The 57,671-nt window shown below is 32.6% G+C and carries 53 protein-coding genes, 1 tRNA gene and 1 pseudogene (1 of these 55 running past the window's edge); 15 read left to right on the forward strand and 40 right to left on the reverse strand.

What is annotated here, in order from left to right; translation table 11 throughout:
* A pseudogene (locus QZU90_RS04870) lies at nucleotides 1-340 on the forward strand (ATPase); the annotation flags it as partial.
* A gap of 396 nt (nucleotides 341-736) precedes the next feature.
* On the opposite strand, the gene QZU90_RS04875 reads toward QZU90_RS04870, so the two are convergent.
* A complete protein-coding gene (locus QZU90_RS04875; RefSeq protein ID WP_296855840.1) occupies nucleotides 737-1,819 on the reverse strand; it encodes a metallophosphoesterase in 1,083 nt (360 codons plus the stop codon).
* Nucleotides 1,820-2,049: 230 nt separating this feature from the next.
* Here QZU90_RS04875 and QZU90_RS04880 point away from each other — a divergent pair, with 230 nt between their 5' ends.
* The 4 genes from QZU90_RS04880 to QZU90_RS04895 all read left to right on the forward strand — a co-directional run bounded on the left by QZU90_RS04880 (nucleotide 2,050) and on the right by QZU90_RS04895 (nucleotide 5,122).
* Nucleotides 2,050-3,192 (forward strand): alanine--glyoxylate aminotransferase family protein, encoded by a 1,143-nt coding sequence (locus QZU90_RS04880; protein ID WP_296855842.1) that lies wholly within the window; start codon nucleotides 2,050-2,052, stop codon nucleotides 3,190-3,192.
* A gap of 294 nt (nucleotides 3,193-3,486) precedes the next feature.
* The gene (locus QZU90_RS04885) at nucleotides 3,487-3,972 is read left to right on the forward strand and encodes a GerW family sporulation protein (RefSeq protein ID WP_295607021.1); all 486 of its coding nucleotides are present in this window, start codon (nucleotides 3,487-3,489) and stop codon (nucleotides 3,970-3,972) included.
* Nucleotides 3,973-4,022: 50 nt separating this feature from the next.
* Complete coding sequence (locus QZU90_RS04890) at nucleotides 4,023-4,757, forward strand: hypothetical protein (RefSeq protein ID WP_296855844.1); 735 nt, start codon at nucleotides 4,023-4,025, stop codon at nucleotides 4,755-4,757.
* Nucleotides 4,758-4,762: 5 nt separating this feature from the next.
* On the forward strand, nucleotides 4,763-5,122 hold the full coding sequence (locus tag QZU90_RS04895) for a hypothetical protein (protein ID WP_296855845.1): 360 nt from the start codon (nucleotides 4,763-4,765) through the stop codon (nucleotides 5,120-5,122).
* 35 nt (nucleotides 5,123-5,157) lie between these two features.
* On the opposite strand, the gene QZU90_RS04900 is transcribed toward QZU90_RS04895, so the two are convergent.
* The 23 genes from QZU90_RS04900 to QZU90_RS05010 all read right to left on the reverse strand — a co-directional run bounded on the left by QZU90_RS04900 (nucleotide 5,158) and on the right by QZU90_RS05010 (nucleotide 31,232).
* Nucleotides 5,158-6,972 carry a thiamine pyrophosphate-binding protein gene (locus tag QZU90_RS04900; RefSeq protein ID WP_296855847.1) on the reverse strand — a complete coding sequence of 605 codons (1,815 nt, stop codon included), beginning with the start codon at nucleotides 6,970-6,972 and terminating at the stop codon, nucleotides 5,158-5,160.
* 57 nt (nucleotides 6,973-7,029) lie between these two features.
* A complete protein-coding gene (locus tag QZU90_RS04905; RefSeq protein ID WP_295607030.1) occupies nucleotides 7,030-7,560 on the reverse strand; it encodes a hypothetical protein in 531 nt (176 codons plus the stop codon).
* Between the two features lie 169 nt (nucleotides 7,561-7,729).
* On the reverse strand, nucleotides 7,730-10,183 hold the full coding sequence (locus QZU90_RS04910; RefSeq protein WP_295607033.1) for a hypothetical protein: 2,454 nt from the start codon (nucleotides 10,181-10,183) through the stop codon (nucleotides 7,730-7,732).
* Nucleotides 10,184-10,524: 341 nt separating this feature from the next.
* The gene (locus QZU90_RS04915) at nucleotides 10,525-12,012 is read right to left on the reverse strand and encodes a sodium-dependent transporter (protein WP_296855849.1); all 1,488 of its coding nucleotides are present in this window, start codon (nucleotides 12,010-12,012) and stop codon (nucleotides 10,525-10,527) included.
* Between the two features lie 244 nt (nucleotides 12,013-12,256).
* Nucleotides 12,257-13,981, reverse strand: a complete 1,725-nt coding sequence (locus QZU90_RS04920) for a Na+/H+ antiporter NhaC family protein (protein ID WP_295607039.1) — start codon at nucleotides 13,979-13,981, stop codon at nucleotides 12,257-12,259.
* Nucleotides 13,982-14,327: 346 nt separating this feature from the next.
* Nucleotides 14,328-15,698 (reverse strand): signal recognition particle-docking protein FtsY, encoded by a 1,371-nt coding sequence (gene ftsY / locus QZU90_RS04925; RefSeq protein ID WP_394349908.1) that lies wholly within the window; start codon nucleotides 15,696-15,698, stop codon nucleotides 14,328-14,330.
* A 347-nt stretch (nucleotides 15,699-16,045) separates the two neighbouring features.
* Nucleotides 16,046-16,474, reverse strand: a complete 429-nt coding sequence (pfdA, locus tag QZU90_RS04930; protein WP_295607046.1) for a prefoldin subunit alpha — start codon at nucleotides 16,472-16,474, stop codon at nucleotides 16,046-16,048.
* 29 nt (nucleotides 16,475-16,503) lie between these two features.
* Entirely contained in the window at nucleotides 16,504-16,728 is a 225-nt protein-coding gene (gene rpl18a / locus QZU90_RS04935; RefSeq protein ID WP_295607049.1) for a 50S ribosomal protein L18Ae, read from the reverse strand.
* Between the two features lie 103 nt (nucleotides 16,729-16,831).
* Nucleotides 16,832-17,509 carry a translation initiation factor IF-6 gene (locus QZU90_RS04940; RefSeq protein ID WP_296855853.1) on the reverse strand — a complete coding sequence of 226 codons (678 nt, stop codon included), beginning with the start codon at nucleotides 17,507-17,509 and terminating at the stop codon, nucleotides 16,832-16,834.
* 69 nt (nucleotides 17,510-17,578) lie between these two features.
* Entirely contained in the window at nucleotides 17,579-17,839 is a 261-nt protein-coding gene (locus tag QZU90_RS04945; protein WP_292778657.1) for a 50S ribosomal protein L31e, read from the reverse strand.
* Between the two features lie 11 nt (nucleotides 17,840-17,850).
* The gene (locus QZU90_RS04950; RefSeq protein ID WP_067145211.1) at nucleotides 17,851-18,006 is read right to left on the reverse strand and encodes a 50S ribosomal protein L39e; all 156 of its coding nucleotides are present in this window, start codon (nucleotides 18,004-18,006) and stop codon (nucleotides 17,851-17,853) included.
* A gap of 73 nt (nucleotides 18,007-18,079) precedes the next feature.
* The gene (locus QZU90_RS04955) at nucleotides 18,080-18,679 is read right to left on the reverse strand and encodes a hypothetical protein (RefSeq protein WP_295607060.1); all 600 of its coding nucleotides are present in this window, start codon (nucleotides 18,677-18,679) and stop codon (nucleotides 18,080-18,082) included.
* 20 nt (nucleotides 18,680-18,699) lie between these two features.
* Nucleotides 18,700-19,065: a DNA-binding protein gene (locus QZU90_RS04960; protein ID WP_296855856.1), complete on the reverse strand. Its 366-nt coding sequence runs from the start codon at nucleotides 19,063-19,065 to the stop codon at nucleotides 18,700-18,702.
* Nucleotides 19,066-19,157: 92 nt separating this feature from the next.
* Entirely contained in the window at nucleotides 19,158-19,598 is a 441-nt protein-coding gene (locus QZU90_RS04965) for a 30S ribosomal protein S19e (RefSeq protein WP_296855858.1), read from the reverse strand.
* Between the two features lie 81 nt (nucleotides 19,599-19,679).
* Nucleotides 19,680-19,916 (reverse strand): YhbY family RNA-binding protein, encoded by a 237-nt coding sequence (locus tag QZU90_RS04970; protein ID WP_067148918.1) that lies wholly within the window; start codon nucleotides 19,914-19,916, stop codon nucleotides 19,680-19,682.
* Complete coding sequence (locus tag QZU90_RS04975) at nucleotides 19,909-20,280, reverse strand: ribonuclease P protein component 4 (protein WP_296855860.1); 372 nt, start codon at nucleotides 20,278-20,280, stop codon at nucleotides 19,909-19,911. Before QZU90_RS04975 ends, QZU90_RS04970 begins: the two co-directional genes overlap by 8 nt.
* A 304-nt stretch (nucleotides 20,281-20,584) precedes the next feature.
* Nucleotides 20,585-21,166 (reverse strand): adenylate kinase family protein, encoded by a 582-nt coding sequence (locus QZU90_RS04980; RefSeq protein WP_295607066.1) that lies wholly within the window; start codon nucleotides 21,164-21,166, stop codon nucleotides 20,585-20,587.
* A 16-nt stretch (nucleotides 21,167-21,182) separates the two neighbouring features.
* Entirely contained in the window at nucleotides 21,183-22,277 is a 1,095-nt protein-coding gene (locus QZU90_RS04985; RefSeq protein WP_295607069.1) for a GTP-binding protein, read from the reverse strand.
* 343 nt (nucleotides 22,278-22,620) lie between these two features.
* Entirely contained in the window at nucleotides 22,621-25,326 is a 2,706-nt protein-coding gene (locus QZU90_RS04990; RefSeq protein WP_296855863.1) for an STT3 domain-containing protein, read from the reverse strand.
* A 518-nt stretch (nucleotides 25,327-25,844) separates the two neighbouring features.
* Nucleotides 25,845-28,028 carry a DNA topoisomerase I gene (gene topA, locus QZU90_RS04995; RefSeq protein WP_296855865.1) on the reverse strand — a complete coding sequence of 728 codons (2,184 nt, stop codon included), beginning with the start codon at nucleotides 28,026-28,028 and terminating at the stop codon, nucleotides 25,845-25,847.
* 335 nt (nucleotides 28,029-28,363) lie between these two features.
* Nucleotides 28,364-28,546: a hypothetical protein gene (locus QZU90_RS05000; RefSeq protein WP_296855867.1), complete on the reverse strand. Its 183-nt coding sequence runs from the start codon at nucleotides 28,544-28,546 to the stop codon at nucleotides 28,364-28,366.
* A gap of 301 nt (nucleotides 28,547-28,847) precedes the next feature.
* A complete protein-coding gene (serB, locus tag QZU90_RS05005; RefSeq protein ID WP_296855869.1) occupies nucleotides 28,848-30,674 on the reverse strand; it encodes a phosphoserine phosphatase SerB in 1,827 nt (608 codons plus the stop codon).
* A gap of 12 nt (nucleotides 30,675-30,686) precedes the next feature.
* Nucleotides 30,687-31,232 (reverse strand): TATA-box-binding protein, encoded by a 546-nt coding sequence (locus QZU90_RS05010; protein ID WP_296855871.1) that lies wholly within the window; start codon nucleotides 31,230-31,232, stop codon nucleotides 30,687-30,689.
* 361 nt (nucleotides 31,233-31,593) lie between these two features.
* Between QZU90_RS05010 and cyaB the strand changes: the two genes are divergently transcribed.
* From cyaB to fen, 5 genes are all read left to right on the forward strand, one after another.
* Entirely contained in the window at nucleotides 31,594-32,139 is a 546-nt protein-coding gene (gene cyaB, locus QZU90_RS05015) for a class IV adenylate cyclase (protein WP_296855897.1), read from the forward strand.
* A gap of 160 nt (nucleotides 32,140-32,299) precedes the next feature.
* Nucleotides 32,300-33,478, forward strand: a complete 1,179-nt coding sequence (locus QZU90_RS05020; protein WP_295608042.1) for a homocitrate synthase family protein — start codon at nucleotides 32,300-32,302, stop codon at nucleotides 33,476-33,478.
* A gap of 217 nt (nucleotides 33,479-33,695) precedes the next feature.
* On the forward strand, nucleotides 33,696-34,949 hold the full coding sequence (hacA, locus tag QZU90_RS05025) for a homoaconitase large subunit (RefSeq protein ID WP_296855899.1): 1,254 nt from the start codon (nucleotides 33,696-33,698) through the stop codon (nucleotides 34,947-34,949).
* A gap of 91 nt (nucleotides 34,950-35,040) precedes the next feature.
* Nucleotides 35,041-35,607, forward strand: coding sequence for a chorismate lyase (locus QZU90_RS05030; protein WP_296855901.1), 567 nt, complete (start codon nucleotides 35,041-35,043; stop codon nucleotides 35,605-35,607).
* Nucleotides 35,608-35,731: 124 nt separating this feature from the next.
* A complete protein-coding gene (gene fen, locus QZU90_RS05035) occupies nucleotides 35,732-36,718 on the forward strand; it encodes a flap endonuclease-1 (protein ID WP_296855903.1) in 987 nt (328 codons plus the stop codon).
* A gap of 86 nt (nucleotides 36,719-36,804) precedes the next feature.
* Here the strand turns inward: fen and QZU90_RS05040 are convergent, their stop codons facing one another.
* Nucleotides 36,805-37,470 (reverse strand): DUF2119 domain-containing protein, encoded by a 666-nt coding sequence (locus tag QZU90_RS05040; protein ID WP_296855905.1) that lies wholly within the window; start codon nucleotides 37,468-37,470, stop codon nucleotides 36,805-36,807.
* A 121-nt stretch (nucleotides 37,471-37,591) separates the two neighbouring features.
* Nucleotides 37,592-38,842 carry an adenosylhomocysteinase gene (gene ahcY, locus QZU90_RS05045; protein WP_295608033.1) on the reverse strand — a complete coding sequence of 417 codons (1,251 nt, stop codon included), beginning with the start codon at nucleotides 38,840-38,842 and terminating at the stop codon, nucleotides 37,592-37,594.
* A gap of 235 nt (nucleotides 38,843-39,077) precedes the next feature.
* Here ahcY and QZU90_RS05050 point away from each other — a divergent pair.
* From QZU90_RS05050 to QZU90_RS05070, 5 genes are all read left to right on the forward strand, one after another.
* Nucleotides 39,078-39,187, forward strand: a tRNA-Met gene (locus tag QZU90_RS05050).
* A 263-nt stretch (nucleotides 39,188-39,450) separates the two neighbouring features.
* Nucleotides 39,451-40,620, forward strand: coding sequence for an aldo/keto reductase (locus QZU90_RS05055; protein ID WP_296855907.1), 1,170 nt, complete (start codon nucleotides 39,451-39,453; stop codon nucleotides 40,618-40,620).
* Between the two features lie 188 nt (nucleotides 40,621-40,808).
* On the forward strand, nucleotides 40,809-41,561 hold the full coding sequence (locus QZU90_RS05060) for a HesA/MoeB/ThiF family protein (protein WP_295608028.1): 753 nt from the start codon (nucleotides 40,809-40,811) through the stop codon (nucleotides 41,559-41,561).
* A 459-nt stretch (nucleotides 41,562-42,020) separates the two neighbouring features.
* A complete protein-coding gene (gene glnA, locus QZU90_RS05065; protein WP_295608026.1) occupies nucleotides 42,021-43,364 on the forward strand; it encodes a type I glutamate--ammonia ligase in 1,344 nt (447 codons plus the stop codon).
* A gap of 142 nt (nucleotides 43,365-43,506) precedes the next feature.
* Entirely contained in the window at nucleotides 43,507-45,165 is a 1,659-nt protein-coding gene (locus QZU90_RS05070; RefSeq protein ID WP_296855909.1) for a DUF128 domain-containing protein, read from the forward strand.
* Nucleotides 45,166-45,243: 78 nt separating this feature from the next.
* Here QZU90_RS05070 and QZU90_RS05075 read toward each other — a convergent pair whose 3' ends face one another.
* The 14 genes from QZU90_RS05075 to fdhF all read right to left on the reverse strand — a co-directional run.
* On the reverse strand, nucleotides 45,244-45,546 hold the full coding sequence (locus tag QZU90_RS05075) for a DUF2097 domain-containing protein (protein ID WP_295608022.1): 303 nt from the start codon (nucleotides 45,544-45,546) through the stop codon (nucleotides 45,244-45,246).
* A gap of 234 nt (nucleotides 45,547-45,780) precedes the next feature.
* Nucleotides 45,781-46,083, reverse strand: coding sequence for a DUF2097 domain-containing protein (locus tag QZU90_RS05080; protein WP_295608021.1), 303 nt, complete (start codon nucleotides 46,081-46,083; stop codon nucleotides 45,781-45,783).
* Nucleotides 46,084-46,305: 222 nt separating this feature from the next.
* Nucleotides 46,306-47,172 (reverse strand): formylmethanofuran dehydrogenase subunit C, encoded by an 867-nt coding sequence (locus QZU90_RS05085; RefSeq protein WP_296855912.1) that lies wholly within the window; start codon nucleotides 47,170-47,172, stop codon nucleotides 46,306-46,308.
* Nucleotides 47,173-47,187: 15 nt separating this feature from the next.
* Nucleotides 47,188-48,906, reverse strand: a complete 1,719-nt coding sequence (locus QZU90_RS05090; RefSeq protein ID WP_296855914.1) for a formylmethanofuran dehydrogenase subunit A — start codon at nucleotides 48,904-48,906, stop codon at nucleotides 47,188-47,190.
* 10 nt (nucleotides 48,907-48,916) lie between these two features.
* The gene (locus tag QZU90_RS05095; protein ID WP_295608016.1) at nucleotides 48,917-50,308 is read right to left on the reverse strand and encodes a formylmethanofuran dehydrogenase subunit B; all 1,392 of its coding nucleotides are present in this window, start codon (nucleotides 50,306-50,308) and stop codon (nucleotides 48,917-48,919) included.
* Nucleotides 50,298-50,870 carry a molybdopterin dinucleotide binding domain-containing protein gene (locus QZU90_RS05100; RefSeq protein ID WP_295608015.1) on the reverse strand — a complete coding sequence of 191 codons (573 nt, stop codon included), beginning with the start codon at nucleotides 50,868-50,870 and terminating at the stop codon, nucleotides 50,298-50,300. The genes QZU90_RS05095 and QZU90_RS05100 overlap by 11 nt, the downstream gene beginning before the upstream one ends.
* Before the next feature lie 10 nt (nucleotides 50,871-50,880).
* Nucleotides 50,881-51,111, reverse strand: a complete 231-nt coding sequence (locus QZU90_RS05105) for a 4Fe-4S binding protein (protein WP_012955149.1) — start codon at nucleotides 51,109-51,111, stop codon at nucleotides 50,881-50,883.
* 18 nt (nucleotides 51,112-51,129) lie between these two features.
* Nucleotides 51,130-52,230, reverse strand: coding sequence for a tungsten-dependent formylmethanofuran dehydrogenase subunit FwdF (gene fwdF, locus QZU90_RS05110; RefSeq protein WP_295608013.1), 1,101 nt, complete (start codon nucleotides 52,228-52,230; stop codon nucleotides 51,130-51,132).
* On the reverse strand, nucleotides 52,223-52,681 hold the full coding sequence (locus tag QZU90_RS05115) for a helix-turn-helix domain-containing protein (protein WP_296855917.1): 459 nt from the start codon (nucleotides 52,679-52,681) through the stop codon (nucleotides 52,223-52,225). The genes fwdF and QZU90_RS05115 overlap by 8 nt, the downstream gene beginning before the upstream one ends.
* A 691-nt stretch (nucleotides 52,682-53,372) precedes the next feature.
* Nucleotides 53,373-54,305, reverse strand: a complete 933-nt coding sequence (gene moaA, locus QZU90_RS05120) for a GTP 3',8-cyclase MoaA (RefSeq protein WP_295608010.1) — start codon at nucleotides 54,303-54,305, stop codon at nucleotides 53,373-53,375.
* Between the two features lie 104 nt (nucleotides 54,306-54,409).
* On the reverse strand, nucleotides 54,410-54,595 hold the full coding sequence (locus QZU90_RS05125) for a hypothetical protein (RefSeq protein ID WP_295608009.1): 186 nt from the start codon (nucleotides 54,593-54,595) through the stop codon (nucleotides 54,410-54,412).
* A gap of 71 nt (nucleotides 54,596-54,666) precedes the next feature.
* Entirely contained in the window at nucleotides 54,667-55,374 is a 708-nt protein-coding gene (gene mobB, locus QZU90_RS05130) for a molybdopterin-guanine dinucleotide biosynthesis protein B (RefSeq protein WP_295608007.1), read from the reverse strand.
* Nucleotides 55,375-55,776: 402 nt separating this feature from the next.
* A complete protein-coding gene (locus QZU90_RS05135; RefSeq protein ID WP_295608005.1) occupies nucleotides 55,777-56,985 on the reverse strand; it encodes a Coenzyme F420 hydrogenase/dehydrogenase, beta subunit C-terminal domain in 1,209 nt (402 codons plus the stop codon).
* Nucleotides 56,986-57,006: 21 nt separating this feature from the next.
* A protein-coding gene (gene fdhF / locus QZU90_RS05140; RefSeq protein ID WP_295608003.1) for a formate dehydrogenase subunit alpha crosses the window boundary here: on the reverse strand, nucleotides 57,007-57,671 show its 3' end. It continues 1,387 nt past the right edge of the window; only the last 665 of its 2,052 coding nucleotides appear in the window; its start codon lies beyond the right edge, outside the window; its stop codon occupies nucleotides 57,007-57,009.

The following is a 57,671-nucleotide window of genomic DNA, read 5'->3' on the forward strand; positions in this document are numbered from 1 at the left end:
TAGACAGGCAATAATAGGAAACAATCAACGGGATATCACTCGTGTAATCGAAAATATTGTTTATTTGGAACTTTTAAGAAGAGGATATGAAATCACCATCGGCAAAGTTGATAGCCTGGAAGTGGATTTTGTATGCAAAAAACAAAACAAACCCATTTACATTCAAGTTTCTTATTTATTGGCAAGTGAAGAAACTGTTGAAAGAGAATTTAAACCATTAAAGAAGGTCTCAGATAATTATCCTAAATATGTAATAACTCTGGATGATGTGGACATGTCTCATGACGGAATTATTCATTTGAATTTGATTGATTTTTTAATGGATAATGATGTGATTTAAATTCTTGGAAATCATACTTGAGAGTACTGCATTAAGTATTTTCTTTCCATTTCAATCAACTTATTATTTTTTTATTGGAGACTATTGTAAATATAAATTAATTTTCCCAATAGTTCGCCATCTTAATGTTTACTTAGTATTTCATTAGATGTGTTGTTAGTGTGGGAGCATTTGATTAGTAATATTGTGTTCGTTAACTACAAAACAAATCTGGCTAAAAGTAGTAGATAATTTTGATACTTTTTAATCATTTTTTGTTCGTATGGCATAGAAGAAATTTCGCTAAAAGTAGTAGATAATTTAAAGTGTATTATGATATAATAATGAATCTATGATAATGAATCTATGATAATGATTCTATGATAATGAATCTATGATAATAAATAATGATTTGAATTAATTTTTCTTCCTTAATTTCAATATTACAAGCTCACTGTCAGTTCCCCACCTAAATGGATAATCCATGGAACCTACACCAGTTGTAACATGCAAATACCTATCCTTTCCACCAATGCTCTTCTTAAAAAGACCCATATTATACATGATCAAATTCCCTATCCAAACAACTGGATAAAACTGACCTCCATGAGTATGGCCAGACAATTGAATGTCAAAGCCTAAACTTGAAAACACTTCCCAGTTTTGAGGCACATGGAAATTGATTATATTTACCTTATATTCCTTGATGAATGATTTCAAATCGTCCAAACTTACAGTTTCTATCTCACCAAAACTATAAGTAAGACCAAAGATATTCAAATCATTGAATTCCATTCCTTCATTATCCAAAATAATGATTCCCGCTTTCCTGCATGCTTTATAAACATTTTCAATTCCAGGATAAAAGTCATGGTTTCCTGCTGTAAAGACAATAGGAATATTCACATCTTTAAGTGGCAGGAAATCATCCGCTTCAACCACACATGAACCATCTGCGAAATCCCCAGAGATGATTGCCAAATCACAAGTGGTAGATAATTCATTTAGCTTATCCCTTAAGTCTAAAATGATTTTCTTATGTCTGATTGCTCCAAAATGAACATCAGATAAGTGGACAATGTTAATATCCTGATTGATCTTGTCAAGTTCAATTGTTTTCTCATGAATGATTATTCTATGAGCATGCCAATAGCTATAGATTGTTATTATAGGAACCAATAGAAGAAGGGCAACTATAATATAAAAGGGAATTTCTATAAAAGTGCCAATAATGTAAATAAATAGAATGTCAAAGAAGAAAAATAAGGACATCCAAATCCAAAATCCGGATATTTCATCCAAGGCCCTTGTTATGAATCTTGATTTCTTCTCCTCAAAAAACATAGGCACAGTATTCAATAAAACAAAAAGAACTGTTAATAAAAGCAAATATAAATCATTTAATCCACCAAACAATAAAAACAGGTATTTCATTAGGAAAAACTCAAATATTGCAATAAGTGGAGTGGACATCAACACTCTTCTTATTCTGAAACTCATAAGAAAACCTCTAATATTAATCTTTAAAAAGTCATTTATAAAATTATCATAATTAACCAAATAAAGAAAAGAAAGTGCCGACAAAATATTTAAGAACTATTAAAAAGAAAGGTTATATATAGCTTGACATATTATTATAACTTTAAGATAATAATATAAATCTAATAAAAAAACAATTAAAAATTATCCATTCAAGCTCATAATTCTTATTATATATTGGAGGAGAATAAATGAACGAAATATTATTAATGCTCCCTGGTCCAACAACTGCAGACCCAAGAGTATTGCAAGCAATGGGAAAAGCTGTTGTAAACCACAGAGGAGACGAATTCGGAGAAATCTATACTGAAACCACTCAGTTAATGTCTAAAACTTTCCAAACTGAAAATGATTCTTACATCCTTACTGGTTCAGGAACTTCTGCAATGGAAGCAGCTCTTTCCAACCTTGTTAACAGAGGAGACAAAGTATTGAATGTTATTGGAGGAAAATTCGGAGAAAGATTTGCAGAAATTGCAAACTACCACGGAATTGAATCAGTACCTTTAAATGTTGAATGGGGAACTGCTGTAACTCCTGACCAAGTACAAGAAGCTTTGGAAGCAGATGAAGACATCAAGGCAGTGACCATGGTTCACAACGAAACCTCCACTGGAGTGGCTGCACCTATTCAAGAAGTAGGAGAAGTTATGAAAAACTACGATGCATTATTCATTGTAGACACAGTATCCTCTTTAGGTGGAGACTACGTGGATGTAGACAAGTTCCACATTGACGCTTGTGTAACCGGATCCCAAAAATGTCTCGCTGCACCACCTGGACTTGCAGCTATTACCTTCAATGATGACGCATGGGCAGCATGTGAAAAGGTAGAACCTAACAACTACTACTTAAACATGCCTAAATACAGAGCAAACGGTAACAAAACCCCTGCTCAAACCCCTTACACCCCATCAGTTTCATTAATCTACGGATTGAAAGCAGCACTTGAAGTAATTCATGAAGAAGGACTTGAAAACAGTGTAGCAAGACACCACCAAGCAGCAGCTGCATCAAGAGATGCTGTTAAAGCTTTAGGTCTTGAATTATTCCCTGATGAAGCTGTATCCTCTGCAACCGTAACTGCAGTAAACATCCCTGAAGGTGTAACTGACGATGACATCAGAGGAACCATGTTAAACAAATACAAAGTTCAATTAGCTGGTGGACAAGACCATCTTAAAGGAAACATCATCAGAATTGGACACATGGGTGTAATCAATTACCAAGAATTAGCTATTACCTTTACTGCATTAGGATTAACCTTAAAAGGATTAGGTTTAGTAGACGATGCAGGTGCAGGTGTAGCAGCTCTTGCTGATCATTACATTTAAACCCATTTCTTCTTTTTTTCTTTTTTTATTTTTCTTGTTTTATTACAATTTTATTTTTACTTTTAACTTTTCAAATAACATCTCTTTTTTAAAAAAATTAACTCAAACTTAGAAACATTTATATAGAATGTAATATAATTTTAACATATGGAATGTATTTTTAACATATGAATGTATCAGACATATAAATGTAAATAGTAAAAAAAGTATATTAAAAAAATATAATATATTATATGTTAATAGCAAACCATAATTAAAAATTATAGAATTTTAATAAAAATAAGGAGTTAAAGAATGATTGACGAAGCACCTATTAAAGCAACTGTAGAAGAATTAAGAAAACTTATTCACATAAGCAACTATATTGGAGAACCAATTGAAAGTGAAGATAAAATATTGATTCCAGTAAGCAAAGCAGCAGTAGGATTTGGAATAGGAGAACAGAAAGCGGGTCAAGAAATAACCGCAACTGGTGCTGGTGTAAGTGTTGAACCTGTAACCATGGTCGTTGTATCAAAAGGAAACAGCGGTGCAGATGGAATCAGAACCATAAACTTATCAAAAGGAAACAGCACTAACAAGACATTAAACGAATTAGGCTTAATCTTGACCGATATCCTAAAAGATGTCATCCCATCAAAAAGAAAAGATGATGAGTACATAAATGTTGATGATGTCACTGAAGTTGAAATCCAAGATGGGGAAATAAAGGAAAAAGCTGAAGACATCGTTGATGAAGTGGAAGAAGAGTTAGACATTGAAATAGATGATGATGAATAAATCATCATATAAAATAAGTCTAATAAAAATAAATATGAAAAGGCGATAAAATGAACTTTAATCTTTTTTTAATTATCCTAATCGCCTTAATCATCATATTTTTAATAATTTTATACAACGGCATAAGACTACTTTTAACCGTTGCAAAAGAAAAGGGTATAGTTAAATATGAATTTAAAGTAACTATACTGAAAATAGCTATTTTTACAAGAAAAGGCACTGAAGAAATAATTGATAGCATTAGGTCCAAGAAAGATGAAGATTCTGAAGAAGATGATGAAGAATCTAAATCTGAAGAAAACGAGGAAAAATCTGAATCTGAAGGAGAGGAAGATGGAGATAAAAAAGGTTTAAAAGAAAAATATGAAGAGATTAAACCAATCCTAAAAGAACTAAAGAAATCCAAAGAGGAATTGAAAGGCTTCTTGAAGAATATTCTAAAAGCAATCGACTTAAAGAAACTTGAAGGGAATCTGATAATCGGTCTTAACGACCATACAACTACTGTAAAGATAGCAAGTTGGATCTGGTCAATAGGCGCTATTGTAAACAGCTCAAAGCCAACACAACTAAGTGTAGATCCTAGATTTAACGAAGTGATAACTGATTTTGAAGGAAAAATAGAATTAAAAATAAATATTTTACTCTTATTGATTCATAGTTTAACTTTATTAACTAAAAAGAACATTAGAGAACTGATTAAAGAACTCTATATACAAAAGAAATCTAAAGATAATGCAAAAAATGAATCAATAAATGATAATGAACAAAAAACTAAAAAGTGATTTAAATGGATGGAAAGGAGATAATGAATAGCTTTACAAAAGAAACATTTTACGAATTTAGCGAAGCTGTTCCTGTATTTAATGATAATATATACTTTATTTTTAAAGTGGATATCATTTCAATTGACATGAATCCATCCAAAAGCAAAATGGATAAGCTAAAAAAATTAAGAGATAATAAAAATGCTGAAAATTCAATATCCCATTTAGACATTGAACCAATAGCTTATATTTTGAAAACTAAAAACAATTCTGAATTGGATTATCAAATTGAATCAATTGATGAAAAACATAATCAATTTATTGAAAAAAATAAAAACAATCTATTAAAAGAATTCCTTGAAATAGAAAAAACTAAAAATTAAAAAATAGATTTAATAGATATTTTAAGTTGAAAATATCATCTAGGCAAAGGAATATCCTCTTCGCATACACATACATCAACTAAAAATGCATGATTGGAACTGAATGCCTTATCAATAGCCAAATCAAGATCTTCTCTGGATTCCACTCTCATTGATTCGATTCCATAAGCATCAGCTAATTTTGCAAAATCTGGATTTGACAATTCTATTTGATACTTATCCATATCATAAACTGTTTCTTCCCATTGGCGAATTATTCCCAATTGTGAGTTATCTATAATGAAAACATTCACATTCAAGTCATATTCCCTAAGGGTAGCCAATTCCTGAATGACCATCTGAATGTCCCCATCACCGCATATGACAACGATTTGGCTATCCGGATGGGCAATAGCTACACCAATAGCTCCAGGCAAACCATAACCCATTGGCCCAAATCCTCCTGAAAAGAGAAGTTTTCCAAACCTATCATTCTTTGAAAGCAATGTTGTCCAAGTTGTGTGAGTTCCTGCATCTGAAAGGAAATAGCTTCCCTTAAATGCATTTACAATCTTATTGATTGCATAAGGAGGCCTTAATGGAATGTAATTATCCTCAACATCATCAATTCCATCAACAATCAACTCTTCGTAATGAGAGTAAATTTCATTAATCCAATCATTATACAATATAAATTCATTGTTCTTATAATCTTTAGATTCAATTTCCTTTAACAATAAATCCAAAAAGTCTGATGCATCCATGGAAATGTCAATATTTCCCTTAAGACAATCATCATCAATATTCACATGAATTATCTTATCCTTGACACCATCATAACCACATGATGCAATGGTTCTTTCAGATAATCTTGCACCAAGAACCAAAATGCAATCGGAATTCTCATATGCATAATTAGCAAGTGAAGTTCCCCTCAAGCCAACAATGCCAAGGTTCAATTTGTCGCTTTCAGTGATGACCCCCTTAGAGTGAAAAGTAGTTGCGATAGGCGACCATGTTTTACTTACAAAAATGCTTAATTTATCAATAGCTTTACCCCAAACTATCCCATTTCCTACAATGACTAATGGTTTTCGTGAAAGTTTGAATTTATTAATAGCCAAGTTGATATTGTTATCTACATCACTCGCATTATTTTTTGAAAAAGAGTTAAATTTACTATAAAAATCATCAATGAACACTAATTTTCCAGCATAATAAATGAAATGATTATCAAAGATATTTACCAATTCATAAACATCCCCAAAACTGGAAATGCTTTCATCGAATATTCCTAAATTAGAATCAATTCCTTCAAAAATATCATGATCAAAAGAGTCGACTATCCCTTTCAAGTCAAGATCGTCCAAACTAATGTCCTCAAGGAGAATATCCTTAGATAAATTGATATGGACTGGCCCTTTAGGATATTTTTGAAACATGACTAAAGCTTCAATTAAATTAGAAATAGCTGATTTGCCAGAAGACGGGCGAAAGCTCTTGATGCTTATATTCTCAAAAACCCCATTGATTGAAGAATTCTGAAAGATATCCTCATCCTTTTTAGAATAATCATTATCTCCAGTAATGACTAAAAGGGGTACAGAATCCTTAAAGGCAGTTGCAACCCCCATGACCAAATTCATTGCACCAGGTCCTGCAGTGGAAATGCATAATCCATAATTGCCTGATGAACGGGCATAGGCATCTGCTGCATGAGCAGCCCCCTGTTCATGTCTTGTTAAAATATGTTCAATTGAAGAATCCTTCAACGCCTTGTAAAAAGGAAGTATCTGCTCTCCAGGATGTCCAAATATATGTTTAACACCATCTTCTTCAAGCAATTTGATTAATGCTTCTGCAGTATTCATATTATCACATTGAATGAAAAAAATTAAAGAAAATAAAAAAGTAAAAAAGTAAAAAGCTTAATAATAATGAGATGAATTGTTAGAGGTATTGTTTGAATACATCTGTTGCAGCTCATAATCGTCTACAATTATTCTTGCCTCTAAACTATCATAAACTCTATTTAAAATTGTCAAATCCTTTGAAGACATTAAAATAAAGTTATTTGACATTTTATCCTCAACAAATACAGTATAAGTTCCTAACTTATTGTTTTTATAATAAGTGAAATTGCCATTTTTTGCTTTTTCAGTACCTAAAACCTCTTGTTTGATGTTGTTGAATCTTAAAAGCCCTTGTGATCCTGTAACTGGAGACCCATTATTAAAGCTAGTAATGTTGAGGCCATAATCATAATCAGAATAGTAATGAATGTCTAGATTATCAGTATATTCAGATATTTGATTAGTCACTGGGACTTTAGCAGAGCATGAATTTGTTAAATTGATTTGATGATAAGTGACATCTCTGCCAGGCTCAAATATCATGTATGAACCTACACATAATAAACAAAATACAGCAATTATTAAAATAGCCATTTTTTTATCCATATAATACACCTTTATTTAAGATAATATTAATTATGTTTTTATCTTTATATATATTATTATAAAAAAATTATAAAAATTATAAAAATAGCCAGATTAATATAAAAGATGAAAGAATCAAAAAATAAAAATTGAAAATAAATATCACTGCCTATTGGAAAAGCATGATGAATTAGTCATCTAAATTGAAAACAGAATCTGCCCCTTTTCCTTCATAGTCATAATATCTATCTTCATCATCACTTGATTCTCTTTTAAGAGATTTGGATTTCTTTTTAGAGGATTTTGGCTTTTCAACATAATCATCCAAAAGGGATTCGTATCCTTCATCACCAAATACTCCATCATCAAAGAAATCATCACTAAAGTCTTCATACTCCTCTTCAGCAGGTTCTTCAACTTTAGCTTTTTTAGGAGATTTAGATTTAGTTTTTGAATTAGTTTTTGAATTGGAATCATCATTAGCATTAGATTTGGATCCTGATTTAACTCTTGATTTAGGTTTAGATTTTGATTTTGCTTTAGGTTTTTCAGCATAGCCATCTAAATTGTCAAAAACATCCACATCTTTAGAGCTCTTAAATGTATGTCTTGATTTTTGAGACTTAGCTTCTTCATCCCTAATAGGGGAAATGTAACCTCCCTCTCCGAAATCATCATCGAAGCCCACATCTTCAAACTCCTCATCTAAATCAGACACTCCCTTATCCCTATTGAACATGTTTATTTTATCAAATAATGATTTTGATTTCTTTTTGCCGTCATTTGAAGAAGAATCATCCGAACGAGAATGGAAATCCCCATAATCATAGTGATTATATTTGTCATCAAAGTCTTCATCATAAGGGGAATCAAATTCTTCAGAGGACAAATCCACATTCCTTAGAACATTTTTACCTGATTTGGACTTTGAACTTCCAAATCTGTTTAATCCTCTGGATTTTGATTTGCCTTCCTCAACAACATCATCCCTCTTCTCATCATCATTATTATCCCTTTTGAACCTATTCCTAAAAGACTTGTAAGGACTTACAAATGAACCGTTTTTATCGAATAATGGATTGTGATCTTCATCTGCATAATCATCTATGGTCTTTTCAACATATTCCTTTTCCTTGAAGTAGTTTACTCCACCTTTATTATCTGATAAATCAAGGGAATAATCTCCTTTATAAGGAATAACTGTTAAAGCCAAAGGAACAATTACGAATATTGAAGCAATTATTGATTGCACAAGCAAACTTTGCCTATCTCCAACAAGAATTAAATTGTAAACTCCTAAAATCCAAATGATGGTCAAGATTATTGGAATAATAAATTTAACTGTAATTATCCAAGATTTATCCACTTTAATATAGGAATTGCTGTTTAAGACTGAACGTATGTCTTCAATATCATAAACCCAACCTAAAACAATTATTTCAAGAATGACAGCCAGTATAATCGCAAATTGGGTTATGAATGAATCTGTAATTCTTAAAAGGTATTCTCCCATACCAGTTGCAAATATAAATGACAAGAATAATCCAACTAAAACAAGCTGTCTAATAGCCTTATCCCTTGTCCATCCAAATTTTTCACTTATTGCATTGGATAATGGTTCAATTAAAGCTAAAACAGTGCTTAAGCTTCCAACAAATATAAGCAAGAAAAATGCAGGAGCCACCATATAAACCCATGGATCCATTATATTGAATACATTTGGGAAAACAACAAATATCAATGAAAAGCTATCACTAACTAAACTAGTTATAGGAATATTCCTTCCTAATGCCATAAAACCCATAATTGCAAATAGTAGAACTGAAACCAACATTTCAAAGACAAGGCTTACCAAAACAATGATCCATGCATTGTCAATCAGTTTTGCATTGTCTCCCAAGTAAGATGAATATGTGCTTGCAATGGCATAGCCTAAACCATATGAGAATATCAGTTGGCCAAATGCAGCCAGCCATACATTAAAATCCAAAAGCACAGACCAATTTGGATTAAACAATGCCATTATTCCAGTACGTGATCCAGGCAATTGAAGAGAGAACAATAACATTCCGATTAACAATACAAAGGATAATATTAAAGATATTTTACTGATTGTCAAGATTCCCTTGTTGATTTCCTTACGGGAGAATAAATAAATCAAACCCCATATTGCTATCAAGCCAACTCCAATAGGAACTACAAGATAAGTTAGCCCATATGGATTAGAGGTGCTATGAAGCAATGTTGTTGTAAAGAAAACACTAGGATTATTGCCCCATCCTTTAAATAAACTAAGGACAATATAGATAAGGTCCCAAGACATTATGCAAGTGTAATAAATCAGCACTATAAAAATCAAGAACACAATGAACCAGGCTATGATTTCAAACTCTGACTTGATATTATAAAACACCTTAGGCAGGCTTGACTTGAACTTGAAACCCACTCCAAATTCCAATACTAAAATAGGAATAGCCATGATTACAATAGCTAGAATATATGGTATAAGAAATGTTCCTCCACCATTTTCATACATAAGATAAGAAAATTTCCAAATTCCAGACAGCCCAATAATGGCCCCTATCATAGCTATTAGAAAGCCTGTTGAACTATCCCATCTATTTCCTATAATTTCATCACCCATCTTACATCACATCAATAAGAATAATCAATTTATTTTAATAAATATTTTAAAACATTCCTATATAACTTAAAATATCTCTTAAAATATCTCTTAAAATATCTTTTAAAATATCTTTTAAATTACATCTCATAAATAATTTAATTTTAGAATTTTATTATTATATAATATATTAAAGTTTTAATTATTTAAAAAATTTGCTTATTTTGAAAAAATTATGGAAGATATGGAAAATAAGAAAAATAATGAAAATATGAAAAATAAAAAAATAAAAAAAAATAATTAAAATAGTAAAAATAGTAAGAAAAAATAAAAAATAAAAAATAAAAAGATGATTATTAATTTTAATCATCTTGGATTGGTTTATAATAATCCTCATTCTTTGCAGGCAATAGAGTGAATACTATTGGAACAACCACAAGAACAATAACTAAAGCAAGCATAATCATATGGCTTGTAGTATCTCCAGTTAAAATAGTGCTATAAACTCCTTGAGCCCATAATACAAAGATACAGATAGGTAAGATATACTTGATAATAATCTTCCAGAATGGGTCCATCTGAATAGTTGAATGGCTGTTCAATACTTCAACAAGCTCATCAAAATTGTATATCCAACCGAATATTATACATTCAAGGAATACTCCAAATAGCAATGCAAAGTTGTTTAGGAATGCATCAAAGATTCCTAAGAGATAACTTCCTGCAGCAGTTGCAAATAAGCAGGATATGCAGAATCCAACAACACATACCAAAGTTGCGGATTTTCTTCTTGAAAAGCCAAATTTTTCAGAAATTGCAAATGAAGCCACTTCAAGGAGAGCAATTAGAGAAGTTAGACCTGCGAATAAGATACATAAGAAGAATAATGGTCCAATAACAGATGCCCAAGGCCCCATTACATTAAATACCTTTGGGAAAACAACAAATGCCAAACCTGTTCCTTCAGTAACCAATTCGTTGAATGGAATTCCACTGGTTAAAGTCATGAATCCTAAGATTGAGAAGATTCCAATTGCATTGAACACTTCAAATCCAGAGTTGGAAAATGCTACAATCAAAGCATTGTCAGTTAATTTGGAATCCTCAGGAAGGTAGCTTGCATAGGTAAGTGCAATTGACATACCTAAACTAAGTGAAAATACGATTTGACCAAATGCCGCCAACCACACGTTCAAATTGGTTAAAGCAGACCAATCAGGAGTGAATATCTGAGTATAACCTATTGAAGCACCAGGTAAAGTCAAGGAAAATGCAACAATCACAATCACAATCAAAACTAAGACAGGTAATAATATTTTGCTTACTTTACCAATACCTTCATTCAAGTCTTTTTGGACAATTGCCCATGAACTTAACCAAACAAGAAAAACAGATATGAGAACCCATGGAACAATGGTAAAAATACCAGAAAGGGAATCAGAGGCATGTAAAACATTAACTGTAAAGAACAAATCAGGATTTGCACCCCATGCCTTGGTTAAACTCAAAGCAACATATATCAAATCCCAAGCAACTACACAAACATAATAAGTTGTGATTAAGAATACAACCAATATGATGAACCAAGCAATAGGTTCCAATCTAGGCTTGATGGTGAAAAATATCTTGGACAAGGATGTTTTGAATTTAAATCCTACTGCATATTCCACTAAAACAAATGAGATCCCTAAAATAAATAATGATACTATATAAGGAATCATGAATGATCCCCCACCATTGGAATAAAGAACATTTGGGAAACGCCAAATATTACCTAAACCAACAGCAGAACCAATCATTGCCAAAACAAAGGCAATGTTACTATCCCACACAGACTTTTCAGACGCCATAAAAATCACATATAAATAATAAAAATATAATAACAGTACAAAATTATAATAACAATATAAAATTATAATAAAAGTTTAATAAGAATATATTACTTGAAACTAGTAAATAAAACTTGTTAAAATAATTAAGTATTTTGATAAAAAATAGGGTTAATTAGAATTATAAAAAATAATGTATTGAAAAAATAAAAATAAAAAATAAAAAGAACTTAAATGGATTAAACCATTTAAGTAAAAATCATATTTAAGCTGCTTCATCAAAAGGTACTTTTTCACCAAGTACTCTTAATCCGAGGTACATTACTACAATAGCCACAGGGATTGAAATGTACCATTGGATACCGAATCCTGCAGGGATGTAACCGAATATGATAGCAATAGCTGCAACAAATATTGCATAGTATATCTGAGTACTTACGTGGTCAATGTGGTTACAGCTTGTACCCATAGAGGATAAAATTGTGGTATCTGAAATTGGTGAACAGTGGTCACCGAAAATAGCACCAGTCAATACACCACTAGTACATACGATTACAAAGCCCATTTCAGGGTTAACTGCCCAAGCAAGAGGAATGGTTAATGGCATTAAAATACTCATAGTACCATATGAAGTACCTGTTGCAAAGGAAATCAAAGCACCTAAAACGAAGATTAATGTTGGTAAGATAAATATAGGTATTGCACCTGCCAATACACCTACTAAGTAATCAGCAGTACCTAATTCACCAATAACTCCACCTAAGGACCAAGCAAGGAGTAAAATTACACCAGTGATAACGATAGTTTTCATACCGCCAACCCACTCAGCGATAGCTTCTTCGATGGTCATGATTTTTTGGAGCACAGCCATGAGGATAGCTACAATAGAAGCAAGCAATGCTGCCTGGAACAAAGCAACAGATGCATCAGAAGCTGCTAATGCTTCAAATATACCGTTGAATGATAATGGAGAGGTTTTCATTAAGGTAATTAAAGCTTGATCTTCTCCACCTAAGATAGTGGTATATCCGCTCCAATAGAATGCAATAAGTGCACCGACAATCAATACACCAATAGGAATGATTGCATTCCAAACAGATAATTTGATACCATCAACCGGTTTAACGTCATCAAAACTGGTTGCTTCAAGAGATTCGACTGGTTCATCTTCTTTTCTAGCACGTGCTCTTTTCTCTGCTTCTTTCATTGGTCCGAATTCATAGTAGGTAATTGCAGAGATAACAATGAAGATTAAGATTAAAATGTTATAGAATCTAAATGGAATAGTTTGTAAAAATATACCGAATCCACTTACATTCATTCCAATGGATTGGAAACCTTGAGTAATTAAACTGAGTTCTAAACCAATCCAGGTAGAAATAATAGCAATACCTGCAACAGGAGCTGCAGTTGCGTCTACTACAAATGCTAATTTTTCTCTGGATACATGAAGTTTGTCCATAACAGGTCTCATAATAGGACCTACAATTAAAGAGTTAGCGTAATCGTCAAAGAATACACATAAACCTAAAAGTTCAGTGAATAATTGAGCTTTTCTAGGAGTGTCAGCACGTTTAGCAAATTCATCTGCTAAAGCTTTTGCACCACCCATTTTTGTTACTAATTGGATGATACCACCAATAAGTAAACATTGAAGGATAATACCTGCATTCCATGGATCAGCCATACAAGATATAATTTGAGTACCCATTGCTAAAAATGCATTGATAGCAGAACTGATAATGTTTAAATCGTTAACAGAAACCATAAATTCTCCAACGAAAACCCCAATAAACAAAGATAAAATAGTCTCTTTGGTTATGAATGCTAAAGCAATAGCCACAAGAGGCGGTAAGAGAGTTAAAATACCGAAACGAACTGCATTATCGTCTCCAGCTGGTGCATTGGTAATTAGCAAGGATAAAACGAAAAGAGCTATTACAGAAATAGCTACAATCAATCCAATTTTTAAATTTCTATTCATTTCCATAATCACACCATTTTTATAAAAAATTAAAAAAATACGAATTAAACGATAAGCAAACTTTATTTTAAAAATCCAAAATAAGGGATTTGGATTTATAAATAAAAATTAAAAACCGTTCAATATAATAAGTAAAAATAAAGCATTTAATATATTATGTAAATATTAAACAAAATTTTACTTAGTTAATATATAATATATTTATAAAATTAATATATAAATTTAACTTTAAAATTAAGTAAATTTGGCTTTAAAATTGATTAAATTTAGTAAAATAAGAGTAAAATAAGATTGGAATAAAAAAATAAAAATAAAAATGAAAAAATAGGAAATGATGGATAAAATTATGGATTTAAGAGAATATTTGCTCTAACATCCAGTCAGCATCATATTCCTTAATGTCATCATAGGATTGTCCCATACCTAAGAATAAAATTGGTTTTTTAATGATGTAACCAATTGAAAGTGCAGCACCACCTTTTGAATCGGCATCTGCCTTGGTAAGTATGACACCATCTATATCAATAGCTTCATTGAATTTTCTTGCCTGTTCTGTTGCATCATTACCGGTTAATGCATCACCTACAAACACGACCAAATCAGGTTTAGATACTCTACGGATCTTTTTCATTTCATCCATCAGATTAGTGTTTGTTTGCATTCTTCCAGCAGTATCAATCAATACAAGCTCTTTTCCTTTAGCCCTAGCATGTTGAACTGCATCAAATGCTACAGCTGCAGGGTCAGATCCCTTTTCATGCTTGATTAATTTAACACCTAAATTATCTGCATGGTATTGGACCTGTTCAATAGCTCCTGCCCTAAATGTATCTGATGCAGCAATAACTGGAGTGTAACCTTTTTTAATGTAATAATTAGAAAGCTTCCCGATAGTGGTGGTTTTTCCAGTACCGTTGATACCTACAAGCATTACAACAAGAGGTTCACCTTGAGCAACTTTCTCTTCAAGGAGTTCAGTCATTGATTTTCCTTCAATGTCAATGATTTTAGAAACTGCATTCTTAAGAGCTTTGTAAGTGTATTCCTCAATATCACTGCTTCTTTTTATCTTTTGACCAACCAAGTCATTTTTAACTGATTCGACAACAACACTTGAAACATCCATTGCCACATCCGCTTCCAAAAGACCTAATTCAAGTTCAAATAGGATATCTTCAACATCATCTTCAGATATTGACTTTTCCTTAATGAATGATAAGAATCCGCCTGATTTTTCCTTTTTATCTTCATCTTCAGACTCATCAGATTCTTCTTTCTTCTTACGTCTGAAGAATGAACGTTTAGATTTTTTAGATTCCTCTTCTTTTTCTTCTTCCACTTCATCTTCTGGAATCTCTTCTTCAGAACCTTCAACTGATTCAAGCTGAGAATCTTCTTCAGACTCTTCTGCTGCTTCTTCGATTTCAGGTTCATCTTCTTCCTCTTCTTCAAGACCTGCATCTGAATCTTCTTCAGCCTCTTCTTTTTTATCTCTTTTTAAGAAACCTAAGAATCCTGATTTTTCCTTTTTATCTGCATCTGAATCTTCTTCAGACTCTTCCTCTAAAGCAGCATCTAGCATTTCATCCAATTCTTCTTCTGAAATATCTTCGTCATCTGAAAATTCTTCAATCTCTTCAGATTCTTCAATTTCATCAAAAGTTTCTTCGATAGGCTCTTCGATTAATTCTACATTATTCTCTTCTTTAGCCTCATCTTCCACTTTATTCCTTAATTTACCACTTGCATCAGCAAATTTTTTCTTTAATGAATCAAACAAGTTTATCCCTGCCTAATAATAAGTATTATAATTTAAATTTTTATCTTTATTAAAATATTATTAAATATTTTAAATATTTTTATCAATAATTATTTTTATATTTAAAAATTAATAAACTTACTTATTTTAAATATGAAATATAAATTTTGTTATTAAAATTTAAAAAAACAGTACAAAAAATATGAAAAAATAAAATAAGAAAATCTGATAAAAAAAAATAAGAAATAGTTAAAAAAAGAAGAATAATAGATAAAAATCTATTATCTAACTCAATAAAAACAAAGCATTACTTACATCATTCCTTGAGCTTGAAGTTTTTGCATTAATTGTTCAGCTTGAGGAGAAAGCTGAGCTACAATATTAGTGATTTGTTGTAAATCTGCAAATAACTTGTCTAAAGTATTTTCAAGCTCTTGTTTTTGTTGAGCAGCAGTTTCTTTAGCTTCTTCAAAAGTTTTGGATACTGCTACACCAGAACCGAGGCTCATAATAACTTTATTTTCATTTTTAATCTCTGCATTAATGAAGGAGCCAGCACCTAGAGGTACTAAAGTCTCAACAGTGTCTTTACCACTTATATCATCTAATGTAGATTCTAAAATTTTAATTTCAGCAAGAGAAGTTTGAACTGCATCAATTTGAGTTTGGTATAACTCAGATTGGGATTTGTAAACTTCAAGTTGAGCTAAAATTTGTTGTAATTTTTGCTGGTCTTCCATTTTAACACCTTAAGATTATGATTGATCCTCTAGAGAATTGCTTTAACTATAGGATCTTCTACTTCATCCTCAGAAATTTCTTCAATAGAGTCAACTTTAATTTGACTTCTTTTTATTCTATGTTTACTTCCAAAAATGGAATAAAGTTTTTCATAAATGTCTTCTTCGTTGATAGCTTTGAATTCTTTAGTGAAAACTTGGGTTTCACTGCCCATTACAAAACTACCTTTAATTCTATAAATTTTTGTTAACATAAGAATCCCTTCCTAATAATACTATAATTAATCATCTGACATATAATTGAATATTGAATGAAAATAATCAATTAACACAACATATCCTTAAACTATGATGAAATTAAAAATCACCGAAATCCAAAAAGCCTAAAGCCTCTTCGATTCTAGCCATTTCAGGACCGGTGGTATGTTCTCCAACCATAACTCCATTAGAGTTAGCGATACCACATGCACCTACAAGAGGCATACCTTTGCATACAGTTCCAATATTTCCTTCAACCTTAAAGAACTCTTCAACATGTCCAAGTTCATCAGATAAGGTATCTCTATGTAAAAGAGCACCTTTATTGGTAACTATACTTGCTGAACCGACAATCTTGGAATCAGCAAATTGATATATTTCTACAGGAACCTTTAAGGTATCTTCAATGACTTTGATAGTTTCTTCCTTAATGTTTGGACCTGCCATAGCACCGTAATCGTTTACTGCAAGGATATTACCTACTGCAGTATATTTTCCAGGAAGTCTTGCAACGTTAAGCCCTGCATCCTCTAACAGTTCGATTTCCCTATCAGTTGTGTGTGGAGAAACAACAAAACCATTAGAATTTCCAGTAGCGAGAACTCCATTCAAATTGCATCCTGCAATGGAAGTTCTTATCAAATCTACTTCAAGCACCTCTTTCATCACAGGTTCCATTTCAGTAGGAAGATTAAAAGGAACAATAGCTACTTCATCATTAACGGATATGTAAACTCCTAAATTAGGATTTCCAGTTAAATTTATTCTTTTAAGCATATTTTATTCCTTAAATAAATTTTAATTTTTAATAGATTGAAAAGATGATTAAATATAGTCATAGCAAAATTAGTTTTCTGCTAAAGTTGCTTTAACAACACCTTCTTCATCTTTTACAGCGTTTACTTTTACTTTAGATGGAATTTTTTGAATTCCTCTTTCCCAAATAAATTCATTAATAGAAGCATCAAGTTTAACTTCTTCCGCTTTCATATGTTTCATTAAAAAGTTTTGAACTTCTCTAATAGCTCTAGGAGCTCTGATAGTTCTTTTTACATTTTTAACTTTTCTAAGTGGAATAACATAAGTTCTTTCTAATTCTTCTGCCATATTAAACACCCCTATATTTTAAGATCATTTCTTCTCCAATGTCTAGGTTTAGGTCTGTATCTTAATTTACGTTGAGTTTTAGAATAAGCCCAAATAGGGATTCTTCTGTTTTGTTTATTAGCTTTAGCCATTCTTAATTTTTTAGCTAATGGTTTATTTCTACTCATTTTTTCACCGCGAATATAATAAATTTGATATTTTGAAAAATAATTTAATTAATTTTAATTTCAATGATAACAACTAAATCCTATTGATCTGTTTCTTTAGCCCACTAACATTAGTTTGATAATGTTCTGGGAAAATATCTGAGGAATTTCCTCCTTTCTTATCAATCAATAATCGGATTTCAACCTCATAATCTGAACTTGTATCCTTATTGCTCTTTTCATGCTTCAATTCAAAAAGATTGTTTACAAGATATTTGATTGTCTTATAGCCGAAACTATCAAGATTCATATATTGAATATCTTTTCTATCTTCCAAGCTTCTGATTTGATTTCTGTTGAGCTTAGGAGTCTTGTCATCCCTTCTTGTTCCATCAGCAACAAGTTCGTAATGATTTGCAACTTCCTCAACAACAGCTTCATGGAGATATTTTATTCCATCATTAGGAAAACCATCTTCCATAATCATATCAACAGCTTTTTCCAAAATTGAAATGTCCAAATTTAAAACCTTATGCTTTAAACCAATGGACTCTGCAGATTTTTGAGCCGGATGAAATGAATCATAAACGCCGAAGTTAGCAGTAACGAGTTCAACATCAAAACCTAATTGGTCAAGGATAATTCCCATCAATGAACTGTCTTTGCCACCGCTATAAAGAACACAAGCTTTCATTTTACCAAATCACTAGTCAATTACCTTCTTGTAATGTGGATTTCTCTTTTTTGACCCATGAGATTTTTAAGTAAAACTTTAAGTTGTTCATCAGTTACTTTTCCTCTAAGAGAACCTGCTTGAGCTGATTGGAGCAATTGAATCTCAATATTTTGAACAAGTTCCGGTTTAGTTAATCTGAGATTATCTAATCTACCGCGAGCTTCTGGAGTCAAAATCTGTTTCATAGCTTGCTTTAACTGAGCTTGCATTTCTGCTTGTTGTTGAGCAGCTTGCTGCTCTAGCAATTGTTGCTGAGCCAATTGTTGTGGGTCAGCATTCATAGCTGCTTGTTGTTGTTGTAATTCAGCCATACGTCTTTTGCGTATTTCATCAAGTTCACTCATAATAAAAACCCCATTAATTTAAATATTTTTCATTGAATCAACCATTAAATAATCATCAAAAATATTCCATGATTAATTCTAATTAATTCTACCTAATATTTTGAAAGTTCTGGAATATCTTTAATTAATTCAGCAGAAGTATTATCTAAGAAAGATCTACCTTCTGGAGTAATAATTCTTCCAGCATCGACTTTTTCTACGTAACCTGCATCTTCTAATTGATGTAAAGCTACTCTTACAATAGAGCCACTACCTTTTCTGAATTTTTCAGGGTTAACTCCTCTGTCTTTTTTACCACCGTAGAAGGTTCTTAAACTTCTTACTCCAACTGGTCCATCAATATAAACTCTTCTTAAGATAGAAGCGCATCTTACATACCACCAGTCGATGTTTTCTGGTTTTCTTTCTTTGTGAACACCAGTTTTAACAAGTTTTGTCCATTCAGGGGCAACAATTTTATCGTTATTATCTTTAAATTCATCTGCAACAGTATTAATTAATAACTCTGCAGGAACATCAAATACAGTTGTCATATAATTTTCTCCAATTAATATGTTTCTAATCCAATTTTCTTACTCACCTAAGACTGGTGTCTGTAACTCTAAGTGAATAATCTAATTAGATTGCTTTTTATAAATAACAGCAACATTTCCTCTAACGTCAATAAGTTGGGATTTAGTGCCTTCAACAATGTTGCTTATTAAATCATCTTTATTTCTTGCTACATTTTTAGCAAATCGTAATTTAATAATAGGATTGGATTTTAACTGACGTTTAATCTCTTCAATAACATTGTCATTAACACCAGCTTTTCCAATATTTATTGTCATAGCGGAACGAGCTTCATTCATAATCTCTTTTTTTGAAAGTGTAAGAGTCAATTTTAGCTCTCCTTTTTAACTTTTTTTCCCTGATGTAAGGAATTTTCATGATATGGCCACACTCGCCACAATAAATATTAATTTCATTATTAATTAGCCGGACAGCGCAGTTGTGACCGGGAACCAAAAACTTGTAACAATTTTTACAGTATCTTCGTCCCCAGACTTGAGGAATCTTTGCATTATACTTTTTGGAAATCTTTCGAGCAAGCTCAACATAACGATGAGATCTTTCAGGATGTTCTTTATATTCCTTTTCTGCACGATTAAAAAGAATATCCATCCTTTCTTGAGCTATCTCAATCATCCAATCAGGTTTTTTTCCTCTAGCCATAGATACTCCTCTCATACAACATATAATCTCTTTAAAATAACTGATTGCCTAAATAAAAGTAGATTTTGATGAGAAATCACATTTTAAGCAATGTAAAAATAAAGTAATTAAATAAATATTCCTATAATATAATAGTACAAGAGGAATATTAAGATAAGATATGTTTTTTATTATATAAAAAGGTTTTCTATATTATATATAATATTATAAAAATAAGACAAAAATAGTATAAATAAATTAATTATTTTTAAAATTTTAAGGTTCAGGACATATGAAAATGAATATGGGAAGAACAATGAAAAAATTATTCCAAAAGCCATTCCATATAATCGATTGAACCAACAGGGCATTCCATTTTATCAGATGCAATAGCTATTATCAAATCACGAATCTCTTCAACAGACTTGTCACTTGCATCTATCTCATTGGTTTTATCCCCATAAATCTCATAAGCTTCTGCTGAACAGACTGCCAAAGCTTCTGCTTCAAGGTTTTCTTGAATTTTAGACTCTGAATAATTCCTTTCTTCAAGCCTATTTTTAAGAATGGATGGATTTAAACGAAGGACAATCATTTTATCTGCCCCTTCACAAAGATGAGACAAATGACCTTCCACTATTAAAACACAGCCACTGCTTTTATCGATTTCATCATTCAAAGATTCATTTAATCCATCAATGTCAATGATTTTATAAAGTTTATCGGGATCTTCACCTAAAACCAAGTCATTTTCAATTGCAAAATCATTTACCTTAATGAGTCTTGAATGAAATCCATTGCTGGACAGATAATCATTCAAATCACTTGCAACAGTTGTTTTGCCAGTGCAAGGAGTGCCTGATATGAAAATAACTGTATCTTTGGACAAATCATTTAAAATAGACATGCTAAACACTGCAATATTATTTTTTAAGGATTATACGTAACACATCCTCATCTTCAAGGACATGGTCTGGACCTACCTTTTGACCTGGGAATTTTACTGAAGTTCCCCAAATCTTAGCATGCCTAAAGTTCTTAACAAACTCTCTGTGTAACTTTTCACATGCATCAATAACTGTAGAGCCTCTTCTGATAACCAAAGGATCTTCCATATCTGCTTTTCTACCTTGCGGCTTTAAATAAACCCTAATTAAATCCACACGATCGAATATTTCTTCTTTAAGTGCATCAATATTGAGTTTCTTATCTGCAGAAATAGGTATGAATTCAGGAATTTCCTTTTGAAGTTGCTTTAGATAATCAAGGTCAACCAAATCCACCTTATTCAATAGAATCATCATAGGAACATAGGATTTATTGTCTTCAATAACATCAATGAACTGGTCAATTGTTACATCATCCCTAAACAAGACATCTGCATTGTGGATTCCATACTCATTTATAATTGATCTGATGGTTTTTTCATCCAAATAGGTCAAAGGAACTGTTGTAGAAACATTAACTCCACCTTTACGTGTCTTTTTGATTCTAACATCCGGCTTGGTTTGATTTGGCCTTACACCTACATTATCAAGCTCCTTTAAGATAACATTCAAATGCTGTGGATTAAGTGTGTCCAATACAACTATAATCAAGTCTGCAGTTCTTGCAACTGATAGGATCTCTTTACCTCTACCTTTACCTCCAGCAGCACCAGTAATGATTCCAGGAATGTCAAAAATTTGAATTTGAGCATTGTTATATTCCATAACCCCTGGAATGATTTCTAAAGTGGTAAATTGATAAGCGCCAACCTTACTTTCAGCATTGGTTAATTCATTAAGCAATGTAGATTTACCTACAGATGGGAAACCTACTAAAACCGCTGTAGCATCACCGCTTTTTTTAATGTGGAATCCTTCACCTTTAGATCCGCCACTACTTCTTTTAATCTGTTCTTCCTTAAGTTTAGAAATTTTAGCCTTTAATTTACCTATATGGTGAGAAGTAGCTTTATTATAAGGTGTCTTTTGAATTTCCTCTTCAATAGCTTTTATTTTTTCTTCTATAGACATAAACTCCCCAATAAATAATTTATTATGAAATATTAATTAATTTTGAAATAAAAATTAAATTTTAATAATCAATAAGTTAATGTTTTATGAAATTATACATTGAAAAATGTAAATATTTTATTATAATATAAATTTTGTATTTTTAACATATAAAATATGCGGTAAATAGGAAATTAAATGGTAAAAATAGATAATGAATTAAAAAAGATATGCCCAATAAACTTATTTTAAAAAAATAAAAAAAGAAAAAGAAAAAAGTTATAAAAATCATAAGAAGAGCTCAATGGACAAGCTGACCTTATAATCTATAACTAAATTTAAATTTTATACATAAGCAAAACTGTTATGTCTCTGTTGTATTTGTATCTTGGCTGTCAGAACTTGAAGATGCACCATTAATTGACCAGGTAGAAACTCCTTCTTGCATATTGGTTAAGGTAAATGTATCTTGGCCTGCACCACCCAATAGGAATAATCTGGTAAAGACAGAGTCTCTAAGTTCATTATCCATCAATATAGCAGTATAGTCATTTCCAGAACCAATAACATAAAGGGTATAATTACCTCCTTTGTCTAAGGTTTTATTTACAGTTAAATAACCATCTTCAATAGCAATGAGATTGCTTGCTTTAAGAGGGTTATATTCAGTACCGTTTAACTCGATTTTACTACCGTTCTTATCCCAAACAGCAGTCATTTGAGCAGTAGTACCATTAGTACCATTAGATCCTCTTTTAACTACTGCATTGTATAAAATGCCACTGTCATTCAATACATTAATGCTACCTTGAGAATTAGGATTAATAGTAACATAATTTCCAGACATGTAATATTGATAGTTTGTACTGTCTAATGTATCAAAATTCCATGAACCGAAGTAAGACCACCATCCAGCTTTTTGAATCATATCTGAACTTAAAACAAATGCAACATTATTTGGATTAGATGGATGTGATTGCTTTACAACAGCGTTTGCTTGACTTTCAGTTAAATTATAATCACTGATTAAAGTTGATTTAGCATCTTCCCTACTTAATCCTAACGTTTTGTCCAATGCATCAACCGCAGTTACATTGCTTCCTGTGTAATTGCATAATAAATCAGAAGCATTACTACCAGTAGTTCCCAACATCTGCAAGATTCCTTTAGATTGGGCTAAATCTGAAGTAGTCAATGCTTTACCTACCCAGTATGCACGGTCTCCTGACTGAGAACCCCCATCGAAAGAAGTTGGATGGTCAGATGCAATTTGGAATAGGTAACCGTAGTCCCACCAGGAAATGATAACTGTATCATTAGTAGTGTTTTCCTTAACATAATCCATAGCATTCCACATAGGGTCACTTGACCCTGGAGCAGTAGCTGCAGTGGTTTGATAAGCCCCACAAACAGTTGGAGACACTAAAGCTAAAGTGATCAATACAACAACAAGTGCCTTTTTAAGGGATACATCTGAATCCCTGATAGATTTTCTAAGATATATGAATACTCCGGAAATAACTACAAGAGCAACAAATATAATTGAACCTATCATTAAGGCATTATCAAGACCATAATAAATTTGAGTAATTGGGAATGCAATCAAGAATGAACAGACAATAGCTATCAAGAATAATGTTCTATCATCATCAATGTTAGCCTTGACATAGTCCACTGCATATCCTACAAAAATACCTGCACAGATACCCATAGGAACTACTAAAATCTGAATAAATCTTGTACCTTGAGTTACTGCTGCTGCAGATGCAAGAATCCATACAATGAATAAGCTTAAGTAAAGCACATTTAAACGTTTACTTTTATTGATTTCATCAGTTGAACCGAAAGAGCCAATGTCTTTAAGGGAAATTCTGAACCTTTCTTGCTCTTTTCTGATAGAAGTAGCTTTTCGTTTAGATTTATGAGGTTTTGATGAGTCTCCTTTAATTTTTACAGACCTTAATCTAAGCAATCTTTGAACAAATGTGAATAAGACCAATAAAACACCAAAGAAAGCAACTATTCCACCAACCCCGTTTATAACACCATTGGTGTTAGCTAAAAATGCTCCAGGAAGACCACCAGCTAAAATATTTGGCTTTTGCATCTCTGCAACAGAAACAAATACGTTAGGCCATACATCACTTGATGCAGATAAAAGTGAGAAACCGCCAGTAAGACCGTTGATAGCATCTAATATACCACCTATTCCAACAGTGAACAATAAGCTGATAGCGCCTAAAACAACAATTAAAGCTACTGGAAACAGTTCTTTTTGATTAATCAACCAGTTTAGCTTATTACTATAATTTTTAAATGGTTCCAATACTTCAATGTCCAGATAGAAACATAATATGAAGAACACTATCATCACAATTATCATTACTGCAGGATAAAACATATATCCAGTCCATGAAAGGGAATAAATACCAATAGTGATAACAGATAAAATTGCGAATATTATCCTATGAACCAATTTATCGCTTTTAACCGCTTCAACAAAGAAGAGTATAAAGAATAAAGGCAAGGTTACGTTAAACATATCTGTATCGAAAAATCCTGCAAATGTGTGTGAAATATAGTTAGGACCTAAAGCTACAATCAATGTAGCAGCAATTGCCCCATAATCATTAGTGATTCTTCTTGTGAATATGTAAACAGGAATTACTGCAAATGATGAAATTAATGCACCAGTCCAGAATGCAACTTCCTTAAGGGACATGTCATGGAACATGTTCACTATTCCATATAAGAATGATGTGACATATGCAATCATCGGCTGATAGGACCCAACGTCCCTTCCTGATGGATAGTAGGAATGCATATCCCAACCAGAACCATTTACTAAAGTATCACCAAAATATCCATGATCCATATAATCTTGAGTCATCCTTAAGTTAAAGTATGAGTCCATTTCACTGAAATAAGGAAGACCATCAGCATCCATATAATTTGCTTTAATTTCATTTGGAACTCCACCAATATCAGCGGCTTGAGCTCTAAGACCAAAAACCAAAACAAACAATATTGCTATGATAACCACAGATTTTAATATAGTTTTATTTTCCATAAAAAATCCTCGTACATTTTACAAATTAATATTCGAATATATACTTTTAGCCATATTCAATCATCCCATGAAAGATAAAAGCGCTTTAATTATCTTATTTTCATAAAACAACATCATATGACTTGTAAAACAAATTATTAAATATATTTTAAAATATATTGAAAATAATTATTTTTGAAATAAAATTATTAAACTTAAGACTTGATACAATGATTATTAAACCAATGTTAATAAAAATCAATTTAAATTTAATAATAATTAAATATACATTTTATATACATATATAATTTTCTAATATACTATATAAAGGAAAAAATAGCCAATAAACATTTGAATATATACGAATAAAATTATTGGTTAAAAAATAAAAAAATAGCTATTTAAAAAAATGAAAAAATGAAAAAATAAATTTATAATAATCCTTAAAAAATTAAAAAAAAAGTATAAAAAATAGAAAATAAATTGAAAAAATAAAAATTGAATAAAGAAAATGATAAATTTTTATAATAATCCTTTAATCATTTACTTAATTCTTCTGATTTTTCTTGCAATACTTTGTCCAAATCCTTCAATTGGCAACTGAACCTGCATTGTGGGAAGCCACTGCATCCAACAAATTCACCAAATCTTCCAGAACGTTTCAATAAGTCTCTGCCACATTCCGGACATTTGCCAACAACTTCAGGAGCACGCCTTTTGCTTACTTCCTTACCGCAATTTGGATCAAGGCAAACGTGTTCCCTTCCCTTTTGGCCTTTTCTCTTAATTGAAATCATAGGCAATCCACATGTTGGACAAGTTGATTTTAAGATATTTGCACCTTTAGGAAGTGAGTAAGTATTTCTGCATTGAGGGAAATTGGAGCATCCTATAAATGTTTGCTTATTCCTTCTTGAATACTTTTTAAGCAGTTTACCACCACATGAACAATCTCCAACGATATTTGATTCCTGATAGGATTCATAAAGCTTTGAACCAATTTCCTTTTGATTGTCATTAATATCCTTAAGAATTGATCTTACTTCCTTTTCACCATTAGCGAGAATTTCCTCTTTTGTAATCTTATCAGCAGATAAGCTATCCAACTCTTTTTCAAATTCACGAGTTAACTCTTCGCTGGTTAAGTTCTTACAGTATTGCTTTAATGTGTCGATAATATGAACACCTAATGGCTTAACTTCAATCTTTTTGCCATCAATATATTTCCTATCATACAATTTGGCAATGATGTCTGCACGAGTAGCCTTTGTACCAAGCTCTCTTTTCTCTAATTCCTTGATAAGAGACGCTTCATTGTATCTTGCAGGAGGTTTGGTTTCCTTTTCCTCTGAAATGATTTCATGAATCTTAAGGAAATCTCCTTTTTTAAGCGGAGGGAACTCATCCGCTTCTTGTTTCTTAAATGGATAGTGTTTTAACCATCCTTCATGAGAAACCCTTTTTCTTGAAAAGACAAATTCCTCATTGTTAACATTCAAGTCAACTTTCATGGTTTCCAATTTGGAATCCTCACTGAAGACACTTATGAACCTATAAACTATCAAACGATAAATCTTTTCCTCATCTGGAGATAAGTTAGATGGCAATACACCAGTTGGGTGAATAGCTGGGTGTGCTGCATCTTCCTTCTTACCTTCATTTGGCTTTAATTTTGCTGGCAAATCAGCAATATGTTTTCTAAACTCTTCATCCTTAAGAAGACCTGCAAAAATCTCTTTAAATCCTAATGATTCAGGAAGTTTTTGGGATGAGGTACGTGGATAAGAAGTGTATCCTCCAACATATAGGTTCTGAGCTGCAACTTGAGTCCTTTTAGGGGAAAATCCAAATACAGTGTGGGCTTCAGATTGCAATCCTCCTAAATTGAATGGAATAGGAGGTTTTCTGATTGTTTCCTTAATATTTACATCAGTTACAGTTGCATCAGCCCCTTGACATTCATCAAATATTCTTTTAGCCCTTTCTTCATCAAAGATCTTATCTTCAACATGATTTGCTATAATGTCAAAATCAGACTTGGCCTTGATTTGCCAATAAGGTTCTGGAATGAATGATTGTATCTCCTTTTCCCTATCCACTAAAATGGATAATGTAGGAGTTTGCACACGTCCTGCAGATAAGCTTATGCGACTTGAAGATGCTGATCTAACAGCTTTCATCAAAGCTGAAGAGATATTCATACCAAAGTAATAGTCTAGCATATGTCTTGCAATACCACTATCCACTTGGTGTATGTCAATGTCAATCATATGGTCATATGCATCTACAATATCCTTTTTAGTCAATGTGGAAAATTTCATACGGGATGCTTTCGCTTCAGCATTGTTTCCACAGGCATATTTCAATGCATTATAACCAATCAATGTTCCTTCTACGTCGTAATCGCAAGCATGAACAAATTTATCTGCATCTTTAGAGAGTTTTTTAATAGCATAAACATAATCCCTAACATATCCGCTATTCTTTTCAACTTCATATGCTGGAACCCATTTTAAATCAAACCCTAATCTGTCTCTTGAAGTAGCGGATGTCAAAGAGTACAAGTGACCTACTGCAGACAAAACAGTGGTCCTTTTGCCATCTTCCTCAAATTCCCAATAGCTTATCTTCCTGCCGTATTTCTTCTTTTGGGCCTTTGAAGAGAGAGCCTTTGCTATCTTCTCAGCAGATTTCGGTTTTTCTGAAATAATCACTTCATGCATGTTATCACATAATAAATAAAAATTAAATATAAATTAATAATAAAATTGTTTAAAGCTTTTTCAAATATCAAAAAAGCTTATGAAAAATAGAATTCTATAAAATAATTTTTATAAAATCTAATGAAATAAATTGAAAAATTCAAATTTACAAATTATTCAAAATCATAAATACTTTATACATAACCATTATATTTAATATTTTCGTTTTTGAACAATCCATATTTCAAGACAATTATAGTATTAAAATGAAGAGTAAAATTAGAATAGATGTAAAAAATTAAAAAATGGTTATTATAATCAATTAAATTGTAAAATAAAAAAGAAATGATTTAAAATTATTTTTTATCCATCAAATCCTCTTTATAAAAACCATAGAAATTGCTGCAATACCCACACATAGGATATTTTCCATAGTGATAATGAGCCCCTTCATCACTGTTCATGTCAAATTCCTTTCCACAGGTGTAGCAAACTTCTATTTTTTCTTCCTTTTTATCATTATTTTCATTTTCTGCCATTGCATCCCCACAATATTATTTTTAAGATATTCCATCACAATTATAATAAAATTAGATTTAACTATTATATAAATTTACTTAACTATTATATTTCTATTATATTTCTATTATAATCTATTATAATCTATTAAAAAATCAGCTGGAAAATAACTAGAATAAATAAGCTCAAATGAAAAATAAACAAAATAAGAATTAAAATAAAATAATAAAAAAAGTAAATTAAAAAAATATAAAATAAACTAAATAAAAGAAAATAAAAAGAAATTAAAGAAAAAATAAAAATTAATTAAAAATAATTTAATTAATTAATATCGTATTTTTGCAAGAGTAAAAGCTCTTCAGTAGATAATTTCTTACCGTTTTTGAATTTATCAAAGATACTTTCAGCTCTTTCTTTTTCTTCACGATTTTTCTTATTGTTAGAAGAACCACCAGATTTATCAGATCTGCGTTTTCTGTTTTTGTTGCTTCCTAACTTTTTATTGATAACATGAATTTCACTTAAAATCATTTTAAATTCTTCATGTTTAGCAGAAGCATTCTTTCTAGCTTGGAGGAATAACTTGTGTGCTTCATCAGCAGCAGTTCTGATTTCATCAGTTTTTCTGAAGTAAGAAAGCATTTGTTCGTGAGCTTCTTGTGCTTGTTCTGAAAGTTCAACTACTTTAGCGTGGAATTCTTCAGATTTTTTCTTGAGTTCAGCAGCTTCTTCTTTGACTTTATCGTCTTCTTTGATTTCTGCAAGTTCTTTTCTTAAATCATTTGCATTTTTAACAAGTTGATTCTCCTTTTTGATGTCTAAAACTCTGGTTTCGATAATTTTATCAATCTTTTTGATTTCAGCTTCAATCCTGATTTTATCTTTTTTACCAGAAGACCATTCAAGACTTTTAATTTCGTCATTGACTTTATTACGTGCTTTCTTGTTTTCTTCAACTTGTTTGTTGATTTCATTACGTTGATCTCTGAACTCAATAGCCTTAGCTAAGTTTTCTTTTAATTCAGAATTTAATTCATCACGTATTTTACGTTGTTCTTTAGCTTCTCTGTTAAAAGCTTCTCTTTCATCTGCAACTTTAGCAATACGTTCTTCTCTTTCATCTTTTTGAGCTCTTACACCTTCAATGGTGTCAGCTAAATCAAAATCAGGTTCTGGAAGAGCGTTTTTCTTTTTGGATTTTTTAGGTTTTGCTTCTTTAACAGGTTTTTCTTCAGCCACTTCTTCTTCAGCTTCAGGAGCTTCTTCATCTTCAACTTCCTCTTCAGCTTCAGCAACTTCTTCTTCCACTGCTTCTTCTTCAGCCTCTTCAGCTTCTTCCTCAGCAGTTTCTTCTTCAACAACTTCTTCTGTTTCTTCGATTTCTTCAACTACTTCTTCAGTTGCATCTGCAACTTGTTCTTCTTCTTGGTTTTCAACAACTACGTCAGTAGTTTCAACTACTTCAGTTTCTACAGCAACTTCTTTATCCACGTCAGCATCTCCTTCAGTGTTTTCAGAGTTTAAATTAATGATGACATTTAAAACGTCAGTTAAATCACGGGTTTCCACAATAAGGTCTGCATTCTCCTTTAAAGCAGGTTTAGCATTAAAAGCAATTCCATATTTAGCAGATTCAATCATGGAAATATCATTTGCTCCATCTCCAACAGCAACACATTCATCTAATGTGTAACCTTTTTCTTCTATGAGTTTGGATAGAACATCTAATTTTGAACCAGATACTAATGGTCCAGTGACTTCACCAGTTAAGATCCCGTCTTCTTCAACTAATGAATTTGTGAATATGTTATCCACATCAAGTTTTCCCTTAATAGTATCGGCGATTATATCAAAACTACCGCTAATAATAGCTACATCAAAGCCATTTTCCTTTAAAGTGGAAACGGTTTCTTCAGCTCCTTTCATTAGAGGCATTTCATTAGCTAATGTTCTAATATCGTCAGTAGCAACTCCTTTAAGAAGCCCTACTCTTTTCTTAATGGATGTTTCGAAGTCAATATCACCTTGCATAGCCTGCTCAGTGATTGCTGCAATTTGATCTTCAATATTAATTAATTTTCCAATCTCGTCTATGCCCTCACCATCAATAATAACATTATCTAAGTCAAATACTACAAGTTTAATCAATAATATCACCAATTATATTAAGTCCAATTCGCTAAGTCTAGCTTTTGCATTTTCTACACCTAACCTAGCGTCTTTTTTGGTTTTAGCTCCAGTACAAACAACTTTTCCGGAACCGAATAATAATAATACAACTTTAGGATCAGATAAACGGTATACTAAACCAGGGAATTGTTCTGGTTCGTATTCAGTGTTTTCCAATTCCAAAGCAACTGCTTCTAAATTTAAAGTAGATTGTAAATTTGCAGAAGCAACAATGTTTTGAATTTTAATATCAAACTCATGAGGAATTTCAGTATCAATAGTTCTCATAAGATCGACAGTTTTTTTAATAGCTAATTTTGAATCATCGATTGATTTAGCGCCAGTACATACAAGTTTACCGGAACTAAAAATTAAAGCAGCAGTTTTAGGATCTTGAAGTTTAAATACTAATCCTGGGAACTGTTCTCTGTTAAAATCGACACCTTCTAACGCTTTTGCCACTTCGGTAAGAACAATGTCTTTCCCAATGCTTGCAGAAGCTACAATGTTTTCTATTTTTATATCAACATCGGTCAATTTATTACCTCCAAAATTATTTAAAAAAAGTAAGTAAATATTTTAAAAAATTAATATAATTTTAGTTTTGACAAATAAAGAAAATTGACAATAAAAATCAGTTAAAATTAATAATTTTTTGATTAAAATTTTTACTAATAAAATATATCATTTATATAGTATATAAAGTTAATGTTTATAAAGCATATAAATGGTAATACTTTTTCATATATAAAGTATTAATTAAAACTGAATAGGATTATTTATAAGGGTATTTGAAACAAATATAAAAATTGAATTGAAAATTAAAAAATGTTTAAAAGCAGTTTAGAAAATTGCTTAGAAAAGAGTTAGAAAATATTAATGATAGTGGGAAATTCCTATGATAGAAGTAGAAGTGAAAGCAAAAATAAGAAGCTTTGATGAAATGAGAAAAAGGCTTGATGAAATAAATGCCGTAAAGGTCAAAACCGAGCATCAGGAAGATAGATATTTCAATAGTCCGGTGCGTGACTTTGCACAAACCGATGAGGCATTGAGAATCAGAGAAACAAAATCAGATGATAAGCACAATTTGTTCATTACATACAAAGGCCCTAAAATCGATGCAAAAAGCAAAACCAGAGAAGAGGTTGAAATGGAAATAGAAGATGCTGACAAAGCTTCTAAAATATTTGAGAATTTAGGGTTCAAGGAAGTCAGAACCGTTGTAAAGGATCGTGAATACTACCAATATGAAAACTATGAAATCAGCTTGGACAATGTCCATGGCCTTGAACCATATATGGAAATAGAAATAAGCTTAGAGGACAATTCTGACTATTCAAAGGTACAGGAAAGCATATTTGAACTCTTTGAAAAATTAGGAATTACAGACGGATTTGAGCGAACCTCCTACTTGGAATTACTAGAGGAACTGGACAATTAAATTTCAATCACTTGAAAAATTATAAAAAAGTTTATAAAACAAAAATACATAACTTATTATATTAAATTTAAACTAAAGAAATTTAAAATATTAAATTTAAAAATATTTAAAAAATATAAAATTAACTAAAATACAAAAGACATAAAGAGTTGATAAAAAAATGCAATATTATACAAGTCCTTTCAATAAGGAAGAGGAATACAAATTCCCAAAAGATATTACTATTTATGATACAACTTTAAGAGACGGGGAACAGACCCCTGGAGTATGTTTCTCACTGGATGACAAATTGGAAATAGCCAGAAAGCTTGATCAATTAAGAATCCATCAGATTGAAGCAGGATTCCCTATCGTCTCAGACAGAGAATCAGCTGCAGTCAAGGCAATAGCTAACGAAGGATTGGACGCTGAAATCATCTGTTTAGCAAGAACCAAAAAAGGCGATATTGACAGAGCTCTTGACTGTGATGTGGATGGAATCATTACATTTATGGGAACTTCTGACATTCATTTGGAACATAAAATGCATATCAAAAGACAAGAAGCATTGAATATCTGCATGAAATCCATTGAATATGCTAAAGACCACGGATTGTTTGTAGCATTTTCAGCAGAGGATGCAACAAGAACTGACTTGGACTTCTTAAAAAGAGTTTACTCAAAAGCAGAAAGCTATGGTGCTGACAGAGTGCATATTGCAGATACCGTTGGGGCAATCACCCCACAAGGAATTACATTCCTAATCAAGGAACTTAGAAAAGTGACTGATGTTCAAATAGCTATGCACTGTCATAATGACTTCGGATTAGCTGTAATTAACTCAATTTATGGATTGCTTGCAGGAGGAAGTGCTGTTTCAACAACCGTAAATGGTATTGGAGAAAGGGCGGGAAACGCTTCCCTTGAAGAATTGATCATGTCTTTAAAATTATTGTATGGTAAGGACTTAGGATTCAAGACCAAATACATCCAAGAGTTATCTGAATTGGTATCCAAGAAAACTGGATTGGAAATTCCATACAATAAGCCAATTGTAGGAAGAAATGTATTTAGACACGAATCTGGAATCCATGTGGATGCAGTTATTGAAGAACCTCTTACTTACGAACCATATTTACCTGAACTCGTCGGTCAAAGAAGACAATTGGTTTTAGGAAAACACTCAGGTTGCAGAGCTGTAAAGGCAAAACTTGACGAATGTGGATTTAAAGTGACCAATGACCAACTTTGCCAAATCGTGAAGAAGGTAAAGGAAAGCAGAGAAGAAGGAAAATACATTGATGACGATGTATTTAAAGACATTGTGAGAAGCATTGATTCAAATTATGTTGATTTATAATATAATCAACATTTTCTTTTTTTTTTATTTTTTAATTATTTTCAAAATCTATTTTTAACTACCCTACTTTTTAAACTATTTTTTAAACTTATTTTTAAACTATTGAACTGAGATTAATATAAATAAATTTATAAATCTAATAGTTTAAATTATAAAAATAGATATAAAATTAAATTAATTAAATTAAAGATATTGATAAATTTTTAGGAGATTAAATTTGAATATTTCAGAAAAAATATTATCTCAGAAACTAGGTCGTGAAGTCATTCCTGGAGAAATTATCGAAGTGGATGTTGATTTGGCAATGTCACATGATGGAACTTCACCTCCTGCAATAAAAACCTTTGAAAAAATAAGCGATAAGGTTTGGGACAATGAGAAGATAGTCATTGTCTTTGACCATAATGTGCCTGCAAACACAATAGGATCTGCAGAGTTTCAAAAAGTAGCTAGAAACTTCATTAAAACTCAAGGAATTAAGAATCATTACATTCATGGAGAGGGAATCTGCCATCAGGTGCTTCCTGAAAAAGGGCATATTGAGCCTGGGAAAATCATTGTCGGTGCAGACTCACATACATGTACCTATGGAGCATTCGGAGCATTTTCCACTGGAATGGGCGCTACCGATCTAGCTATGGTTTATGCCACCGGCAAAACATGGTTCATGGTTCCGGAATCATTTAAGATAAAAGTTGAAGGAAAATTGAATCCGGGCATCACTTCAAAGGACTTGATTTTAAATATCATCGGCAAGATAGGAATAGCTGGAGCTACCTATAAGACTGCAGAATTCTGTGGAGAGACAATCGACAATTTAGATGTTGAAAGCAGAATGACCATGACAAACATGGCAATAGAAATGGGTGCAAAGAATGGAATTATGGAACCTAACAAAGACACTATTGAATATGTTTGCAGTAGAACCGGCAAGACAAAGGACCAATTGAACATCCTTAAATCCGATGAGGATTCAGTATACGAAAAGGAATTCCTATTTAATGTAGATGATATGGAAGCCCAAATAGCTTGCCCTAATGATGTGGATAATGTAAAGCCATTATCCCAAGTTGCTGGAACTCACATTGATCAAGGGTTCATTGGTTCCTGTACCAATGGAAGGTTATCTGACCTCGCACAGGCAGCAGCAGTGCTTGAAGGAAAGCAAGTCCATGATGATGTGAGATTAATCATCATCCCTGCATCAAAGGAAATATATCAAAAGGCAATGGATTTAGGATACATAAAGACATTCTTAGATGCTGGAGCTATGGTATCAAACCCTGGTTGCGGACCATGCTTAGGTGGACATATGGGAGTGCTGTCTGAAGGTGAAACAAGTATTTCATCTACAAACAGAAACTTCAAAGGAAGAATGGGAGATCCGAATTCATCTGTATATTTAGCTAATGCAGGAGTTGTGGCAGCATCTGCAATTTCAGGATTTATTGAAAATCCGGATAATTTATAAATTTGCAATTTAATCCATTATTTAAATCTAAAATTTAAATCCATATTTTTATTAAAAATAATAAAATCAACAATTAATACGGAGACTGAATATGTCAAAAACTACTGACAACAACATTAATGTACGGTTAATTGAAAAAATCAGTGATGTTGAAGAAAAATACAATAAGCAGTTTTCAAACACTCAAAAGATTCTATTGACAACTGATGGTTCAATTACAGCAATCCTTGACGTCCTATATGGAAAAATCGATTTGAAAACCTTAGAGCAACATTTTGAAGAGGCAACTGAAGAGAGTGCACCTTTGGTTAATGTTGATGTTGGAGATGAAGTGAATTATAGGGAAATCGTAATGCATAAGGACGATAATCCATTAATTTATGCCGTTTCTTACATACCTCTAAAAAGATTGACAAAGGAAATCAAGGACGACTTAATCAGAGCAGACACTCCTATTGGAAGAATATTGAAAAACTATAATGTCGAATCCAGAAGAGAGATAAATGTTATTCAGATAGAAAAAGCATCAGATAAACTTAAAGAGCTTTATAATACTGAAGAGGATTTCCTAACACGAGATTACACTATAATAAACAATGGTGAAATCTTGATGTGGATTAAGGAATTCTTCCCAATTAATTACTTTACTGAAATATAATTTAAGCCATGAATAGTTAACTAAACATGAAAAATAGTTTTCAAATGCTCTATTTCATAAAATAGACATATTTACAATAGTTAAAATAAAAATAAAAGAATTAAAGAAAATTTAGGTGGATGATATGGGAGTAAAATTCAAGGACATAGTTTCTCCAGAGGAAATTAGTCTAAAAGATTTGGAAGGACGAACTGTAGCAATTGATGCATACAACACAATTTATCAGTTTTTATCAGGCATTCGTCAAAGAGATGGAAGTCCTTTAATGGATCAAAACGGCAATGTAACCTCCCATTTAAGCGGAATCCTTTATAGAACTGCATCAATAGTTGACAAAGGAATCAAACCTATCTATGTTTTTGATGGAGACAGTTCAGAGCATAAGGCAAAAACCCTTGAACAGAGAAGGGCAATTAAGGAAGAGGCAATGGAAAAATGGGAAGAGGCAAAAGCTGCAGGAAACATTGAAGAAGCAAGAAAATTTGCTATAAGAACTTCCAGAATGTCCCCATATACCCTTGAATCCTCTAAAAAACTGCTTGATTATATGGGAATCCCTTATGTGCAGGCGGAAGGAGAAGGTGAAGCCCAAGGAGCATACATGGTCGAGCAAGGAGATGCATGGGCTGTAGCTTCACAGGATTATGACTGCCTATTATTTGGTGCACCCCGTATTGTAAGGAACCTTACATTAAGTGGCGGATTATCAAACCTCGAATACTTGGAACTTGAGAAAGTCTTAAATGAAATAGACCTTACAAGAGAACAATTAATCGATGTAGCATTGATGGTAGGGACTGACTTCAACGAAGGAATCCATGGAATCGGTGCAAAAACCGGATTAAAATTAATTAGAAACAACACTTTAGAAGACATTTTAGTTCAGAAAGGAATTACAGAAGTGGAAGTAGAACCTGATGAACTTAGGGACATTTTCTTAAAGCATGATGTGAACACCGATTATGAAATCAAGTTCAAAAGTGCAAAAAGGGACAAGCTTGTTGAATTCATGTGTGAAGAGCATGGATTTTCCGAAAGCAGAGTCTTGAATGTAACTGAAAAACTGAAAAAATTAAGTTCAACACAAAAAAGTTTAGAGGATTGGTTCTAAAACCAATCTACCTATTTTCTATTTTTAATAAGAGTTGAATTTGATAAAACTTTAAACAAGAATAATTTCATTTATAAAATCTATTTTTAATATCTAGGAAAATCCAATCCATAAATTATTTTTACATACTTTAACGCAAGATCTGCCTGTTTCTTATAATCCTTCAACACTCTTTTTTCAAAATCATCCCTATTCTTGCTGAGTGTAATCAACCTTAAAAATGACATGTATTCATGAACTGAGGCATCATAATCATAATCATATTTTTCAAATAGCTCATCTTCACTGAGCTTTAAGTCTTCGCCTCTGAATGATGGAAACTCCAATGTCTGGCAAATATTCTCCTTAGTGAAATGCTTTCTCCTTATCAAAGGGGAAACGGAACTGCATAATACATATTGGCTGCAATCAATCAATGGTGGAATTCCCTCCTTATCAAGTCTTTCCAAGCTTGTTAATCTATCAAAATGCTTAATATTGTAGGAGTGAAGTTCTGTATAAAAATCAGGCTTATAATAATCAACCAAATCCAATATTCTCTTTCCTTGCTCAGACTCATAAAATTCCCTATGAATTGTGGAAACATATGGAGTCTTGTCAAAGTTATAGATATAGATCTGTCCGCTTGAGAAATCATCATTGGATAAAAGCTTGATTAAAGGCAAAACATCCTTCCCCTCATCGCCATGAACTCCTCCAATAAATAATTTTGTAGGGCCTTCTCCATTATCAATATAGCGAAAATAAGACATGATATCAGTTCAATAGTTAAATAGAAAATAAAATTTAAAAATTTAAAAAAAATAAATTAAAGTAAAATAAAGATTTAAAAAAATAATTTATATAAAAATAAAATAAAAGGATTAAAGAGAATTAGGTTCCTTCTCTCCAATCAGATAAGTAATCTTTTTGACGTTCTGACAAGTCATCGATTTCAATGCCCATAGCCTTAAGCTTTAATCTTGCAACATCGTCATCAATGCTGTCAGGAGCCTTTTCAACACTTAAGGATAAGTCATTTTCAACGATGTATTTAGCAGACAATGCTTGAACAGCAAAACTCATATCCATGATTTCTGCTGGGTGTCCTTGACCTCTTGCTGCTGCAAGGTTTACAAGTCTTCCATCTGCTAAAAGATAGATTTTTCTACCGTCTTTCATGGTAAACATTTCAATACTTTCCCTTACCTCTTCACAGCTTACAGATTGAGCTTCAAGGTCTTGTCTGTTGATTTCCACATTGAAATGTCCTGAGTTGGATAACATACATCCATCTTTCATGTACTTGAAGTCATCCCCATGGATAATGTCAATATTACCGGTTACAGTTACAACAAGATCAGCTATTTTTACAGCTTCTCTGATTTTCATTACTCTGTAACCATCCATTCTAGCTTCAAGTGCTCTGATTGGGTCAACTTCAGTTACAATGACATTTGCACCAAGTCCTGCTGCACGGGATGCAACTCCACGACCACACCAGCCGTAACCGCAGACAACTACATTCTTACCTGCAATCAACATGTTGGTGGTTCCCATAATAGCATCCAATGAGGATTGGCCAGTACCATAACGGTTGTCAAATAAATATTTGGTATAAGCATCATTTACTGCAATAACTGGGAATTTAAGAGCTCCATCAGCATGCATAGCTTCCAATCTGTGAACACCAGTGGTTGTTTCTTCACAAGCACCCTTAATGTTTGCCAAGAGTTCAGGACGTTTTTCATGAAGGTACATGATCATATCTGCACCATCATCAATGATTACATCCGGCTTGTGGGATAATACATTATCAATAGCTTCGTAGTATTCCTCATCGGTTTGTTCTCTCCAACCATAGATATGCAATCCAAGGGCAGCTGCACCAGCTGCTGCATCATCATGGGTTGAAAGAGGGTTACAACCGGTCATAGCCACTTCAGCCCCACCAGCTTGTAAAGTCAAACCTAAATTCACAGTTTTAGGTTCCAAGTGTAAGCATGATCCAATGGTAATGCCTTCAAAAGGCTTTTCTTCTTCAAATTGTTTTTTGATGTGTTCAAGAACAGGCATGTGTTTTTGAACCCATTTGATTTTTCTAATCCCTTCATCAGCAAGGGACATGTCTTTAACATTACTCATAATATCACATGAAAAATTAATTAAATAAAATCAATAATAATCATTTTTTGAAAAATTATAATAAAATAATCATAATATTATTTCAAATCATAATTTATATTATTTATTATAATTTTTATCATTATAATTTATTAATTTCAATATAAATATTAATTGTCTTTTTTATAATATAAGATTTACTAACAAACAAAAACTATATAAGTTATAAAAAACATAACTTTTAATACTGTCTGATGCCGGGGTGGCTCAGCTGGTTAGAGCGCACGGCTCATAGGGTAACTAAGCGTGCTCTGACTTTTTTCCTGGGATACCGTGAGATCGCGGGTTCGAATCCCGCCCCCGGCATCCAATCCCAGGAATCATAACATCATAACTTTTTTTAACTATTTTTATTCAATTCAACAGAATTAGACAACTTAATAAATTATTTTTAGACTATTTTAAACTATTTTAAACTATTTTCAATAATAAAAGTCCCTATTACCTAAACCTATTAAAAAATGATATTAATTAAAAGATTATATTAATTAAAAAGACTAATATTAAAATATTAAAAAACATTATTTTAATGAAAATTTAAAATTTAATAAACGATAATAGGTAACACAATGAAATATAGAACTTTAGGAAAAACTGGAGAGAAAGTTTCTATCTTAGGATTCGGAGCAATGAGATTGCCTCATTTTAAAGACAATAATCAAATAAATGTTGAAGAGTCCGATAAAATATTGAGTTATGGGATTGAAAATGGAATAAATCTTGTTGATACCGCTTATTCATATCATGCAAATAACTTATCTGGAAAAGGAAACTGTGAAGAGTATCTTGGAAACTTCTTGCATGAGAACTCATATAGGGAGGATATACTTTTAAGTACAAAGCTTCCTAGTTGGCTCATTAAGTCAAAAGAGGATATGGAAAACATATTCGAACAGCAATTAAAGGATTTGAAAACCGATACCATTGATTTATACATGCTACATAGCCTTAATGAGGATTATTGGAAAATGTTTAGGGAACTTGATGTATTTGAATTTCTGGATGATATTTTAAGCTCAGGTAAAGCAAAGCATGTTGGTTTTTCAGCCCATACAGAGATGGATTGGATTGTTGATATTATAGATGACTATGACAAGTTCGAATTTGGCCTTACCCAATTGAACTATCTCGATGAAAGATACCAGTCCGGAAGGGAAGGAGTTGAGTATCTGGCTTCCCAAAACTTAGGAACCATAATAATGGAACCTCTTAGAGGTGGAAGATTAGTGCAAAATGTGCCTCAAGACATTATGAAATTATGGGATATGGCTGAAGAAAAGAGAACTCCTCTTGAATGGGCTTTCCAATACCTTTGGAACATGGAAGAAGTGAACACAGTCCTTAGTGGTATGAATAGCATAGAGCAGGTAAAGGAGAACATTGAAATAGCCAACAGGTCAGAAATAAACTCCATTAGTGAAAATGACTTGGAGCTTATTCATGAAATTGCTTGGGAATACAAGCAAAGGAGAGGAAATGACTGCACAGGTTGCGGCTACTGCATGCCATGCCCTCATGGAGTGGATGTTGCAGGATGCTTTAGGGAATATAATGTAGCTAAAATGCTAAACAATCCTGCAGGAAGTGCAATGCATTATTTCTCACTTGAAAGCGGCACAAGAGCAGACAGTTGCCTACATTGCGATGACTGCTTAAACCATTGCCCTCAAATAATCCATATCTCTGAAGATTTAAAGAAAGTGGAAGAGTTCTTTGGAAGAAAATACACTTATTTCTAATAATCTTAAAAAAAATGATTAAAAATTATGAATATGAAATGGTATTCAAAATCTAAAAAATTTCAAGGAAAAATAAAAAAATAACAATTGTTATATAGGATGAGATTTAATATTAAACTAGGGATTCAAAGATATAAAAATATAAAAGGTAATTAATAATATATTATTAGATGTGAAAAGGTGGAAATATGCCAGAAAGATATAAAGGATTTGGATACTGGGATATAGCAACTCGTCAAATGAGTATTGTAACTAGAAGCCAACAAACAAGATTTAAAGATGCTAAAATAGGAGTAGTTGGCTGTGGAGGCATAGGTGGAGGAACCATTCTTATGCTTGCACGTATGGGACTTGGAGACTTAACAATAATAGACAAGGATGCATATGATCTGTCAAACTTAAACCGACAAGCAATCTCCAGCTTGGAAACAGTAGGTGTGGACAAATCAATTGCAACAAAGGAAAGAGTCAGAATTACAAACCCTTATACAAAAGTGAATGCTTTCAATGAAGAATTAAATGAGGATAACATTGAGGAAGTATTTGGCGATAGGGACATAATCATTGATGCATTGGATAACCTATACACAAGAATCATTGTAAGCAGATTTGCTAGAGAAAATGATATCCCATTTGTTCACGGAGCTATTCATGGAACACAAGGACAAGTAAGCGTATTCACTAAAGACACTCCATCATATGAGGAATTGTTCTCCCTTCCATCCCTTGGAAAGAACTTGGGAGAGGAAACTAAAAAGGAAATATCAAAATTAACCAAAGGAGTGCCTCCAGTAATTGGACCAGTTCCAAATATTGTTGGATGTTTAGAATCATTTGAAGCTTATAAACTTGTAACTGGAATTGGAGAGGTTAACTACGCTCCAAAAATACTTAATTTTGATTTACTCAACTTAGAATCTTTTAAAGTTTTGGAATTATAAATTCCTTAACTACTTCTTTTTTTATTTTTTCTGAATTTTTTAATAGTTTCTATACATTATTTTTTTATGAATTTTTTAAATTTTTATTCAAATCTTATTGATTTTACTTTTATTTTAAATGATTTTAAATCATTTGATCTAAAAACTTTTAGATTATTTTCCCCCATTTTTGTCAAAAATCTATAAATATATATGTTAAAATACAGTTTTGTTCAATTTTTTATAATAAAAATAAATTATTTTTAAAATTTTAATGAAAAATTAAATATTCAAATGAAAAATATTAAAAAAAATAAACCATTACACAACCTTTAAAAACTATAAAATAGATAAAATAATATATTAAAATATATAGATATATTATTAGGTGGAAATCTATTTCCGAACTAATATTAAAAAATAATTATTAAATTAAGATAATTATTATATATTATTCCAAATCTAATGGAGAATGATTTAATGGAAGAAAGAATCAAAAATGTAATCGAAAGAATGAAAGCAGACAATATAAAGTTTATTAGACTCCAATTTGTTGATTTGCATGGAATTCCAAAAAATGTGTCTATCCCATGTGAATTAGAAAATATGGAAGATTTATTAACTGACGGTATCCTATTTGATGGATCTTCAATACCAGGTTTCGTAGGAATTGAAGGAAGTGACCTTGTATTGAAACCTGATATAAGCACTTATTCCGCTTTATCCTGGAGACCTGAAGAATCTGCATCATGTAGATTTATTTGTGACATTTACAAACCAAATGGAGAACCATTTGAAGGAGACCCAAGAGGAATCCTTAAAAAGGCATTGGCTAAAATCAAGGAAGAAGGTTACACCTACAACATAGGTCCAGAACCTGAATTCTTTATTGTAGACACTGACGATGACGGATATCCAATTCCTCACGATGACGCAGGATACTTTGATGTGGAACCTGTTGACAAGGGAACTGACTTCAGAAGAGAAATTACCACTAACTTACAGGAATTAGGCTTTGAAGTTGAAGCAAGCCACCACGAAGTGGGACCTGGTCAAAACGAAATTGCATTTAAATTCGATGACGCTTTAAAAACTGCAGATGCAGTAATTACATTTAAACAAGCTATTAAAGCTATTGTAGCAAATATGGCTGATTTCGATGGATTTGACTACAGAGTTACCTTCATGCCAAAACCATTCTTTGGAGAAAGCGGAAGTGGAATGCACTGTCACCAAAGTTTATTCAAGGATGGAGAAAACATCTTCTATGATGAAAACAGTGAAACTGGATTATCCCAAGAAGCAATGTGGTTTATTGGAGGATTATTAAAACACTCTGCGGCAATCACAGCAGTTACCAACCCTATTGTAAACTCATACAAAAGATTAGTTCCAGGTTATGAAGCTCCTGTATACATTTCCTATGGTATCCAAAACAGATCCACTTTAATCAGAGTTCCAGCTGCACGTGGAAAGGCCACCCGTATTGAATACAGAAGCCCAGACCCAACTTGTAACCCTTATCTTGCATTTGCAGTGATGTTGGAAGCTGGTATGGATGGTATCAAAAACAAAATTGACCCTGGAGAAGCAATTGAATTCAACATTTATGAGTTAAGCGATGAAGAAAGGGAAGAGATGGGTATTGAATTGTTACCTTCCAGTTTATGGGAAGCATATCATACATTTGAAGATAGCGAAATCATGAAAGAAGCACTTGGAGACCATATATTCGATGCATTCTTAGCTGCAAAATACGAGGAATGGGACGAATACAGAGTCCAAGTATTCAATTACGAACATAAGAAATACTTAAACTTATAGTTCAATCAATATTGAATTTAAGATTTAAGAACATAGCTATTTAAAAATTAAATAGCTATTTTTTATTTTATTTTTAAAGACTTATTTTAAACAATGAATAATACTTATTTTAAAAATTCCAGTTGAAAAAGTAGGAGATTACATGTCAGAATCCGAACATAGAATGATAGAAATTCTAAGAATCCTTAATGTGCAGGAAAAACCAATTGGTTCAAAGGTAATAGCTGACGAGCTTAAAAACAAAGGGTATAACCTTGGTGAAAGAGCAGTGCGTTATCATATGCAAATTCTTGATGAAAAGGGATACACAGAAAGGAAAGGATATTCTGGCAGAGTCATCACCGAACTTGGAAGAGGGAAACTTGAAAAAGGATTGATTTACGACCAAGTGGACTTCACATTTTCAAAATTTGAAGAGAGAATATACTTAACTGATTTTGATTACAATAAAAAATGTGGAAATGTAATCGTAAATACATCAAATATCCTAGACAACAAGGCATTTGACATCATTAAGAAAGTCTTTGCAGCAGGAGTTTGCGTAAGTCCATTGATCAATGCTAAAAAAACTGAAATCAATGGCAAAAAGGGATATGTGATGAAAACCATCTGTGGTACAACAATTGATGGAGTGTTCTTAAAAAATGGAATTCCTTCTATCCCTCAATATGGAGGGCTCGTTGAAATCGAAGATTACTATCCTACCAAGTTCTCAGAACTGATTTCCTACAAGAAAACTTCAATAACTCCATTAGATGCATTTATAGCAAAAGACATGACTTCAGTATTGGATGTTGCAGAACATGGAACAGGTACAATTCCAGCAAACTTTAGGATAATTCCTGAAACCGGGTTAAAGAAGGCAAAGGAAATTATACAAAAACTTGAAAAAGTGGGAATTGGAGGAGTTTTGGAAATTGGAGAGACAAGTGAAAACGTTTTAGGAATTCCAGTCCCTGAAGGAATGGTTGGAATATCAATCATTGGAGGAATCACACCATTCTGTGCAGCTCAGGAAATGGATTATAAAGTTGATATCAAGACTGGAGAATCCTCTAAGCACAAAATCAAGAAAGCAAAGAAAGTGGAGTATAAGAAAACACCGTTTATACTTACAAAATCATTGAATAGGATGAATCAGGTGGATTATGATATTGAAACAAATGAAGGAAACATAGTTGCAAACATATCCTATTTAGATAGACTGGATCTTGATGATGCTTTGACCATCATGAAAAGAACATATAAGAATCTTCCAAAATACATGAATCCTTTATTTAATATTGTAGATCATCCAAGTGATGAAAGCAAAGTTGGAATAGCTACCGTTTGCAGCTTGTCAATTGATGGAATCCTAATCAACAATGGTATCATGAGCACACCAAGATATGGTGGATTATTGGAACTTGGAAAGCCACCATTGTTTGTAGAAATGATTTCATATGACGGTTCTTCAATAGACCCTCATAAAATATTTATCTTTAAAAATTTAACCCAAATAAGCAAAAGGAAAAACCCTAAGAAGATACTCGCTTCAATTAAAGAAGTTCCATACATAGCAAGACCTGAATGTGAAGCTATTTTGGATAAAATTAATGAAAATGGATTCCCTATATTTAAAGTAGGTAAGCCAAGGGAATTGGTGTACAATGCAAAAGTGGACAACTACAACTTCGGAATTGTTACAGGAAGCGGATTGAATTCAATAGCTGCAATTAAGGAAAAGGGAATAGCAATTGAAGCAAAAGCAGTTGAAACCATTTTGCCAATAGAGGATATGAGTTTAATCTATGAACAATGATTAAAAAAAATAGCATTTAAAAATTTGAATAAAAATAGTAAAAAATTATTAAAAAAATAAAAAAAGAAATAAGAAGATTTAGATTACTTCAATATAAACAGACTCTTTAGTTTCGTCTTTAGGATAGTGATGTAATTCTATAATATCTTCCTTATATTCTTCAAAGTCAACTTCAATAGTATCAGAAATAATTTCACCATCTAAAGCAATCATCACTCTACAACTTGGTTTTCCTCTAAAGTCAGAAAGATCTACACCTAAGACATCTCCTTTAGCAGAAACACGGTTGTATGCAATATCAACTTTATCGAATTCTTTAAAATTATTCTTAATGTAATCGAGAACTTCATCAGAAGTCATTGTTAATTCCTTATCTACCATATTTTAGACCTCCTTAGAGATTAATTAAATTTTAGAAAATCAATTACTTATTTTATTATTAAATTTTATTATTAAATTTTATTATTATAATTTACGATTATATTTTACGATCATATTTTACGATCATATTTTACGATTAATAATATATCGTTTCTAATATATAAAATTATTTGTATTTATTAAAACTAATTAATGATTTATAAAAAAAATAATGAGAAAATGAAAAAATTGAAGCTATAAACTAGCTTCAACAATGATAAGCTTATCTTCATCTCCACCAGGCATATGACGGAATTCGATGATCTCATCCTTTACCTTATGCAAATCAATATCTACAGCCTGATTTAACAATTCACCATTGAGCTGAAGGGAAAGTATTAATCCTTCACCGGTTTCCTCATCTTCTGGAGTAAGTCCAAGTACAGTACCTGGAGCAAATACTCTGTTATATGATAATTCGAAAATATCATCAACTTTTACATTATTTCTTACATATTCTATAATATCGTCTGGGTCCATCTGTATCTCTTTGACCATATTAACACCTTTTGTACATAGCATTATTTAAATTAAAATTATGATTAATAATCTTATACTTAATATCAATAAATGATAATTTAATTAATTAAAAAATTAATCTAATTGATTATAAAATGAAATCATTATTTAAAAATTAATTAAATCATAATTTATCAATGTAATTTCTAAAAAAATAAAAAAATAAAAAAAGAAGAAAAATATAAGAAAAAGAGAAAGAGCTTATTGAGCTCTGTATTCTCTAATTGCGTTATATTCGTCGTCTTCTTCAATCCAAGTAGATAATCTGTCTCTGTTTTTCTCAGCATCAATAATTAAGGTACCTTTACCGTTTAAAGCAATGTCCCCTTTGTATTCGATGTATCTACCAGGATAAACAATACCATCTAATTCAGGATCGGTTACAATTCCTTGTTCTACGAAACCTTCGAGTAATCTTCCAACTTTTCCGTGAATTACGATGTTACCGTTTTTCATTTGTCCACCAGGCCAACGGTTTACGTTACCATCAATTTCAATGGTACCTTTGGTCATGTGGATACCTGCGAGAATATCACAGTCACCTAAAACGTGGATTTTACCACCGACTAAACATTCACCACATTGTTTACCAGCATTTCCGTGGATAATGATTTCTCCACCGGACATACCTCTCCATTCACCAATGTAGGATGCACCACAGAATTCTTTGGTATTACCCATAATTTCGAGTTTACCACCTTTCATTTCACGACCAGCGTGAGCTGCTACGTTACCGAATACAGTAACTACTCCACCAGACATTTCTGCACCAACGTGAAGGTCTGCATCACCGTTAACAACTACTTCACCAGCACTCATTTTACAACCGATGTATTTTACTCTGTTACAATCTCCGTTTAAAATCATTTTGACTTCAGCTGGAGATTCTGCTTCTCCTTCAACAGTGATGTCAAAGTAATCAGTGATTGGGAATCTGGAGTTTCCTACAGGTACTTTGTACTCTGCAAAGTCTTCTTCAGTCCAAGAGTAAATGTTATCAGTGATTAACTCATCAAATTCTAAAGCAATTGAAGAAGTTTTCTTTTGATCAAAAGTTATAGTTTTCATTAATAAACACTCTCCTTATTTAGCTTCTACGTCCACTCTAGTTGGGTTTGGTACATAGTGGTCGTGTACTTGATAGTTTTCCCATTTGACAGAATAGTATTGGGTAAAGAATGGCATTATACTGTCGATAATTTGTTTTTCTTCTTCTTCGTATCCTATGACGTTAGTCCAAATGGTGTGGCTTTGTTTAGTGGAAACAATGTCACCATCTTTAACAACGATTTGACCATCTTTGATAGTGTAGTAAGCGTTACTGAATGCTTTTTCAACACCTTCAGGATCTTTGGATGGGTCAAAGTCATTAGGGTTAATGTCATATACAGCAATATCCGCGTTGTAACCAGGGGTAAGTGCACCTCTGTCTTGGAATCCGTGGATTCTTGCAGGAGCTGCTCTGGAAATAGTAGCTATTTCGTAGAAATCGTATTCTCTTTCGAGACCAGCTAAGCCAGTTCTTTTGGAAGCCCATTTGTGTACTTCACCATTGTCAATCATAGACATCCTTTTCTCAGCACTCATTAACCAGGAGATGATCTTTGGATATCTGATGAAAGGACCTGCGTTAGGGTGGTCAGTGGTTAAACATACTTGCCATGGGTTCTTAATGTGCAAGAACAATTCAAGACCAATAGCCCATTGTAAGGTACTTACTGGAGTTTTTGGAGAGTAAATACATGGAATGATACCAGCTGCGGTTTCACATTCAATGTCTTTGTTAGCCCATTTTAATCCAGAAATTTTGAACAAGTCGTATTCCATAGGAGCGTCTGCAGTCATGGTTGTGGTTTCGTCGAAAGTTACTTGACCTACGTCACAAGTTACGTATGGGTTTTTGTTAATGAAGTCAGCAACTTCTTCTGCACCGGATGCTGCATCTTTCCAACTGTTACCAGTGTAAGAGTGGAATTGTGCGTGGGTACAGTGGATAGTTTGATCCCTTACGCCAGCAGATGCTTTAGTGGATTTTGCAATGTCTTTGATAGAGTCTAAAGTTGCAATAGTAGTTGGTACGTTTCCTGGGTGACCTAAATCATTAGGGTGGATGTGTATAGAGTGAGGAAGACCTAATTGTTCGTTAGCTTTTGCTAAAGCTCTTACAACTTCTCTGGAGGTTACGTCAAAGTAAGGTGCTTTGTCATCGTATCCGTGTACGTTCATACCCCAACCCCATGCTTCTGAACCACATGGGTTTACGATTTTTACACCGTATCCTTTAGATACTCTTAACATTGCTGCAATAAATGCTGCTAAGTCGTCAATTCTGTTTTCTCTTGCATATTCCATTACGAACCAGTTGTTACCGAATAATGGTAATGGGTTGATATCGATGTTTGGAATAGTGTTAATTTCTTCGTGTGTGTGTTTTGCTTCTAAAGGAGGCATAGCTGCTTCACAAACAGTACCGTATCCCATTCTGGAGTATCTGTATCCAGTGGTAGGACAACTTGGGATAGAGAAACCAGCTTCAGCTCTGGTTACTTTAGTTTTTTGAGCTACTCCTCTTCTTTCGTCTTCTGGTCTGTATAATCTACCTACAACCAATTTTGGTCCTGCAACGTGAGCGTGAGGGTCTACACCAGCAGGCATTACAATTTTATCAGTGACGTCTAATACTTCAGCGTCAGCGGATACATCTTCAACGATTTTACCATCTTTGAAGCAGATATCCATTTTTTCTCCGTTTACTTCATTAGCAGGGTCGTAAACAATACCATTTTTAAGTATATATTCCATTAAAATCACCTTACTTATCTAAGAGACATGCGAGACCTTCATTAGGAACGTATTCATCTGCTACGTTAGGTTCTTCTCTGAGTTTCATTACTCTTTCTTTCAATTCACGTACAATCCATTCGTCATCACGACAGGTTTCAGGTTTGTCGATAGCTTTTTTCATCCAGATAGGAACACCATCCATACGGTAACTGGTACCTCCACATTCTACAGAAATGAAGGATCCAGGAAGTACTACGTCAGCGAGTTCGGTAGATGGTCCCCAGTGAATATCGATTTGGATAACTGGAATGTTTGCTAAGTGTTGGTTTGCTCCGTTAGGGAAGTGAGCACCAGGGTCAGCTGCAATTACCATGAAACAGTCAGGTTCTTTTCTTACGAGTAAGTCAATAGTGTTGGTTTCACCCATCATATATCTTCCGTATCCTCTACAGAAGTCTACACCGAATGCCCAACCGGTTTCGTAAGCCATGAAAATGTTGAAACCGTTTACGTTAAAGTGACCTCTCATTGGAGTAAGTCCCCATTTACTGTTGGTGTTTAAGTCTTGTACTAATTTAATTGCGATGTCAATGTTTCTTTGTTTACCTAAGGTGTGGGTTAAACCTAAACCGAAGAAGAGAACACCGAATTCTGCAGCTTCCATTTCAGCAGCTAATTCATAAATGTCTTCAGCTGGAATACCGGAAACAGATTCAGATTGTAATTTTTTACCTTTTAATACAGCTCTTAAAGCGTTGTAGAAACCGTAGTCTCCGTTTTGTTCAAATCCAATCCATTTGTCAGACATTTTAGCAGTGTCTGAGAATTTTGGATCCATAGTGATAACGGTTCTGTCGAATCTACCTCTTTGTCTGAAGTATCCTCTAGGGAATGCTGCATATCTTGCTAAGTGTCTTGGGTGAGAGTTCATAGCGTTACTACCAGAGTATGCAATAACGTCAGCTCTGTTTTTTACTTCCCCTAAGGTTTGGATAGGGTAACCTGCGTTTTGCATAGCTTGTAAACTTGGACCGTGACAGATAGTTGCTTGGTTATCTAAAACAGCACCAATATATTCACCTAATTCTACACCTTCTTTCATACATTCAGTAGAAGTTTCAGACCAACCGTAGAATACTGGTCTAATAGAGTTTGCAATATATTCAGCTGCAGTGTCTAAAGCAGTATCCCAGTCCACTTCTTCAAGAACTCCTTCTTCGTTTCTTACCATTGGTACAAGTAATCTTTGGTCCATATCTTCCATAACTTTACTTGCACCTAATCTGCATGCGTGTCTTACAGCAACTACGTGACCGTCTTTTACTAAGAAGTCTAAGTCGTCACAGTTACATCCACAAAATGCACAAGTACAATTTTCTACAATGTGATCGTAATCAGTTACAGGTGGTTCATATGTCATGATCAATCAACTCCTCCCATTTACGTCCGTTATAAACTGGTCTTTCACCTAATGATTCCATGTTTTCTACAACATCATCATCTTCTTCATCAACATATTTTTTGTATACCCATCTCATTAAGTCTGCCATTAATAAAACTTTTCTGTCAGTTTTTTCAACGGTAGCGTGGATACCTTTGTAAGTAGGGTCTGAACAACAGTAGGTTTCGTGGCTTACAATAGTGTTAGCCCATGGACCTTTACATACAAAAATGGTACCTTCGTGAGGAGCATCTCTGGATTTTGCTGCGTTTAAAACAACTTCACCGTAGTCGGTTTTTACAAGTACAGTGTCCCAGTTTTTTACACCTAATTTTACCATGTCACGAGGATCCATGTAACAGGTACCTGAAGCGTTTTTATATTCTTCTTTTAAGGTAGAACCTCTTTTCTTACAAGCTCCTTGATATATGTCAGAACCAGTGTTTAACATACATTTGAGTACTTTAGTAGTACCTTCTTGAGCTACGTTTTCTAAATCTCCAACTACTGGTCTTTCTAAATAAGTATTTGCGTAATGCATGTTATCACTCCTATTCTAACCATATAGCTTCAGTTGGACAGAACATTTGGCAAGTACCACATTTGTCACATTTGTCCACACTGAATAATTTAATAAATCCGTTTTCAACCATCATAATAGTTTCGGTTGTTTTGGAACCATGTCCACCAGCGTTTTCTGGGCTGATAGAAGCGTTTACTGGACATGCGATAACACATACTCCACAACCTAAACATTTATCTTGATCTACTTTAAGTTCCATAAATAATCACCAATCAAATTAATTTTTTAAAGCTTCGAATGCTGCAATCCAAGATTTAGAACTAGTTGGGGTGTAATCGATGTCAGTTCTAGTTACGGTTAATGCTCCGTTAGGACATGCTTTAGCACATGCACCACAGTGGATACAGTAATCTTCTTCTTTAACTAAGTGAGTTCCTCTGTCTCCAGGACCAGATGATTTAGGGAAGGATAAAACATTACATGGACATACATCAATACATGCACCACAGGTACCACATTTTTCTTCATCGATTTCGAGAGTACCTTTAAATGCTTGTTTTACAGTAGCTGCGTCTGCAGGACAGACTCCTTCACACCATCCACATTTAATACAGGTTTCTTTATCAATAATTGCATTACCGGTAATAGCTGCTTTAGCAGGGTCGAGGTCATATTCACCGTAGGAACAGGATCTACATACTGCTTTAATAGCGTTAACAGGACATGCTTTTTTACATACGAGACAGTATACACATTTTTCTTTGTCAATAACAATGCTTTCTTCACCGGTGGTTTTGTCTACTACAATAGCTTCTGCAGGACATAATTCAGCACAAGCGCCACAGTAAATACAGTCGTCTTCACATACTTCGATTTCACCAGTTACTAAGTCAGCTCTGTTAGGTAAAGTTCTGTCAATAGTGATGGAAGCTCTAGGACAAGCTGCTTCACATTTTTTACAGAATAAACATTTGTCTTCATCGATTTCAGCTGAAGCGATGAGAGTTGGATAAGCTTCATTTTCTTTAATAGAGACGCCACCAATAGTAAGGTCTAATGCGCCTGCTGGACATACTCCACTACACATACCACAGAGAACACATTTGTTTTCATCAATGCATAATTTTGCTTTGACTTCATTGTCGTTTTTGAAAAGAGCATAATTTTGAGCAATCTTTTCATGACCACTGAAATAGGTTTCTGTGTATTTACGTTCAATAGGAGCTACTTCATCAAGAGCAATAGCTTCTACAGGACAAGTTGCTTCACAAAGGCCGCAACCAATACAAACGTGATCTTTAAAGGACAAAATTCTGTCTTCTTCTGCTGATCTTTTTATATTGAAGTTTTTGCCTTCAATTTCTTTAACGTTAACCATTTTTTACCTCCAAAATTTCAATTGATTTTGTTGGGCAATTCTCAACACACATAAGACAGCCACAACAATAACGGGGGTTTATCTTTGCTTTCAATGAATCTAAGTTAATAGCCTTCATCTCACACAAATCTACACACAATCCACAACCAATACATCCATCGTTAATCTGTGGGTCATAATGATTCATATTAAAAATAGTCACGATTTGACGAATTTCTTTATAATCTCCAAATAAAACTTTTGTTATTAATATAAAATCCTTAGGACTTAACTCTAAAATAGTTTTAGCAAGTTCGATAGAATCCATGGATATGTTTCTACCATTCAAGTAGTGAGAAATAGTTGATCTGTCTACACCGATTTGAGATGAAATCTCCTTTTGGGACAAGCCTCTTTTTCTCAACTCAACACTTTCTAAATATTTTAGTCCAGATACTATATGTTTTGGCATAAATTCACCATGTGTACATTATAATATATATTATATATACTTATAAAAGGCACATACTTAGACTCAAGTATAAAGATTTATATATGACTGTGTATTATTTACACATTTGTAAAAATATTAATTTTTAATTATATTAATTATTTTCAAAAAATAAGAATAAATAATAAATTAATATAAAATATTTAACTAAATAATTATTTACTCATTAAATAAATTATTTTTTAACCTAATTATAAAAATTAAACTGATTTTATTAAAATAAAAATAGTTAAAATCTAATCAAAAATAGCTAAATTATATCTCCAATATGTAAACAAATTTACATCGAATTTATGAAAATTTTTTAAATTTTTAGGCCAAACAAAAAAATGTGTACTAAATACACATGATGCAGGTGTAGTAAGTACACATAGGGATTTTTGAAGAAAAAAACAATGAAAAAATGGAAAAATTCACTAAAAAAAAATATATAAAAACTATATGAAAAATATATAAAAACTATATGAAAAATATATAAAAAAATAATGAAAATTAAGATAAAAATTGATGAGGAATTTATTAAAAAAATATAAAAAATTTATAAAAAATATTAAAAAGATTATTAAAATAATCTATAAAAAAATAATAAAAAATAGAAAATAATGAAAAATAGAGAATAATGAAAAATAGAAAATAATGAAAAATTTATTATCTATTCTTCCTTATAGAAAGGTTCCCTATTATGGATTCCCTTAAGGAAAATGTCTACAAGTTCCTCATCAGAGACTCCTTCTCTAATGAACTCCACCAAGTCAACAAGATTATCGTTTCTAAGAAGACAAGGTTTGATCTTTCCTTCAGGAGTGATTCTAAGTCTAGTGCAATTCTTGCAGAAATTGGTATTGTCTACAGGATGGACAACTTCAATCTCACCGCCTTCAATGAAATATTTCTTACGATCCTGCATAAATTCCCTTACCTTGATTTCATCTGCAATTTCAGCAAGGTATTTTTCAAATTCTGCAAGTGGGTAATGGTACTTGGAGTTGAAGTCATTATCATCACAGCTTTGAGATTCTATAATCTCAATAAGTTGAAGTATGACACCATTCTCTTTAGTGAATTCGAACATGTCCATGATCTCATCATTGTTGATATTATTCATAACTACCATATTTATCTTAACTGGATACATACCAACTTCACAAGATTTAACAATTCCATCCTTTACTCTTTGTAAAACGTTTTTCCCTACAATCATTTGATAGGTTTCTTCATCAAGTGTGTCTAAACTGACATTAACTCTGTCTAATCCTGCATCGACTAAATCTTGTGCAAATTTCTCCAAAAATATACCATTGGTTGTGATTGAAATATCCTTGAAATCAAGTGAATTAATTTTTTCAACAATTTCAACTATGTCTGGCCTGACTAAAGGTTCGCCACCAGACAAACGTATTTTCTCAACACCTAATTTCTTTGCAATTCTACAGATTTCATAAATTTCATCAGGAGTCATTTCAGAAGATGAATCCAACATACCATCATGGTGGCAATATATGCAGTTTACATTGCAACGATTGGTAATGGAAATCCTAAGTGAAATAATTGGCCTTTCATAATCGTCTCTTACTTTATCCTTCATCCATAAACCCCAAAATAAAATTCATTCTTTAACATGATAAAATCATAAATAATAATAAAAAATACAAAACTTATAAAAATCAATTTAAAAAAATGATCTAATGATTATTCATTATCAATGGAAATTTCAACATTCTTTACTTCATCTACACCATATTCTGAAGTTTTAATAGCTTTCAATAACCCAAGAATAGTTTCCTTAATGATATCATCAGTGAATTTATTCAATTCAATATCATTTCCATTAATCACTAACTTAACTTTATTTTCAAAATCTTTATTATCACTCACATAATCACCTAAATAAACTTTATAATAAACAATCTAATAGTATAATAAAATTTTTTTTAAATACTATTATATTATTCTTTTTTATTTTTAATTGTTATGTCAATATCATCAAAGTTCTCTACACCATATTCCTTAATCTTAAGTGGAGTCAAAACTCCCAATATGGTTTGCTTGAGGTAATCGCTAACAAATCTGTTCAATCCAATATTCACCCCATCAATAGCTAAATTGACTTCCGCTTGAGTTTCCGGATTGTAATCCAATTTTCCTTGTGCGAAAGCTTGACCTATGAGACTTGCATCATTATATCCGCATTCATTAACAAATAATGTCTCCAAAATATCGTAAGATCTTTCTTCCACAAGGTCAACCAATTCCAATAGCTCTTCATCTGTGATTTCAAAAGAGTTCACAACTTTGATTGTATATTCATCCTTGACCTCTTCACAGGTAGCTATTTTAGCATAAGGATAAGCTTTAAATCCTTCTATAACCACAAAATCAGGATTTTCCATAAGTTTTATTAAGAATAAAATACGTTCTAAATCAAGTCTTTCATTAATATTGAAATAGGTTCTTCCACCGATTCCTACAACAAAATCAGAACCGGCTTCCATTTGCTTATAGGTGTCGGTTCCCTCATGATCCATTTCCATTTGGTGATGAGAATGCTTAATGCTTGCTACCTTAAAGTCCCTATTGCCTAATTCCGTGATAATCTTGCTTGTAAGGGATGTCTTGCCAGTATTCTTTAAACCTACAATTGAAATAATTCTCATTTTTACACCAAATTATAAAAAATTTTTAAAAAACTTTGATTGATTAAATAAAATTTATAACCTATTGTTAAATTTAATTTATCTAAATAAACTTTTGTCCCCAATCATAGATTAGATTATCTATTAATCAAAACTCATCAGAAAAAATAGACAGTAAAATTTCACTAAATAAATTAAATTTAAAAATAAATCAATAGCTATTTTTAAAAAAATAATTTAAAAAATAGTTTTTCATGGAAATGAGTGAATAAGAGGTGACTATTTTAAAAATTATTTAATTAAAAAGGAGAATAAAAATAGAAAATTGTAAAACGAATATAATAAGCAAAACGCTCATTACAAAGTTTTACAACAACTAATTTATTCTATCGTGTTTCACCATTTTGATTTAAATCTTCAATCCTAGTATTGTCTGTAGGATTTAGGACCAAATTCAGTGAATGGTAATGGTTCTTCGTTGTCTACACCACTGTAGTAACCGAAGATGTCTCTGACTTTTTGGTTTACAGTAGCCCATACTTTGGATACTGGAATTTCACAAGGACATACTTCAGAACATTGACCACAGTTAGTACATGCATCTACCATGTGTACCATACGAGTTAAGTGGAAGAATGGAGCTGCAGGGGTGTATCCACCAGGTACCCATTCAGGACCTTCAGCTTCGAGACAGCAGTCATCACAGAAACAGAGAGGACATGCTTCACGGCAACCGTAACATTTCATACATCTGGAGAATTCTTCTTTGTATTCTGCGAATACTTCTAAGATGTCACCAGAGGTTCCAGCAAAGTCTTTTTCTCTTTGTGCCATTGCTTGTTTTACCATGATGTTGTCGATGTTAGAACGGATTGTTACACCTTTTTCGATTGGTGCTTGGGTTTCAATTAATCCAGCATCAATTACTTTTCCTAAGATGTCTGCACCTTTTTCGGAGCATACTTCTACGAAGGTTGCTTTTCCAGCTAAGTCACCGATAACTCCCCAGTTACCTAAAGCTAAATCAGCGTTGGTAGGGATGTTCATGGTACATCTTTGACAGTTTTCTCTTCTACCCATTCCGTCTTCTTCGAGTTCATCGATGGAAATTGCTTTTTCACCATCAGCGGTTTCCATAATGAGTTTTCCTTTGGAAATTTCTTCTTTGATGACGTCAGCAGGGTCTAATTCGTAAACGTCTCTAATCATTTTCATGGTTGGTACAGGTGGCATGGTTCCTCCACAGTTTACACCAATCATGATTACGTTTTCTTCGATAACTTTTCTTTTTCTCATTAACTCTTTTAAGGTCATTGCGTCACATGGTTTTGTGGTAACTGCAATTTTCATATCTCTTGCACCGTCTAAGTATTTGGATACGAATTTTGCTAAGTTTAAGGTACCACAGTGAAGGGATCCTGCAGATTTGATTACATCTTCAGGGTCGGTGATGAGAATAGGTTTAGCATCGTATAAGTCAGCTGCTTCTTCTACAGCAACTACTGCATCAACAATACCTTCTTCGAGTAAGTATTTCATGATAGTAGTTACGACTCCACCGTATTCTCCTTTTTCTTTAATTGCTTCATTACCAGAGTATGCATAAAACATATCATTTACATTTACAGCCATATTATCTACTCCTTATTCACCTTATAATTTTTCTACTTGAATAGCACAAGCTTTTAATTCAACCATTTTACATTTAGGGTCGAAAGAATCGGAGTTGGTTAACATGTTAGCTGCACATTCGGTAAAGTGCATAGGAATGTTTACAATACCTTTCTTAATGTCGTCAGTTACACGAGCAGGAATTTCAATTTCTCCTCTTCTAGAGTATGCTTTTACTATTTCATTGTTAAGAATTCCTCTTTCTGCTGCATCTTCGGTGTTGATTTCGATGAATCCAGTAGGTACTTCCTTATCTAAGGTTTCACATCTTCTGGTCATAGCAGCGTGATAGTGGAACAAGATACGGGTAGTAGTTAAGAGTAATGGGTATTCATCATCAACAACTTCGACAGGACCTTTGTGTTCTAATGCTTGGAATACACCTAAACCGTCTGGGTGAGCGAATTTATCTTTGTGCATTAAAGGTTCACAAGGATCTTCTGGGTCAAGACATGGCCAGTGGACACCTTCAGGTTTGAGTAATCTTTCGTGAGTAATACCGTAGTAGGAAGGAGCGAGTTCTCTGATTTCTTCCCAAATTTCAGCAGCGTTTTCATAGTGGAATAATTCTCTTGGTCTGCCCATTCTAACAGCAATTTCTTCCATGATCTTCCAGTCAAGCATAGTGCCTTCAGGTGGTTCTTGAG

It is taken from the genome of uncultured Methanobrevibacter sp. (assembly GCF_902784195.1).
GTDB lineage: Archaea > Methanobacteriota > Methanobacteria > Methanobacteriales > Methanobacteriaceae > Methanobrevibacter.

Bases quoted from the DNA above. Each gene is read 5' to 3' on its own strand.
- topA (WP_296855865.1), bottom strand. From the start codon at position 28,028: ATGCATGAAGTGATTATTTCAGAAAAACCGAAATCTGCTGAGAAGATA.
- QZU90_RS04940 (WP_296855853.1), bottom strand. From the start codon at position 17,509: ATGCTTAAAAGAATAAATTTAACTGGAAATCCTAATTTAGGAGTTTAC.
- QZU90_RS04915 (WP_296855849.1), bottom strand. From the start codon at position 12,012: ATGGCGTCTGAAAAGTCTGTGTGGGATAGTAACATTGCCTTTGTTTTG.
- QZU90_RS05040 (WP_296855905.1), bottom strand. From the start codon at position 37,470: ATGTCTTATTTTCGCTATATTGATAATGGAGAAGGCCCTACAAAATTA.
- ahcY (WP_295608033.1), bottom strand. From the start codon at position 38,842: ATGAGTAATGTTAAAGACATGTCCCTTGCTGATGAAGGGATTAGAAAA.
- mobB (WP_295608007.1), bottom strand. From the start codon at position 55,374: ATGAGAATTATTTCAATTGTAGGTTTAAAGAATACTGGCAAGACATCC.
- QZU90_RS04880 (WP_296855842.1), top strand. From the start codon at position 2,050: ATGAACGAAATATTATTAATGCTCCCTGGTCCAACAACTGCAGACCCA.
- QZU90_RS04980 (WP_295607066.1), bottom strand. From the start codon at position 21,166: ATGTCTATTTTAAATGATTTGTCCAAAGATACAGTTATTTTCATATCA.
- QZU90_RS05020 (WP_295608042.1), top strand. From the start codon at position 32,300: ATGCAATATTATACAAGTCCTTTCAATAAGGAAGAGGAATACAAATTC.
- QZU90_RS05095 (WP_295608016.1), bottom strand. From the start codon at position 50,308: ATGACATATGAACCACCTGTAACTGATTACGATCACATTGTAGAAAAT.
- fen (WP_296855903.1), top strand. From the start codon at position 35,732: ATGGGAGTAAAATTCAAGGACATAGTTTCTCCAGAGGAAATTAGTCTA.
- QZU90_RS05070 (WP_296855909.1), top strand. From the start codon at position 43,507: ATGTCAGAATCCGAACATAGAATGATAGAAATTCTAAGAATCCTTAAT.
- QZU90_RS04960 (WP_296855856.1), bottom strand. From the start codon at position 19,065: ATGAGTGAACTTGATGAAATACGCAAAAGACGTATGGCTGAATTACAA.
- QZU90_RS04875 (WP_296855840.1), bottom strand. From the start codon at position 1,819: ATGAGTTTCAGAATAAGAAGAGTGTTGATGTCCACTCCACTTATTGCA.
- QZU90_RS05105 (WP_012955149.1), bottom strand. From the start codon at position 51,111: ATGGAACTTAAAGTAGATCAAGATAAATGTTTAGGTTGTGGAGTATGT.
- QZU90_RS04890 (WP_296855844.1), top strand. From the start codon at position 4,023: ATGAACTTTAATCTTTTTTTAATTATCCTAATCGCCTTAATCATCATA.
- QZU90_RS04920 (WP_295607039.1), bottom strand. From the start codon at position 13,981: ATGGAAATGAATAGAAATTTAAAAATTGGATTGATTGTAGCTATTTCT.
- QZU90_RS05080 (WP_295608021.1), bottom strand. From the start codon at position 46,083: ATGGTCAAAGAGATACAGATGGACCCAGACGATATTATAGAATATGTA.
- cyaB (WP_296855897.1), top strand. From the start codon at position 31,594: ATGATAGAAGTAGAAGTGAAAGCAAAAATAAGAAGCTTTGATGAAATG.
- pfdA (WP_295607046.1), bottom strand. From the start codon at position 16,474: ATGGAAGACCAGCAAAAATTACAACAAATTTTAGCTCAACTTGAAGTT.
- QZU90_RS04990 (WP_296855863.1), bottom strand. From the start codon at position 25,326: ATGGAAAATAAAACTATATTAAAATCTGTGGTTATCATAGCAATATTG.
- QZU90_RS05030 (WP_296855901.1), top strand. From the start codon at position 35,041: ATGTCAAAAACTACTGACAACAACATTAATGTACGGTTAATTGAAAAA.
- QZU90_RS05000 (WP_296855867.1), bottom strand. From the start codon at position 28,546: ATGGCAGAAAATGAAAATAATGATAAAAAGGAAGAAAAAATAGAAGTT.
- rpl18a (WP_295607049.1), bottom strand. From the start codon at position 16,728: ATGTTAACAAAAATTTATAGAATTAAAGGTAGTTTTGTAATGGGCAGT.
- QZU90_RS04955 (WP_295607060.1), bottom strand. From the start codon at position 18,679: ATGAAAGCTTGTGTTCTTTATAGCGGTGGCAAAGACAGTTCATTGATG.
- QZU90_RS04945 (WP_292778657.1), bottom strand. From the start codon at position 17,839: ATGGCAGAAGAATTAGAAAGAACTTATGTTATTCCACTTAGAAAAGTT.
- QZU90_RS04905 (WP_295607030.1), bottom strand. From the start codon at position 7,560: ATGGATAAAAAAATGGCTATTTTAATAATTGCTGTATTTTGTTTATTA.
- QZU90_RS04950 (WP_067145211.1), bottom strand. From the start codon at position 18,006: ATGAGTAGAAATAAACCATTAGCTAAAAAATTAAGAATGGCTAAAGCT.
- QZU90_RS04910 (WP_295607033.1), bottom strand. From the start codon at position 10,183: ATGGGTGATGAAATTATAGGAAATAGATGGGATAGTTCAACAGGCTTT.
- QZU90_RS05085 (WP_296855912.1), bottom strand. From the start codon at position 47,172: ATGAAAACTATAACTTTTGATCAAAAGAAAACTTCTTCAATTGCTTTA.
- QZU90_RS05135 (WP_295608005.1), bottom strand. From the start codon at position 56,985: ATGGCTGTAAATGTAAATGATATGTTTTATGCATACTCTGGTAATGAA.
- QZU90_RS05090 (WP_296855914.1), bottom strand. From the start codon at position 48,906: ATGGAATATATACTTAAAAATGGTATTGTTTACGACCCTGCTAATGAA.
- QZU90_RS05060 (WP_295608028.1), top strand. From the start codon at position 40,809: ATGCCAGAAAGATATAAAGGATTTGGATACTGGGATATAGCAACTCGT.
- QZU90_RS04895 (WP_296855845.1), top strand. From the start codon at position 4,763: ATGGATGGAAAGGAGATAATGAATAGCTTTACAAAAGAAACATTTTAC.
- QZU90_RS05115 (WP_296855917.1), bottom strand. From the start codon at position 52,681: ATGCCAAAACATATAGTATCTGGACTAAAATATTTAGAAAGTGTTGAG.
- QZU90_RS04970 (WP_067148918.1), bottom strand. From the start codon at position 19,916: ATGAATGAAGCTCGTTCCGCTATGACAATAAATATTGGAAAAGCTGGT.
- QZU90_RS04900 (WP_296855847.1), bottom strand. From the start codon at position 6,972: ATGAATACTGCAGAAGCATTAATCAAATTGCTTGAAGAAGATGGTGTT.
- QZU90_RS04975 (WP_296855860.1), bottom strand. From the start codon at position 20,280: ATGGCTAGAGGAAAAAAACCTGATTGGATGATTGAGATAGCTCAAGAA.
- fwdF (WP_295608013.1), bottom strand. From the start codon at position 52,230: ATGGTTAACGTTAAAGAAATTGAAGGCAAAAACTTCAATATAAAAAGA.
- QZU90_RS04985 (WP_295607069.1), bottom strand. From the start codon at position 22,277: ATGTCTATAGAAGAAAAAATAAAAGCTATTGAAGAGGAAATTCAAAAG.
- moaA (WP_295608010.1), bottom strand. From the start codon at position 54,305: ATGAAGGATAAAGTAAGAGACGATTATGAAAGGCCAATTATTTCACTT.
- QZU90_RS05100 (WP_295608015.1), bottom strand. From the start codon at position 50,870: ATGCATTACGCAAATACTTATTTAGAAAGACCAGTAGTTGGAGATTTA.
- QZU90_RS04885 (WP_295607021.1), top strand. From the start codon at position 3,487: ATGATTGACGAAGCACCTATTAAAGCAACTGTAGAAGAATTAAGAAAA.
- QZU90_RS05075 (WP_295608022.1), bottom strand. From the start codon at position 45,546: ATGGTAGATAAGGAATTAACAATGACTTCTGATGAAGTTCTCGATTAC.
- QZU90_RS04965 (WP_296855858.1), bottom strand. From the start codon at position 19,598: ATGACAACTGTATTTGATGTTCCTGCAGAGTTATTAATTAATACTGTT.
- glnA (WP_295608026.1), top strand. From the start codon at position 42,021: ATGGAAGAAAGAATCAAAAATGTAATCGAAAGAATGAAAGCAGACAAT.
- QZU90_RS05055 (WP_296855907.1), top strand. From the start codon at position 39,451: ATGAAATATAGAACTTTAGGAAAAACTGGAGAGAAAGTTTCTATCTTA.